Here is a 56,328-nt window from a genome sequence, read left to right as displayed (position 1 = left end):
GGGCGGGACTGGCGGCGGCGTCGCCTACAACCGGGAAGAGTTCAGGCGGATCGTCGCCGAAGGGCTGGACGCATCCCCCACCACCGAAGTGCTGATCGAGGAATCGCTGCTCGGCTGGAAAGAATATGAGATGGAGGTCGTGCGGGACCGCAACGACAACTGCATCATCATCTGCTCCATCGAGAATGTCGATCCGATGGGCGTCCATACGGGCGATTCCATCACTGTCGCGCCCGCGCTGACGCTGACCGACAAGGAATATCAGATCATGCGCAACGCATCCATTGCGGTGCTGCGTGAAATCGGTGTAGAAACAGGCGGTTCCAACGTGCAGTTCGCGGTCAATCCGAAGGACGGCCGCCTGATCGTGATCGAGATGAACCCGCGCGTATCGCGCTCCTCGGCGCTGGCGTCGAAGGCGACCGGCTTCCCCATCGCCAAGGTCGCGGCGAAGCTGGCGGTCGGCTACACGCTCGATGAGATCGAGAATGACATCACCGGCGCGACCCCCGCGTCGTTCGAGCCGACCATCGACTATGTCGTGACCAAGATCCCGCGCTTCGCCTTCGAAAAGTTCAAGGGGTCCGAGCCTCTGCTCGGCACCGCGATGAAGTCGGTGGGCGAGGTGATGGCCATCGGCCGCAACATCCACGAATCGATGCAGAAGGCGCTGCGTGGCCTGGAGACCGGCCTGTCCGGCTTCAACAATGTCGAGCATCTGGAAGGCGCGGCCAAGGACGACATCGTCGCCGCGCTCGCCCAGCCGACGCCCGACCGGCTGCTGATCGCGGCGCAGGCGCTCCGTGAAGGCCTGAGCGTCGCGGAGATCCACGCGATTGCGAAGTTCGACCCGTGGTTCCTCGACCGCCTCAAGGAAATCGTTGAGGCCGAAGCCGAAGTGCTGGAGCATGGCCTGCCGCAGGATGCCGATGGGATGCGGCGGCTCAAGTCCATGGGCTTTTCCGACAAGCGGCTGGCCTATCTCGCGCTCAAGTCCGCCAATCTGCGGGGCATGGAGCGGGGCATCGCGCGCGGATCGGGTCTGATCCACGAAACGGTGAAGGCGATGACCGGCGGCGTCACCGAAGACGAAGTGCGCGCGCTGCGCCACAGGCTCGGCGTCCGGCCCGTCTTCAAGCGCATCGACACCTGCGCCGCCGAGTTCGAGGCGAAGACGCCCTATATGTATTCGACCTACGAAGCGCCGCTGTTCGGCGAGGCGGAGAATGAGGCGCAGCCGTCCGACCGCAAAAAGGTCGTCATTCTGGGCGGCGGTCCCAACCGGATCGGGCAGGGGATCGAGTTCGACTATTGCTGCGTCCACGCCTGCTTCGCGCTGGCCGACGCGGGCTATGAGACGATCATGGTCAACTGCAATCCGGAAACGGTGTCGACCGACTATGACACGTCCGACCGCCTCTATTTCGAGCCGCTGACGGCGGAGGATGTGCTGGAAATCCTGAGCGTCGAGATGTCGGCGGGGACGCTGGCGGGCGTCATCGTGCAGTTCGGCGGGCAGACGCCGCTGAAGCTGGCGCAGGCGCTGGAGGATGCGGGCGTGCCGATCCTGGGCACTTCGCCCGACGCCATCGACCTTGCCGAAGACCGCGAGCGGTTCGCAGCGCTGATCGACCGGCTCAAGCTGCGTCAGCCCGCCAACGGCATCGCCCGTAGCCGGGAAGAGGCGATCGCCGTCGCCAACCGCATCGGCTATCCCGTCCTCATGCGCCCGTCCTATGTGCTGGGCGGCCGCGCGATGGAGATTGTCGACGGTCAGGCGCAACTGGAGGAATATATCGCGACCGCCGTTCAGGTGTCGGGCGACTCGCCGGTCCTGATCGACCAGTATCTGCGCGACGCCGTCGAAGTGGACGTCGATGCGCTGTGCGATGGCGACGATGTGGTGGTGGCGGGCGTGCTCCAGCATATCGAGGAAGCCGGGGTCCATTCGGGCGACAGCGCCTGCTCCCTGCCGCCCTACAGCCTGTCGGTGGAGGTCATCGCGGAAATCGAACGGCAGGCCGATGTGCTGGCTCGCGCTCTCTCCGTCCGCGGCCTCATGAACATCCAGTTCGCGGTCAAGGACGAGACGGTCTACCTGATCGAGGTCAATCCGCGCGCCAGCCGGACCGTGCCCTTCGTCGCCAAGGCCATCGGCACGCCCATCGCCAAGATCGCGAGCTGGGTGATGGCGGGCGAGAAGCTGAAAGACCTGCCAAAGATCGACCGCAACGCCATCGACCATATCGCGGTCAAGGAAGCCGTCTTCCCCTTCGCGCGCTTCCCCGGCGTCGACCCGGTGCTCTCACCGGAAATGAAGAGCACGGGCGAAGTCATGGGAATCGATAGCGATTTCGCGACCGCTTTCGCCAAGGCGCAGATCGGTGCGGGCACCGTCCTGCCCAAGGAAGGCACCGTGTTCGTGTCCGTCAAGGACAGCGACAAGCCCGTCATCCTGCCCGCCGTGCAGAAGCTGTCCGCGATGGGCTTCACCATCATCGCGACCGGCGGCACGGCCAAATATCTGGAGGAACACGGGATCGCGGTCGAGCGCGTGAACAAGGTCGCCGAAGGCCGTCCGCATATCGTGGACCGGATCACCGATGGCGACGTGCAGTTGATCTTCAACACGACCGAGGGCTGGCAGTCGCTCAAGGACAGCAAGGCGATCCGCACGTCCGCGCTGCGGGCCAAGATTGCGAGCTTCACCACGGCGGCGGCGAGCGTCGCGGCGGCGGACGCCATCGAGGCGCTGCGGGGACGCGCCCTTGAAGTGCGGGCGCTCCAGTCCTATTATCCCCTGTCGCACGCTTGATCCCCTGCACAGGAATGAGGTTGCGGGGCGGCTCTGCCCACAGAGCCGCCGAAGGGAAGTTTTGACGAAGGATTTTAGGGAATGGCGACCGTCGAGAAGATGCCGATGCTGCAGATGGGCTATGACAAGCTCAATGCGCAGCTCCGCGAGCTGAAGGCCGAACGGCCGCAGATCGTGGACGCCATCGAAGAAGCGCGCGCCCACGGCGATCTTTCGGAAAATGCAGAATATCACGCTGCCAAGGAACGGCAGGGCCAGGTCGAGGCGACCATCGTCGATCTGGAGGACAAGCTGTCCCGCGCTCAGGTGATCGACCCGACGACCCTGTCGGGCGACCGGATCGTGTTCGGCGCGACGGTCACGCTGCTGGACGAGGACGACAAGCCGATCCGTTATCAGATCGTGGGTCAGGCCGAGGCCGACGCCAAGGCGGGCATGATCAGCTATAACAGCCCGCTGGGGCGCGCGCTGATCGGGCGCGAGGTCGGCGATGAGGTCGAGGTGTCGGTTCCTTCGGGCGACAAATTCTACCTTGTCGACAAGATCGAGTTCATCTGACGCCGTGACCCTTCCCGCCGGCCGCGCCACCAACGCTCTGGCGGTGGTCTGCGTCCTGATATTCCTGCTGCTGTTCCTGACGGACCGGGTGAATGACGCCGCCGTCATGGGCGGCTTCATACCCGCTCGGGTGAACTCGCCCGATCTGCTGGCGGGCATGGCGGCGGTGCCATGGTGGCTGACGCCGCTGACCTGCACGCTGATCCATGCGGGCTGGCTCCATATCGGCTTTAACATGCTGATGCTCGTCTTCTGCGGGCGGCAGGTCGAACATGTGCTGGGGTGGAAGGGGACGCTGGTCCTCTATGGCGTGGGCGCTTATGCCGCATGTCTCGCGCAATGGGCGATCGGCCCGTCGTCGACCGACCCCATGGTCGGCGCGAGCGGCGCGATCTCGGCGATCATCGCCACCTATGCACTGCTCTACAGCCAGCAGCAGGTCCGCCGCATCGGGCCGCTTTCCGCCAATCTGGTGCGGATGCTCTGGCTGGCGGCGGCGTGGATCACGCTTCAGGTGATGATCGGCGTCGCGGGCGGCGCCGGGCTGGCGGACATAGGCCGCATCGCGGTCGCGGCGCATATCGGCGGCTTCCTGGCGGGGCTGGCGCTGACCCGGCCTCTGCTGCTCTGGCGCTTCCGCCGCAAGCCGCATTCGGTGCAATGAAGGCTCCGCCCGCCCTGCGTGTAGGGCGAGCGGATTGCGATGTGTCAGGCGGCGGGGAGTTCGGGTTCCAGCAGCCGGTGCAGATGGACGATTACATAGCGCATCTCCGCATCGTCGACCGTGCGCTGCGCCGCTGACCGCCACGCCTTTTCCGCCGACGCATAGTCAGGGAACACGCCGACGAGATCGACGGCGCTCAGATCCTGAAACTCCAGTGTCTGCGGATTGGTAACGCGACCACCCATGACAAGATGCATCTTGCTCATGCCTGCTTATTCTCCCTTGGCTGATGGCGGCGCCTTAGCATCGCCGCACCCATCAGCCAAGGAGTGCGCGGGAAAACCGCATGGTGGCGGTCGCAATCGGCCTCATTGCTTGGGCAGGCGGGCCTTGATCGTGTCGGCCAGCGCCTCCACCTTCGCCACGACCGCCGAAGCGACATCGTCGGCAAGGCGCGACGCCTTGGTGGACAGGTCCGACGCGGCGACGCTGTCTTTCGCAGCAGCTGCCCGGTCGCGCGCCACGGCGGCGGCGTCCTTTGCGGTCGCGACGAGATCGCCCGCCGTGTCACCGGCGCGGTCAAGCACCTTCGCAGCGCCATGCTTCACCGTTTCGGCCTGATCGGCAGCGACGGTTCGCGCGGCGACGGCGGCCTCGAGGATGCGGGCGCCTGCGGTCGAGGCGAGGCCGGGCAGCGCCTTCATCGCGCGGCGGCTCTTGGGAAACATCCATGCGACGACCGCGCCCACGGCGACGGCCCCGGCCACAGCCGCGATGGGATGTTCCTGCACGATCTCGTTCGCGCGGGTGGCGACCCGCTGGGTGCGGTCGCGCGCGTCGCCATAGGCTTCGCTCGCCCTGTCACGGCCAGTGGCGATCAGGTCGCTTGCGCCGTCGCGCGCCTTGCCTGCGCCGTCCCTGATGCGTTCGGCGGTGGTCGCCGCCGCGTCGTTCGCGGCTTCGCGGACGCGGGTCACTTGAGCGCGGATGTCAGCCATTGTCAGTCTCCAATTCATTCGAACGGGCATTCGTCAGGCGAACGTATAGCCGCCGGAAAAGTGCCGTCACCGGTCGGCGTGCGAAATAGAGCAGGATGGCGGCCCCCGCCGCGCCGACCGCGACAGGGTTTTTGCGCGCCTTGTCGCCGACGCGCGCCACGCTGTTTTTGACAGCGCCGCTGATCTTCGCCTTCACGTCCTGTTTCAGGCGGGCGGGGGCGATCCGCGCTCCGGCGTCGTGCGCGCTCTGGCGGAGTTGCGCCCTGGCGGCTTCGGCGCGGGCCACCGCGGCCCGATAGGATGTTTCCTGGGTCATGGCGTAATCGCCTTCATCATCCGGCTGATGCAGCCTTTTGCCAGCAGGAGCAGCAGCATGACCACGACCAGCGCGCCGCCCACCACGATGAGCGTCGCCCAGATTGGCGCGATGACCTGCGCCAGCGCGAATATCAGGCCGATCAATAACGCCACGATGGCCGCGAAAACGAGGATCAGCGCAATGACACCCAGAATGGCGGCATTGCGCACCCCTACCGCCACGATGCCGGCGCGCAGCTTCTGCTTTTCCGCCTCCGCCGACGCATAGGCGCGGCCATCCTCGATCAGTCGCGCAAACGTCGCGCGCACGCTGTCATCGGCCGCGTCGGGAGCATCGCCGCTCGCATGCGGCGTCACCGCCGGTTCGGCTGGCTCATCTGTCACTTATATGCCTCCGCCCCGCCGTGCGGGCCTGTGCGTCGGGTGGGTAGGGCAGCGCCCCTTATTCGTCGGAGCCTTTGGCCAGACGCATCAGGACATAGCCGACCACCGCCGCCGCGCCGATGGCGACAGCCGGGCTTTTGCGCACGAAATCGCGCGCCTCGGTCATCAACTGGTCGACGTCCTTGCTGTCCAGCGTGTCCGCCGCACCCGCGACCGACTGCGCCGCCTGACGGGCATAGTCGCCATATTGCGGGCCGAGCTTCGCATCGACCGTGTTGGCCGTGTCCGAGATAAGCTTTGCGAGGCTCTGCATCGCGGTGCCGGTCTTGTCCTTGGCGATCACGGCGGCGGACTTGGCGGTCTTGCCCGCCTGTTCCCTGATGGGTTCGATCTGCGCCTTCCAGTCGATAGAGCGGATCGCTTCGCTGGCCACGCGCGCCTTTTCGGTGGCCTGCGCCTTGATCGGCACGACCTGCTCGCTCAGCCTGGCGTTCGCCTTCGAAGCGGCCTTGCGCGCGGATGCCTTGATTTCGGCGGAGGCGGCGGTGACATCGGCTTTCGCCTTTGCGATCTTCGCCTTGACCGGCTTTTCGGCGGCAGGCTTGCGTCCGCGCTTGGCGGGTGTTGCGGGCGTTTCGGCCATTGTCGTCTCATCTCCCTTTTCAGAAGGCGCCATGGACGCCGCGTGCGTTCTCATGACCCCAATGCTTGCCGCCGGATGCAGTTCCGCAGGAAACCTTCGGCATTTTTTGCGTCCGCGCAAGCCCCCGCATTGCCAAGCAGGGGGGCGCTGGCTAAGCGGAGCGCGCGAAAAGGCCGTGTGGCCGCCGTTACGACGCCAAGTGCAGGGAGCGATCATGACCGCCATTCTCGATATTCACGCCCGCCAGATTCTCGACAGCCGGGGCAATCCCACGGTCGAGGTCGACGTCATGCTGGAGGATGGCAGTTTCGGCCGCGCCGCCGTGCCTTCGGGCGCATCCACCGGCGCATATGAAGCGGTGGAGAAGCGCGACGGGGACAAGAGCAAATATCTGGGCAAGGGCGTGCTGCAGGCCGTTGCCGCCGTGAATGACGAGATTGCCGAACAGATCATCGGCCTCGACGCTGAGGATCAGGCGGAAGTCGATGCGGCGATGATCGGACTCGACGGCACGGAGAACAAGTCGCGTCTGGGCGCCAACGCCATCCTGGGCGTCTCGCTCGCCGTGGCGAAGGCCGCCGCCGATGCGCGCGGCCTGCCGCTCTACCGCTATGTCGGCGGCGTGTCCGCGCATGTGCTGCCGGTGCCGATGATGAACATCATCAATGGCGGCGAACATGCCGACAACCCCATCGACTTTCAGGAATTCATGGTCATGCCGGTCGGCGCGGAAAGCATCGCCGACGCGGTGCGGATCGGGTCCGAAATCTTCCACACGCTGAAGAAAGGCCTGCACGACAAGGGGCTGGCCACCTCGGTCGGCGACGAAGGCGGTTTTGCGCCCAACATCGCCTCCACCCGCGACGCGCTCGACTTCATCCTCGCGAGCATCGAGAAGGCGGGATACAAGCCCGGCGACGATGTCGTGCTGGCGCTGGACTGCGCGGCGACCGAGTTCTTCAGGAACGGCAAATATGAGATTTCGGGCGAGGGTCTGTCGCTCTCCCCGGTCGAAATGGCCGATTATCTCGCTGCGCTGTGCGCCGACTATCCGATCAAGTCGATCGAGGACGGCATGAGCGAGGATGATTTCGAAGGCTGGAAGGCGCTGACCGACAAGATCGGGAACAAGGTGCAGCTCGTGGGCGACGACCTGTTCGTCACCAACCCCGCCCGCCTCGCCATGGGCATCGGCAAGGGGCTGGCCAACTCGCTGCTGGTGAAGGTCAACCAGATCGGCACGCTGACCGAAACGCTGGCCGCCGTCGATCTGGCGCACCGTTCGCGCTACACCGCCGTCATGTCGCACCGCTCGGGCGAGACCGAGGACGCGACCATCGCCGACCTCGCCGTCGCGACCAATTGCGGGCAGATCAAGACCGGCTCGCTCGCGCGGTCCGACCGGCTCGCCAAATATAACCAGCTCATCCGCATCGAGGAAGAACTGGGCGACATCGCCGTTTATGCGGGACGCTCGATTTTCCGCTGAGTCCGTAACGAAGCGGCTGGTCGCAGGAGAATGATTTTTCTCTTGCGGCCAGCCATTTTTCATGATTCTTCTGGCCCATGGCGCATATCGCGAAACTTCGGCTTCTTCTTTTCTCGGCCTTCGGTCCGGCGATCGCCATCCTCCTCCTTCTTTTCTTCGCAGGCTATGTCGTGCTGGGGTCGAACGGCGTCCTTGCATGGGGCGACTATAGCCGGCAGCTCCAGACAGCGAAGGTCGAGCTTCGCAAGACACAGGAATCACGCGCGGAGCTGAAGAACAGGGTCGAGGCGCTCGATCCCCGCCGGGTTGACCCGGACCTTGCCGACGAACTGATTCGCCGCCAACTGGGCGTCGTCCATCACGACGAAGTGGTCGTGCCGCTGAACTGACTCCGCCCGGAGCAGTTGGCCGCCCGTAAAAGACGTGGCGAGCAACATCAAATTACAGTCGGCTCTATAGGATTCGCGCCGTTTTGCGGGGGCATCGGTTGCAATATATGCAACCGGGCGGCTATATCGGACTTCCTTCCATCCTACCCCCACGCAAAAGGATAACAGCCTTGGCGAAACCAACGACGCCGCGTCCGACACGCGCAAAGGCAAAGGCGGCTGCACCCGCCGCCGGCGCGGACCATAACCGGCCTCGCCCCGAAACCCCGTCCGACTACAAGGCCAGCAAAGAGGAACTGCTCGAATTCTACCGGCAGATGGTCCTCATCCGCCGGTTCGAGGAAAAGGCGGGCCAGCTCTACGGCCTCGGCCTGATCGGCGGCTTCTGCCACCTCTATATCGGTCAGGAGGCGGTTGCGGTCGGCATCCAGTCGGCTTTGAAGCCCGGCAAGGACAGCGTTATCACCGGCTATCGCGACCATGGCCACATGCTCGCCTACGGCATTGATCCCAAGGTCATCATGGCCGAACTGACCGGCCGCGAAGCGGGCATCTCGCGCGGCAAGGGCGGGTCGATGCACATGTTCAGCGTCGAACATAAATTCTACGGCGGCCACGGCATCGTCGGCGCGCAGGTCTCGCTGGGCGCGGGCCTCGGCTTCGCGCATAAATATAACGACGACGGGGGCGTGTGCGTCGCCTATTTCGGCGACGGGGCGGCCAATCAGGGTCAGGTCTATGAGAGCTTCAACATGGCCGAGCTGTGGAAGCTGCCGATCATCTTCGTGATCGAGAACAACCAATATGCCATGGGCACGAGCGTCAACCGCGCCTCGTCCGAGGATCAGCTCTATCGCCGGGGCGAAAGCTTCCGCATTCCGGGGCTTCAGGTCGATGGCATGGATGTGCTCGCCGTGCGCGGCGCGACCGAGGAAGCGCTCAAATGGGTGCAGGACGGCAACGGCCCGATCCTCCTCGAAATGAAGACCTACCGCTATCGCGGCCACTCCATGTCCGACCCGGCGAAATATCGCTCGCGCGAGGAAGTGCAGGCGATGCGCGACAAGTCGGACCCGATTGAGGGCGTGAAGAAATATCTCGTCGGCGCGGGCGTCGGCGAGGACGAGATCAAGCAGATCGACCAGGACATCCGCAAAATCGTCGCCGAAGCGGCGGACTTCGCCGAAACTTCGCCCGAGCCGGATATGGCCGAACTCTATACCGACGTACTGGTGGAGCAATATTGATGGGTATCGCAATCAAGATGCCGGCGCTCTCGCCGACGATGGAAGAGGGCACGCTGGCCAAATGGCTGGTGAAGGAAGGCGACGAAGTGAAATCGGGCGACATCCTCGCCGAGATCGAGACTGACAAGGCGACGATGGAATTCGAGGCGGTCGATGAGGGCAAGATCGGCAAGATCATGATCCCCGAAGGATCGGAGGGCGTGAAGGTCGGCACCGTCATCGCCGAAATGGCGGGCGAGGGTGGCGAGGCCGCTGCCCCTGCTCCCAAGGCCGAGGAAAGCACGCCGCCCGCGAAATCCGAAGCCGCGCCCGAAGCGCCCAAGAAGGCGGAAAGCGGCACGTCCAAGCTCGCCGCCGAAACGAAGGCTTCGGTCAGAGACCCCGCCATCCCCGACGGCACGGACTATGCGAAGACCACCGTCCGCGAAGCGCTGCGCGATGCGATGGCGGAGGAAATGCGCAAAGATCCGCGTGTCTTCGTCATGGGCGAGGAAGTCGCCGAATATCAGGGCGCCTACAAGGTCACGCAGGGGCTGCTGGAGGAATTCGGCCCGAAGCGTGTGATCGACACCCCGATCACCGAATATGGCTTTGCGGGCATCGGCACCGGCGCCGCGATGGGCGGCCTGCGCCCCGTCATTGAGTTCATGACGTTCAACTTCGCCATGCAGGCGATCGACCACATCATCAACTCGGCGGCGAAGACCAACTATATGTCGGGCGGGCAGATGCGCTGCCCCATCGTATTCCGCGGTCCCAACGGCGCGGCGAGCCGGGTCGGCGCGCAGCACAGCCAGAATTACGGTCCCTGGTATGCGTCGGTCCCCGGCCTGATCGTCATCGCGCCCTATGACGCGGCGGATGCCAAGGGGCTGCTCAAGGCGGCGATCCGGTCCGAAGATCCGGTCGTCTTCCTGGAAAATGAGCTGGTCTACGGCCGCAGCTTCGACGTGCCGCAGGTGGACGATTATGTCCTGCCCATCGGCAAGGCGCGGATCGTGCGCGAGGGCGCGGATGTGACGCTGGTGAGCTATTCCATCGGCGTCGGCGTCGCTCTGGAGGCCGCCGAAACGCTGGCGGGCGAGGGCATCGACGCGGAGGTCATCGACCTGCGCACGCTGCGCCCGCTCGACACCGATACCGTGCTGGAGAGCCTGAAAAAGACCAACCGCATCGTGGTGGTCGAGGAAGGCTGGCCGACCTGCTCCATCGCGTCGGAAATCGCGGCGGTGGTGATGGAAAAGGGCTTCGACGACCTCGACGCCCCGGTGCTGCGCGTCACCAACGAGGACGTGCCGCTGCCCTATGCCGCGAACCTTGAGAAGGCCGCGCTGATCGACGCCGCTCGCGTGGTCGAGGCGGCGAAGAAGGTCAGTTACAAATAAGTCCGGAGCCGGGCGGCCCTATGGGGCTGCCCGGCGTCCGTCGTCGCGTTACTGGGTCAGGCGCGCCGTCGATACCGCTTTCTGGAACAGGGCGGCGAGCGAGGCGGAGATGTCGTCGCCCGTCGTCACCTTGTAGAACAGGTCGGGCGATGCGCAGCTTGCCAGCGCGGGGCTGATCTTTTCCGGCGCGGCGAGGTAGGGATTGCGCACGTTGGAGATGGACCAACTGTCGTTCGCCGCTTCATAGAGATATTCGGTGTAGAGCACGGCGATGCGGATGCCGCGGCTCTTGATCTGGGTGCATTGCGCGGTCGGGATCGGTCCCAGCTTGCGCCCGCCCGAACTTTCGTCGCGCATCCCGTCTGTGATCAGGAACAGGATCGCCTGCGGCGTGTCGCCCGGCTGGTTCGAGCCGCTGCCCGGCACCAGCGGCAGGTTGGCGAGCGCGCCAGTGAAGGCGGCGGTGAAGTTGGTGTGCTGGTCGTTGTCGTTGACGCCGCAGACCGCCTGATTGTTGCGGCAGACCGTCAGCAACTGAAGGCTCGACGCGCTGCTCTTGGCGGTGGACGGGGTGGTCGGAGCGGCCAGCACCGATTTATAGGAAATGTCGAAATTCGACATGGCGAAGCGGTACTTCGCCTTGTTTTCCGCGGCGGTCGCTGTCGCCACGTCGGTCAGGTCCGCCACCGCTTCCTGCACCAGATCCATGCGCAGTTTCAGGTTCAGGTCGGTCTTGGCGATATAATAATTATCGACATAGACCCCGTTCACCTTCTTGGTGCCGCCCGGATCGGAGGTCGTCGTGCTGGTCTGATGGCAGGCGAAGGCGCAGCCCGCGCCGCCGCCCTGCGATTTGGTCGCATTGATCATCGCCGCGATCCCGGCGGTGGTCGCGGGAATGGCCATGGAGGGCGAACTGTCGACCAGCAGATAGAAGTCGATATTGGGCGCGTCCGCCGAGCGGGACGAGGATGTGCCGCCGATGGCGATGGCCTGCAGACCCAATATGCCGCCGAAATAATTTTTCGATGTGGCGCTGTAGGTGACGGTGGTCTGGCGGTTGATCGTGGCGCCGGCATTGTCCGTGACGGTGACGGTCAACTGGGTGTTGGGATCGAACACCAGCCCGTTGAGTGACGCCGCCTGCCCCTTGAACAGGTTGATCGCCTGCTGCCGCGCGGTGCTGGCGCTGACGCGCATCATCGGCTTGGTCACGGACGAGAGGGCGGCGGCGTCCGCGATGGCGTTCATCTTGCTTTGCAGGCGCGCGGCCTGCGAATAGTCGATCACCATGCCGGTCCCCATCACCATCGGCCCCAGCGCGAAGGCGAAGATCATCAGCGCGTTGCCGCGCTGGCTCTGGCAGAAGGCGCGGAAGCGGCAGAGGGTGGGGAGGGGCATGGGCGTTGTCCTGAATCTACTGGAGATTGACGCTGTCTGACAGGCGCGGATACATGTAGATCTGCTCGTTCATGGTGATGGTCGGGACGATGGCGAGGCCGACGGTGGGGGTGTAGGGGTAGCTGCTTTCCGCCAGGATCACGTAGCTGTCGTTCTGCGCAACGCCCGTCGGCAGCGTGACCGACGCTCCGGTGGTGCGCGCCGTTCCGTTGCGCGCGCGGCTCCACTGCACGGTCGCCGCGCCTGCCGGACTGACGTAGATCTGCGAGACGACGAAGGTGCCGGGCGCCGCGTTATAGGGCGCCATGATCTGATTGGACGATTGCAGGATCGAGTCCGCTTCGGATGAGCTGATCGAGGTATATTGGGTCGTGAGATCGGCGATGGCGCGGGTCGCGATGCCGAGTTTCCGTTTCGCGCCCACCGCGTCCGTCACCTGAAAGGTGCCGAGGAACATCAGGATGAGCACAGGCGCGGTCAGCGCGAACTCGACGGCGGCCATGCCCGCGAGATGGCGGCGGAGCGCGTCGATGAGGATGGGCCGCCTCATGTCGAGGTCGTTTCGTTCTTGAAGATCAGCGTGGCGATCATCAGCCGCTTGCCGTTGGGCTGGTTCGCGACGGTGAAATTGAGCGGCCCTGCGGCGCTGGAGGCCAGATACATGATCCGCAGCCGAACGATCTCTCCATCGCTGCCCGGATTATAGGACCAGCTATTGCTCGGAACGCCGTTGGTGTAGGTGATGGTCGGGGTCGAGGTGTCGGCTGCGGCCACGGTCGGGAAAGCCGCGACATCGACCATCACGTCGCCGCAGTTCACAAAGCTGGGCAGCTTGCCGCACACCAGCGTCTTGAACGCGGCCTGTGTGGTGTTGCTGGCGCGGTTCTGCCCCGTCATGACGAGGCGGGCGCTCTTTTCCGTCGCGGTTTCCAGCGTCTGCTGCGTGAACAGGGTGATCGCGACCTGAACCACCGCCAGCACGATCGCGATGAGCGGGATGATGATGAAGCCGAATTCCACCAGCGTTGCGCCACGGCGGTCGGACCCCAGATGTTTCAGGGGCAGCCTCGCCAGTCCATGATGCGCGCGTTGCTTCATCGTCTATCTGATCTTATGCCCGACCCTGGCCCGTTCAGACCGGGCCTTGATGGCCCAATACACCCAGGGGGATTACCAATTTCTTTAGAACTGCCGCCGCTGCCCTCGCTGCTGTGCGCCCATGCCGGGGCGGACGCGGACCGGGCGCGGGCGATCTGGGCGTTTGACGGGCGGCTTGCCGCCGTGGCGCGCACGACGAGCGAGCCGATGATCGGGCAGATGCGGCTCGCCTGGTGGAGCGAGGTGATCGACGATGCGGCAGGCGCGAAGGGGCGGGGCGAGCCGGTGGCCGACGCCCTGCGCGCGACCGGCGCCATCGGCGCGCCGGGGCTGGAGGCGGTAATCGACGGGTGGGAAATCCTGACGGTCGAGCCGGATCTGGGGGAAGGGCAGTTGCGCGATTACGCCGCCGGGCGGGGCGGTGGCCTGTTCCGGGCGCTGGCGGGCGAGGGCGATCCGCCCGCATGGCTGATCGCGGCGGGGCAGGTGTGGGCGCTGTGGGATCTGGCAGGCCATGTCGGCGATCCCGCTCTGGCGCAGGCGGCGCTGACGCTGGCGCGGGGAATCGTGGCGGATGCGGGCGAGGGCCGCTGGTCCCGGCGGTGGAAGCCGCTGCGCATCGCCTTCGCGCTGGCGCGGCAGGATGTGATCGCGGGGCGTGGCGCGCCACCGGGGCTGCCGCGATCCTATGCGCTGCGCATATTGCGGATCGCGCTTGTCGGGCGGTAGCGGATCGGGATAGCGTCGGCGCGAAACAGGGAGTTAGAGCGTATGGGGCGTTTGCTGGCAGGCGCGATGGCGATGCTGCTGCTGGTCGCGGGCGGGCTGTTCTGGTGGCAGGGGCGCGCCAGCCAGCAGCCCTTGCCCCAGCTCGCCTCCGCGCCGCCGCCGCCGCCCGCGCTGGAGCCGCTGCCCGAAGGCGATCCCGATGCGGTCGGCGAAGCGCCGCCCATGCCTGCGGAGGCCAGCCCGCAGAGCCGGGAGCAGAGGCGCTTTGCCCGCTACGACCGCAACCGGGATGGCGTCATCACGCGGGTGGAGATGCTGGGCAGCCGGACCAAGGCTTTCAAGGCGCTGGACAGGGATGGCGACAACCTGCTGTCGTTCGAGGAGTGGGCGGTCGCGACTTCCGACCGTTTCGGCGCGGCGGATGCGAACAGGGACGGCAGGCTGACGCCCGAGGAGTTTGCCGCGACCGCGCCGAAACGGATCGTGAAGCCGCGCTGCAAATGCTGACGGACGGGGGTCAGGCCAGCGCCATGTGCCCCATCCATTCCCCGAACGAGGCGCGCGCACGGGCGGTATAGGCTTCCTTGCGGCTCTTCTTCTTCACGTCGGAGAGCGGAGGGAAGAGGCCGAAATTGACGTTCATCGGCTGATAGTCCGCCGTCGCGACATTGCCCGTCACATGGCCGAGCAGCGCGCCCAGCGCGGTATCGGCTGGCGGGGGCGTCAGCGCATGGCCCAGCAGTTCGGCAGCCGCGAAGCGCCCGGCGAGCAGGCCGATGGCGGCGCTTTCCACATAACCCTCGCACCCCGTCATCTGCCCGGCGAACCGGATATGGGGCGCGCTCCTGAGCCGCAGCGTCGCGTCCAGCAGCTTGGGGCTTTGAATGAAGGTATTGCGGTGCAGGCCGCCGAGCCGTGCGAACTCCGCCTTCTCCAGCCCCGCTATCGTGCGGAACAGTTCGACCTGTGCGCCATGTTTGAGCTTGGTCTGGAAGCCGACCATGTTCCACAGCGTGCCCGACGCATTGTCCTGCCGCAACTGGACCACGGCATAGGGCCAGCGCCCGGTGCGCGGATCGTCGAGGCCCATCGGCTTCATCGGCCCGTGGCGCAGCGTTTCCGGCCCCCGCGAGGCCATGACCTCGATCGGCATGCAGCCTTCGAAATAGGGGGTGTTGGCCTCCCATTCCTTGAACTCGGTCTTTTCGCCGTCGAGCAGACCCTGAACGAAGGCCTGATACTGGTCCTTCGTCATGGGGCAGTTGATATAGTCCTTGCCCTCGCCGCCGCCGGGGCCGATCTTGTCCCAGCGGTTGGCCATCCAGCATCTGTCCATGTCGATGCTGTCGAAATGGATGACGGGCGCGATGGCGTCGAAGAAGGCGAGATGCTCCATCCCCGCCGCCTGCCCGATGCTGGCCGCGAGCGCGGGAGCGGTGAGGGGGCCGGTGGCGACGATGGTCATGCCCTGCGTAGGGAGGGTGTCGATGCGCTCGCGCACGACCTCGATATTCGGATGCTCCGCCAGCGCGCGGGTGACGCCATCGGAAAAGACGTGGCGGTCGACCGCCAGCGCGGAGCCTGCGGGCACCTTGGCCGGTTCCGCCTGCGCCATGATGAGCGAGCCGAGCCGCCGCATCTCCTGATGCAGCAGGCCGACCGCGTTCTTGTCGGCGTCGTCGGAGCGGAAGCTGTTGGAACAGACGAGTTCGGCAAGGCCATCGGTCTGGTGCGCGGGGGTCATGTCCCCGCTGCCGCGCATTTCGGACAGGCGCACTTTGACGCCCGCCTGTGCAAGCTGCCACGCCGCTTCCGTGCCCGCGAGGCCGCCGCCGATGATGTGAACCTGATGATCGGACATGGGCTTAACTTCGCACTTTTCCCACAAATTTTGAAATTTACGGTCGCCGGTAGGATATTTTGCTGCCCGATGCGAGCAGTATAGTCAGGGTTGGAGGGAGTAGGAGAGATCAACCGCGCTCTGCCCTCTGCCGGATCAATGTCAGAAGATTGGTTTCGATGTCACCGAGGAAGACTTCGCCCCACATGCGTGAGTAGGAATTGACCGGTGTCTGCATCCGGTAGCTTGTGTCGAGGGTGACGCGGGTGCGCCCTTGTCCTACCGGCTCCATCCGGTATCCGCCGGTCGTAACCTTGAAGTAGCGGCTGTCGGGCATCAGGTGCCGGTCGGTAAACTGCCATGCATCCAATCCGCGGAAGTCGAAACGCCAGCCGATCGCGCGGCCTGGCTGCCAGTCGATGATATGTTCGCGAAAGCGGACATTGCGACCCCAGTTGGCCATGCGGATGGCGCCGATCCCGCTCCCCAGCAGGTAGGCGCCGATAGGGCGGGGGACACCGAGCACATTCTGTGTAAATGTCCAGGCTCCTTCATCCTGCCGTACATCGGGAATACCGCGCAGCAACGGCCATATTTCATCCGGGTTGGCGTTGATGACGATGGACCGGCTGACCGTCGCCTCCGGCTGCTGGAGAGGAATGAAGGGTTCGATCTGCATGGCGAGGAGCGGTATCATCAGGACCGTTATGCAGTAGGTGCCCCGGTCGCCAGCGCGGTCGCGTAGCCGATAGCTGGCATAGGCTCCGACCATGCCGCTCGCGATCCAAAGCGGCGCGAGCATCACCACGCAGATCACTCCTTCCCGCAACACGGGAATTGAAATCAGCATAACTCCGCCCAACAGCCAAAGCGGCATGGTCATGTAGAATGACCTACTCCGCTCTGCGAGTGGATCGCCGATATAGGTAGCGAAAGCGCAGATGGCGGCCGGAAGAACGAGGAGGAAGGAGAAGCTTATAAGGCCGCTTTCGGGCCGCACAGCCTCCAGAAGGAAATACACGCCAAGAAGGATGGCGACGGAAGTAGCGACCGCGCCGCTAATGCGCAGTAAGGCAAGCTTGCGTCGACGGTCGATATTTTTGTCATCATTGTCAGACATTTCTGAAACCTCCGAAAAATGAGGCGATCGTCGAGACCTTCGTTTCGATAAACGTCAGTTCTGCTTGTCTTTGGCCCGCGGCAGGAAGCGAGCGACCTTGCCGCCAAGTTTCATGAGCGCGATCAGGGTCGGCTTTGGTAGAATGCGGACCTGCTCATACCAATTGCCCAGCGTGGAAAGGAATTCGTGCATCCGCGTGATCCGCTCGCGCACATGACGCGGGGCGGTATCATCCTTCGCAAGCCGGGCTGCTAGTTCGCCCATCAGCACTATAGTCGGGTCGATCTCGCGCCGTTTACGCTCTGCGGCGATGCGGGTGAGCATGTCCCATAAATCCAATTCCGCGACGAAATGGTCGCGCCGGTCTCCGTCGACATGCACCCGCCTTACGATACCGTAGGACTGCAGTTCTTTAAGAGCGGTAGAAACATTGGACCGCGCGAGACCGAGTTGCTCAACGATCTCGTCGGCCGGCAGAGGACGGTCGGACAGATAGAGCAGGGCGTGCACCTGGCTCACGGACCGATTGACGCCCCATTGCGTCCCCATCTCGCCCCAGTGGAGCAGAAAAGTCTTGGCGTCCGGATGGTCGAGTAATGGCATGACGGTCCTTTCTGTAAAAACAGAAATAACGGAATATTCTGATTCGGCAAGAGCAGATTCCCACACATGCGCTTTGGTGCAGGGCGGGAACGGCGCGGCTCGCCGGACATTGCTCCGTCATGATGCAAGGAGACGCAGGATGGCGAAGCAGTTGAAGAAGGGCGACAAGGTCGAGTGGAACACGCCGCAGGACAAGACCAGGGGCACGGTCGAGAAGAAGCAGACCGGCACGACCCACATCAAGGGGCACAAGGTCGCCGCGACGAAGGACGACCCGCAATATATTGTCAAAAGCGACAAGTCGGGGAAGAAGGCGGCGCACAGGCCTTCGGAACTGAAGAAAGCCAGCTAGGGCTTTCCGCTCATTCGGCGGGGAGCGGGGACGCCTCCGCCGATGCCGCGCCATAATAGGCGCTTTCGTCCAATATCCCCTCCCGCCTGGCGACGATCACGCCGACCAGCACCTGCCCCGCGACGTTAACGGCGGTGCGGCCCATGTCGAGGATCGGGTCGATGGCGAGCAGCAGGCCCGCGCCCTCCAGCGGCAGGCCGAGCGTCGAGAGCGTCAGCGTCAGCATGACGGTGGCTCCGGTCAGGCCCGCCGTCGCCGCCGATCCCAGCACCGACACGAAGACGATCAAGGCATAGTCGATGGCGTGCAGCGATATGCCGTAGAAGCCCGCGACGAAAATCGCGGCGAGCGCCGGATAGATGGACGCGCATCCGTCCATCTTCGTGGTTGAGGCCAGAGGAATGGCGAACGCGGCATAGCCCCGGTCGACGCCGAGCCGCTCCGTCACCGCCTCCGTCACCGGCAGCGTGCCGACCGAGGAGCGGGACACGAAGCCGAGCTGGATCGCGGGCCATGCCTTCGCAAAGAAAGCGCCGGGGCGAAGGCCGTTGGCGATCAGCAGCAGGGGGTAGACGACCAGCAGCACCAGCGCGAGGCCGAGATAGATGGAAGCGGTGAAGGTGCCGAGCTGCGCCAGCGCGCTCCAGCCATAAGTGGCGATGGCGGTGCCGATCAGCGCCGCCGACCCGATGGGCGTCAGGCGGATGACCCAGCCGAGGATCGCGCGCACGACCGCGAGCAGCGAGCGGACGAAGGCGAGAAAAGGTTCGGCCCGCTCGCCTACCTTGAGCGTCGCGATGCCCACCGCGATGGAGATGACCAGCAGTTGCAGGATGTTAAAGGAGATCGTCGTGGTCGCCGCGCCGCTCTCCGCGATCTTGGTGTTGCCCGACAGGGCAAGGCTGTTGCCGGGGACGAGGCCTTTCAGGAAATCGAGCCAGCCGCCCACCGAATCGGGCTGCTTGGCGGCGAGAGCGGCGCTCGACATGCCGACGCCCGGCTGGACGATCACGCCGATGGCGATGCCGATGGCGACCGCGATCAGCGCCGTGATCGCGAACCAGAGCAAAGTCTGCCCCGCAAGCCGCGCCGCATTGTCGAGCGCGCGCAGATTGGCGATGGACGCGACGATGGCGGCGAAGACGAGCGGCGGGACGATGGCTTTCAGCAGCGAGACGAAGATCGACCCGACGGTCTTGAGCGCGGTCGCCAGCCAGTTGAGGTCGCCGTCCGGCCCCGCGCCGATCTGCCGCGCGACAAGGCCGAGGGCGAGGCCCGCGACCATGCCGGCCAGCACCTGAAACCCGAAACTGCGATAGGGGAGGGCCATGGATATTCTTCCTTCGAACGACCGCCTATATCGAACGCCGCACGCGCGATTGCGCGCAAGCAATTCTTGACGGGCGTATAACAGGGATAAGGTGGCCCTTTCTCCTCACGGCCCGGTTCAACGGACGGACCGGGCAAATCCGCCATGCAGCAGATGGGGCTTCAGTGCCATGACGGGCGGGGCGGGTGGCGGCCCCGCCCCGGCCGGTCAGCGGACGGCGATGCCGTTGGCGGCGGACAGGACCGCCTTGACCGAAGCGGTCGCCACGTCGCTGTCGGTGCCCACGCCAAAGACGGTGCGGCCGTCCGGCGTGCGGCATTCGACATAGGCGGCGGCGTTCACGTCGCTGCCCGCACCGATGGCGTGCTCGCTATAGTCGGCAATCTCCAGTTCGATGCCAAATTCGTCGCGCAGCGCCGCCAGCACCGAGGAGAGGAGGCCGTTGCCGCGCCCGGACACCGAACGCTCTGCGCCCTTGTGGCCGATCTTGCCGGTGAAGATGCGGTCGCCCGCCTGCCCGCCTTCATGATAGTCGATGAGGGCGTAGGGCTGGTCGCCGGTCAGGCAGTAATGCGTCTCGAACGCTTCGCCGATGTCGGCAGCGTTGAGTTCGCGGCTGCTGCTGTCGGCCAGCGCCTGCACGACCTTGGAAAAGTCCGCCTGCATCCGCTTGGGGAGCTTGTAGCCCTTGTCCTGTTGCAGCACCCATGCGACGCCACCCTTGCCCGACTGCGAATTGACGCGGATCACCGCTTCATAGTCGCGGCCCAGATCCTTGGGGTCGATGGGCAGATAGGGCACGTTCCAGATCTGGTCGTTGCGCGCGTCCTGCGCGGCGAAACCCTTCTTGATCGCGTCCTGATGGCTGCCGGAAAAGGCGGTGAACACCAGTTCGCCCGCATAGGGGTGACGCGGGTGGACGGGGAGCTGGTTGCAATATTCGACCGTCTGGATGACTTCGTCGATGTCGGAAAAGTCGAGGCCGGGGTCGATGCCCTGCGTATACATGTTGAGCGCGACGGTCACGAGATCGCAGTTGCCGGTGCGCTCGCCATTGCCGAAGAGGCAGCCTTCCACGCGATCCGCGCCCGCCATGATGCCCAGTTCCGCCGCCGCAACGCCCGTGCCCCGGTCGTTATGCGTATGGAGCGAGATCACCACGCTGTCGCGTTTCGAGATGTTGCGGCAGATCCATTCGATCTGGTCGGCATAGATGTTGGGCGTCGCGCACTCGACCGTGGCGGGCAGATTCAGGATCAGCGGGCGTTCGGGCGTGGGTTGGAGGATTTCCATCACCGCCTCGCAGCATTCGAGGCTGAAATCCAGTTCGGCGGTGGAGAAGGTTTCGGGCGAATATTCGAAATGCCAGTCGGTGTCGGGCTGTCTGGCCGCATGGTCGCGCAGCAGCTTCGCCGCGTCGACCGCGATCTGGCGGACCTGGTGACGTTCCATCTGGAACACGATGTTGCGCCATGCGGGGGAGACGGCGTTGTAGACGTGGACGATGGCTTTCTTCGCGCCGCGCAGGCTTTCGAAGGTGGTGGCGATCAGATCGGCGCGCGCCTGCGTCAGCACCTGCGGGATCACATCGTCGGGGATCGCGCCGTCGCGCACCAGTCCCGAGATGAAGTCGAACTCGGTCGCGCCCGCGCTGGGAAAGCCGACCTCGATCTCCTTGACGCCGACCTTGACCAGCAGGTCGAAGAAGCGGCGCTTCTTTTCCGCGTTCATCGGGTCGATCAGTGACTGGTTGCCATCGCGCATGTCGGTCGAGAGCCAGCGCGGCGGGGTGGTGATGACGTTGGAGGGCCATTGGCGGTCGGGCAGATCGACCTGCGGAAAGGGGCGGTATTTCAGCGAGGGTTGCTTCAGCATCATGGCATATATTCCTGCGCGGCGCGCGTCGGGGCGCCGGTGATCGACTTGACTGATGTGAGTGCCCTTAGGCGGATCAACGCTGCCCTTTAGTCGGAAGGCAGCCCAAAAGCCACGCCTAAGGGCGTGTAAGTCGTAGCAGGGTAAGGAGCGCCGTGCCGTGCATGTCCCAGCCCTTAACCGCTTTCCGGCGGTCAGGTAAAGCCCCTTCCTGTTTCGCGGGGATCAGGAGCGGCGGAAAACCGCGTCGACGCTGAGGTCCACGCGGTCGGCGACGAAGGGGCGGCCAAAGCCCATGCCGAAATGGCTGCGCTCCACCGCCATCGTGCCGGTGAAATGCAGCGTCGATATGCCGGGCGCTTCGTCGGGCGTGACGCCGGTGAGGCGGACGGTCAGGGTCGTAGGCTGGGTCACGCCATGCATGGTGAGCCTGCCCTCGATGCGGGTTTCGCCCTGCGCACTGGCGAGCGGCGCGCCTTCGGCGGCGAAGCGCACCGTCGGATATTGCGCCATGTCGAAGAAACTGCCGCCCTTCAGCATCGCGTCGGTGGACGGATCGCCGGTGGTGAGTTTGTCCACGGGAAAGCGGATGTCGATGTCGGCGCGGTCGGGACGGGCGGGGTCGATGGCGACTTCACCCTGCGGATCGCGCAGGTCGCCTTCATATTTGCCGACGAGCGCCTTCACATGGAAATGGACGCGGGTGGCGGCGCCGTCCACGGCGTAGCGGCCGGGCTGGTAAAGGCCCGGCGCGCTCGCGGCAGGTGCAAGCGCCATGACGCCGATCAGCGTCAGGAGGCGCGCCCGCGCCTGCATCTTACTGCTGTTCGAAACCGGCGATGATCTTGAGTTCGATCGCGTCGCTGACCAGCGGAACGGCGTAGCCCATGCCGAAATCGCTGCGCTTGATCGTGCCGGTGGCGACGAAGCCGATATTTTCCTTCTTGCTCATCGGGCTGGGGCCGACGCCGTAGAACTGGGTGTCGAGCGTCACCGGCTTCGTCACGCCGTGCAGGGTGAGGTTGCCGGTGATCTCCGCGCCGGTCGCGCCATCGGGCTTCACGCCGGTCGACACGAAGGTCGCGGTCGGGAACTTCGCCACGTCGAAGAAATCGGGCTTCATCAGATGCTCGTCCAGCTTGGCGACGCCGGTGCGCAGGTTCGCGATCTGGAAGGTGACGCTGACCTTGCTGTTCGCCGGGTTCGCCTTGTCCAGCGTCAGCGTGCCGGTGGGTTCGGCGATGGTGCCCGCATTGTTGGTGAAGCCCATATGATCCCAGGCGAACACGACCTGCGTGTGGCCGCCATCGACCTTGTAGGTGCCGCCGGTGACCTTGGCCGGGTCTTTCGTGCCGGGCGCGGCGGTCGGCATCTGCGCGACGAGGGCGGAACCGCCGGCCAGCGCGATGAGGGCGGCGGCGGGGATCAGGAATTTACGCATGGATCATCTCTCCAGAAACGCTCAAGGGGCGCTGCACCATAGCAGCGCCCCCCGATTGATCCAGAGGTGCATCGGCGAACGGATCGTTTCTGCAAATGGTCGATCCGTTCCAAAATCCTCCCCCCTAAAGGGGAGGATGGCGTCAGTTCTTGGCCTGATCGACCAGCTTGTTGGCGGTGATCCAGGGCATCATCGCGCGCAGCTTCGCGCCGGTTTCCTCGATCGGATGGCGCTGCGACGCGATGCGGCTGGCCTTGAGTTCGGGCTGGCCGGCGCGGTTGTCGAGCACGAAGTCCTTGACGAAGCGGCCCGACTGGATGTCGGCCAGAACGCGCTTCATTTCCTTCTTCGTTTCTTCGGTGATGATGCGCGGGCCGGTCTTGATGTCGCCATATTCGGCCGTGTTGCTGATCGAATAGCGCATGGTGGCGATGCCGCCTTCATACATCAGGTCGACGATCAGCTTGAGTTCGTGCAGGCATTCGAAATAGGCCATTTCGGGGGAATAGCCCGCCTCGACCAGCGTTTCGAAGCCCGCCTGCACCAGCGCGGTGGTGCCGCCGCACAGCACGGCCTGCTCGCCGAACAGGTCGGTTTCGCATTCCTCGCGGAAGTTGGTTTCGATGATGCCGCTGCGGCCGCCGCCCACGCCGCTGGCGTAGGAGAGGGCGATGTCATGCGCGTTGCCGGTCGCGTCCTGATGGACCGCGATCAGGCAGGGGACGCCGCCGCCGCGCAGATATTCGCTGCGCACGGTGTGACCCGGACCCTTGGGTGCGATCATGATGACGTCGACGTCCTTGCGCGGCTCGATCAGGCCGAAATGGACGTTGAGGCCATGGGCGAAGGCGAGCGCAGCGCCAGGGCGCAGATTGTCGTGCACGTCGGCGGCGTAGATCGCGGCCTGATGCTCGTCGGGCGCGAGGATCATGAATACGTCGGCCCATGCTGCGGCTTCGGCGTTGGGCAGAACCTTGAAGCCAGCGCCTTCGGCCTTCTTCGCGCTCGGCGAACCGGTGCGCAGGGCGATGCACACTTCGGCGACGCCGCTGTCGCGCAGGTTCTGCGCATGGGCGTGGCCCTGCGAGCCGTAGCCCAGAATGGCGATCTTCTTGCCCTTGATGAGGCCGATGTCCGCGTCGCGGTCGTAATAAACCTTCATGTCTCTTCCCTTTTTACATCCCAACCCTCTCCCTTGAGGGAGAGGAAATTCAGTTTGCCTCTTTCCCGCGCAGCAGGCCGACGACGCCGGTGCGGCCGACCTCGACAAGGCCGATCTGGCGCATCAGCGCGACGAAATTGTCGACTTTCTCGGTAGTGCCGGTGATTTCGAAGACGAAGCTTCCGATCGTCGTGTCGACCACCTTGGCGCGGAACACATCGGCGAGGCGGAGTGCCTCGATCCGGTCCTCGCCTGTGCCTGCGACCTTCACCAGCGCCAGTTCGCGCTCGACGAAGGGACCGGCGTCGGTCAGGTCCGTCACCTTGTGCACCGACACCAGCCGGTCGAGCTGCGCGATGATCTGGTCGATCACCTTGGGCGGGCCGCTGGTCACGATGGTGATGCGGCTGACGCCATGGTCGGGGGTGATGTCCGCCACGGTCAGGCTGTCGATATTATAGCCGCGCGCGGTGAACAGGCCCGCGATGCGCGCCAATATGCCCGCCTCGTTCGAAACGGTCAGCGACAGGACATGCCGCTGGCTCAACTCTTCCTGAATATGCATCAGAGGGTTCCGTGATCCTGATGGTCGTCGCCTGCGTCATGGCCCGGTTCGGGCCTGTCATGCCGCTGCGAAATCATGGCGACGAAGGCGAAGTGCCAGTCGCCGTCGAGCCGATGGGCGAGGCGCACCGGAAAGCCCGCCACCGCGTCGAACATCCGTTCCAGCCGCTCGCCCACATAGCGCGGGCCGACCAGCAGGGTGCCGATGCGGCGCTTGGCGAAATCGAAGCCATGGTCGAGATGGACTTCCCAGCTTTCATTGTCGGGATCGACATGATCGGTGGTCCAGCCGGTAAGCTCGGTCGTCCCGGCCTCCCGCTCGAAATCCCATGGCTCGGTCACATGGATGCGCAGTTTGAGATGTCCTGTCACCGGATCGTCCCTACACCAGCGCCTTCGCTTCGTCCGACATGATGCCCGCAATCTGCTTGGGGTCGAGCAGCATTTCGGTATGCGCCGCGCCCGAAGGGATCATCGGGAAGCAGTTGGAGAGCTTCGCCACGCGGCAATCGACGATCACCGGCCCGTCCGTCTCGAGCATCTGGCGGATGCCCGCCTCCAGTTCCTGCGGTCCTTCGATGCGGATGCCGGTCCAGCCATAGGCTTCGCCCAGCTTCACGAAATCGGGCAGGCTGTCGGAATAGCTGTTCGAATAGCGGCTTTCATAGGTCAGTTCCTGCCACTGGCGGACCATGCCCATATATTCATTGTTGAGGATGAAGATCTTCACCGGCAGGCGATACTGGCTGGCCGTTCCCAGTTCCTGAATGTTCATCTGGACCGAAGCGTCGCCCGCGATGCAGATGGTGAGGCTGTCGGGATTGCCCACCTGCGCGCCGATGGCGGCGGGGAGGCCATAGCCCATCGTGCCGAGACCGCCGGACGTCAGCCATTTGTTCGGCGCTTCGAACCCGAAATGCTGGGCCGCCCACATCTGGTGCTGGCCGACTTCGGTGGTGATGATGACATCCCTGCCCGTCGCGCGGCACGCCTTGTAGAGATCGGCGATGGCGCGCTGCGGCATGATCTCCGCGCCGGTTTCGGGATAGTCGAGGCAGTGCTTCGCCCGCCATCCGGCGATCCGCGCCCACCATTCGGTCAGATCCTGCGCCTGATGCCCGCGCTGCTTCCACAGCGCGACCATGTCGTCCAGCGCGCTGGCGACATCGGCGACGATGCCGACATCGGCGTCGACGATCTTGTTGATCGAGCTGCGGTCGATGTCGATATGGACCTTGCGCGCGTAGGGGGCGAAGGCGTCCAGCCGCCCGGTTACGCGGTCGTCGAAGCGCGCGCCGACGCACAGGATCAGGTCCGCCTGATTCATCGCCCAGTTGGCTTCATAGGTGCCGTGCATCCCCAGCATGCCCAGCCACCGGTCGGACGAAGCGGGAAAAGCGCCGAGGCCCATCAGCGTCGATGTGACCGGCGCCCCCGTCAGCGCGACGAGTTCGCGCAGCAGCGCGCTCGCCTGCGGCCCGGAGTTGATGACGCCGCCGCCGGTGTAGAAGATGGGGCGCTCGGCCGCGGCCAGCATCTCCACCGCCGCGTCGATGCCCGCCGCGTCCGCCTTTGTCTGCGGGCGGTAGCTGGCGTGGACCTTGAGTTCCGGCTTCGCATAGGGCGCGGTTGCGACCTGCACGTCCTTGGGAATGTCGATGACGACCGGGCCGGGGCGGCCGGTTGTGGCGATATGGAACGCCTCGTGCACGACGCCGGCCAGCTTGCCGGGGTCTTTCACCAGATAATTATGCTTGGTGCAGTGGCGCGTGATGCCGACCGTGTCCGCTTCCTGAAAGGCGTCGGTGCCGATCAGTTGCGTGCCGACCTGCCCGCTGATGACGATCATCGGGATGGAATCGAGCAGCGCGTCAGTGATGCCGGTGACGGCATTGGTCGCGCCCGGGCCGGATGTGACGAGTACCACGCCGGGCTTGCCGGTCGAGCGCGCATAGCCTTCGGCCATGTGCGTCGCGCCCTGTTCGTGACGGACGAGAATGTGGCGGATCGTGGGGTGATTGTAGAGCGCGTCGTAAATGGGCAGCACGGCGCCGCCCGGATAACCGAACACAATTTCGACGCCCAGATCGACCAGGCATTCGACCAATATGTCCGCGCCGCTCTTTTCGGCCACGTGTCAACTCCTTCAAAAAACGCAAGCGCAAGCCTTTGCGCCCAAGTGCGGGGCTTGGCAAGGTGGCTGCCTCTAGTGGACATAAAATGACCGGTCAACCCCCTATTATTGTAATTTAGTTGCTAAGTCCGCCGTTGTCAGTTTGTCCATCGCCCCCATTTCCCGTGGCCAGCCGGGCGGGCTTTGGTTGGCGAACCACGTATATTGGCGCTTGGCATATTGGCGGGTGGCAAGGCTGCCTTTCGCGATGCAGGTGTCCATGTCGCTGTCTCCTTTAAGGAGCGCGGCGATTTCCGGCACGCCGATGGCGCGCATCACCGGAAGAGCGGGATCGAGGTCGCGCGCCAGCAGCGCCTCTACCTCCGCCACCGCGCCCTGTTCCAGCATCGCGGCGAAGCGCGCGTCGCAGCGCGCCGCCAGCCAGTCGCGCGGCGGGAGAAGGATCAGCGGCGACAGGGCGATCCGGTCACCGATTCCGCCTTCCTTGCGCCGCTGCCACTGCTTCAGCGGCACGCCGGTCGAGCGCACCACTTCCAGCGCGCGGGCGACGCGCGTCGTGTCGGCGGGGGCGAGGCGGGCGGCGGCTTCCGGATCTTCATGCGCCAGCGCCGCGTGCGCCTCCGCCACCGGCAGCGCGCGGACGGCGGCGCGGATGTCGGGGTCGATGTCCGGCACCGGCGCGATGCCGTCCAGCAGGGTGCGGATATAAAGGCCGGTGCCGCCGACCAGCACCGGCAGCCGTCCCGCCGTATGGGCCGCAGCAATCTCCGCCTTCGCCTCCGCCGCCCAGCGCGCGGCGGTGCATGCCTCCGCCCCGTCGATATGGCCGAAGAGGCGGTGGGGCACGCCGCCCATTTCCTCTTCGGACGGGCGGGCGGACAGCAGGCGCAGGTCGGCATAGACCTGACTGGCGTCGGCGTTGATGACGACCCCCCCGGCGGCCCTCGCCACCTCTACGGCAAGCGCGCTCTTGCCGCTGGCGGTCGGCCCGGCAATAAGCGCCACGCGCGGGCGGGATTCGCCTGTCTGGGATTTGGAGTAAGGCATGTTCGTCGCGACCTTAGTGGCAAGTGGCTCCATGGGGCAGGGGGATATTGCCGAGGCCGCCGACCGGCTGAACGAAGCGGGGTGCCAGAGCGAAGGCAGCGAGTGGCTGGACGCGGGCAAGGCGGCGGACCTGTTCTTCGCGGCAGAGCCGGTCGCCGCCCGCTCCGCTCTGACGGGGCTGGGGCAGGGGATCGACGTGATCGTCCAGCCCGTCGCGATCCGGGAGAAAGAACTGCTGATCGCGGACATGGATTCGACCATGATTACGGTCGAGTGCATCGACGAGCTGGCCGACTATGCCGGGATCAAACCGCAGATAGCCGAGATCACCGAGCGGGCGATGCGCGGCGAACTGGGGTTCGAGGGCGCGCTGCGGGAACGGGTGGCGCTTCTGAAAGGGCTGGACGCCGACGCCATCGACCGCTGCCGGATCGAGCGGGTGAGGATCATGCCGGGCGCGAAGGCGCTCGTCCGCACGATGAAGGCGCGGGGCGCGCGGACGCTGCTGGTGTCGGGCGGCTTTACCCGTTTCACCGGGCCGGTGGCGGGAGAGATCGGCTTCGACGCGCATGTCGCCAATGTGCTGGACATCGCCGACGGTGCGCTCGCGGGGACGGTCGCGACGCCCATCGTCGATGCGGCGCGCAAGCGGACGGAGCTGGAAGCCGCGATCGCGTCGGGCATCGACCGCGCTCGCACGCTGGCGGTGGGCGACGGCGCGAACGACATTCCGATGATCGAGGGCGCGGGCCTCGGCGTTGCCTACCACGCCAAGCCAAAGACGCGCGCGGCGGCGGCGGCGGAGATCGTGCATGGCGATCTGTCCGCGCTGCTCTATGCGCAGGGCATCGGTTCGGCGCAGTGGGTGACGGAATAGGCCGTCAGCGCTTCTTCCTTGCGGCGAGCTTCTTCTTCGCGGGCGCGGCCTTGCACGGCCAGGCTTTGCGGATGGCGGCGAAGACCTGCGACGAGGCGGAGTTGGCGGCGCGGTCCCTGGGGTTCTTGCCCAGATAATCCACCGTCGTGCGGCGCAGGTCGTTGAGCGTCACGTCGCCGGGGATGCAGCTTTTGAGGCCGTTCGCCTCGCGCGTGGTGTTGAACGCATCGACCGCCCCGGCGATATAGCCGACGCATTCGTAGGACCGCTCGAAGTAATCCTTCGCGTCCCTGTCCGCCGTGCAGCTTTCGTAGAGCGCGTCGCCGCCGTAGAAACCGGCATAAGCGGTTGCGGGCAGCATCGTGCAGAGCGCCGCCATGGCTGTCACCCAGATTTTTCTCATCGTCACTCCAGTCCCGCGACCAGCCCGTCGATCGCGCCCTGCAGGATGTAGCTCGCCGCGAGCTTGTCCACCAGTTCGTCGCGTCGGGCCCGGCTGGCGTCCGCCTCCAGCAAGGTTCGCGTCACCGCCTGCGTCGACCAGCGCTCGTCCCACAGGAGGATGGGATGACCAAGGTCTGCGATATTGTGGGCGAAGGCCCGGCTCGCCTGCGCGCGCGGCGAACTCGATCCGTCGAGGTTGAGCGGCAGGCCGATGACGACGCCCTTCACCTGCTGCTGCTCGATGAAGGCGGCAAGGCCGATCTTGTCTTTGCCGAATTTGGTGCGGGCGACGGTGTAGGCGGGGCTGGCGATGGTCCATTCGGCGTCACACAGGGCAAGGCCGATGGTCTTGGTGCCCACATCCATCCCGATCAGCCGCCCGCCCTGCGGCAGCGCGGCGCGGAAGGCGGCGCGGTCGGTCGTCACGAGCGTCATGCGCGCCCTCTGTCACTTATGCGTGAAGGCCGCCAGCCTCTTTCGCACGTCATCGCGCACATTGGCCCAGAAGAGGCTGTAGTCGTAGACATGGTAATTGTTGCCGGGCAGCGTGAACGGCCCCATGTCCACCGGCTCTCCGATGTTGAGCACGCCGCTGGTGTCGCAGCGCGCGGGGACGATGCCGGCGATCAATCGGGGCGGCTTGCCTTCCTCGCGTGCGTCGAGCGTGCCCTTGTTGGCTTTGGCGGGGGCCGCGCCGTTGAACGCGCCGGTGATGGGATTGGTGCAGAGCATGTGCGTGCCCTTGCGCGGCCTGCCTGCATAGCCCGTGCCCCGCTCGAACGTCTCGATCAGGGCGGAGGGATCGGCGGGGTCGGCATAGCTCTGCCAGCTTACGATGCAGTGCGCCTGATCCTGCCGCGCGCAGGCGGGCAGGCCGAGGGCAGGGAGATCGGCCTCCACCGATACCGGCCAGCCGACCGCATAGACCGCCGCCAGCCGATCCTCCACCGGCCTCCCCGCAACCTCCTCGCGCAGCAGCCGCAGCAGATGGCGCGACCCCTGACTGTGTCCCGCAAGGATCAGCGGGCCGGCGGGATTGGCTTTCAGGAAAGCGGCAAACGCCTGGCGAACGTCGCGATAGGCACCCGCCAGAGCCTGATCGCCTGCGGGCTGATCGGTCAGGAAGGCGCCATAATTGGCCTGACGGTATCGGGGCGCCCAGATCGCGCCCGCGCCGTTGAAGGCGCTGGCCTGATTCATCACGAAGCGGCGCGCGGTCGCATCGACCTCCCTGTCCTCCAGCCGCGCGTTCCAGTGCGCGTCGCCGAAGGTGGTGATGTAGCTTGTGGGGTGAATGAAGAAGATCGCGGCTTTCTGCCCCGATGCGCCCGGCCCGACGCCCGCCGGAGTCCAGAGCGCGGGATTGTTCGGGATGTCGGGACGCGCGATCCACATCTTAGCGTCGTCGTAAGCGTTGGCGGGCAGGGGCTGGATCGGCGTGAAATTCTCCCGCGGGACCATGGCGATGCGGATCAGTTCCGTGCCCCAGATCCGGTAGATCAGCAGCGCGCCGATCACCAGTACCACCAGCGTCGCGATCAGATACAGGAATTTGCGCGCCACCTTCAGTTTCACTCCCCACGGCGGCGGCCCGTGCCGTCGCTGTCCAGCCTTTCCTGTCTGACGCAGGAACGGGGTGGGCGCAAGGGGCGCGAAAGCGGCTTGAAGCGCGCCGGAACGGGTGGTAGCGGCGGCCCATGTCGATAGACCTTCAGACCGTGAAAAAGATCGCCAGCCTCTCGCGCATTTCGGTGAGCGAGGCGGAAGCGCAGGCGATGGTGCCCGAACTCAACAACATCCTTGGCTGGGTGGAGCAACTGGGCGAGGTGGACGTGACCGGCGTGGAGCCGATGACCGCCGTCATCCCCAATCACCAGCGGCTGCGTGACGATGTCGTCACCGATGGCGATGTGCGCGACAAGGTGCTGGCGAACGCCCCGCAGGCCGAACATGGCTTTTTCGCTGTGCCCAAGGTGATCGAATAATGACCGAGCTTACCGATCTGACGGTCGCCGAGATCCGCGACGGCTTCCGCGCGGGCGACTTTTCCGCGCGCGAAGTGGCGAGCGCGTTCAACGCCAATGTCGCGGCGGCCAAGGCGCTGAACGCCTTCATCGTCGAGACGCCGGAAAAGGCGCTGGAAGCGGCCGACGCCGCCGACAAGGCGAAGGCGGCGGGCGAGGCGCCGGGCGCTCTGGCCGGCGTGCCCATCGGCATGAAGGATCTGTTCTGTACGCAGGGCGTCCAGACCACCGCCGCCAGCCACATGCTCGAAGGCTTCATGCCGACCTATGAATCGACCGTTTCGGGCAAGCTGTGGGCGGCGGGCGCGGGGATGCTGGGCAAGCTCAACCTCGACCAGTTCGCCATGGGATCGTCCAACGAGACGAGCTATTTCGGCAATGTCATCTCGCCCTGGCGGCGGGGCGGCGGCGACAATGCGGCGCTGGCGCCCGGCGGGTCGTCGGGCGGCTCTTCCTCCGCGATTTCCGCGCGGCTCTGCCCGGCGGCGACCGGGACCGACACGGGCGGCTCGATCCGTCAGCCCGCGGCCTTCACGGGCATCAGCGGCATCAAGCCGACCTATGGCCGCTGCTCGCGCTGGGGCATCGTGGCGTTCGCCTCCTCGCTCGATCAGGCGGGACCGATGGCGCGCACGGTGCGCGACAATGCCATCCTGCTGGAGGTGATGTCCGGTTTCGATCCCAAGGATTCGACGTCGCTCGACCTGCCGGTGCCGCAGTGGGAGGCGAACCTTTCCAGCGACCTTCGCGGCAAAACGGTCGGCATCCCGAAGGAATATCGCCCCGATGGCCTCAACGCTGAAATCTCGGCGCTGTGGGATCGCGGGATCGAGTGGCTGAAGGACGCGGGCGCCAATGTGATCGAAGTGTCGCTGCCGCACACGAAATATGCGCTGCCGACCTACTATATCATCGCCCCTGCGGAAGCCTCGTCCAACCTCGCGCGCTATGACGGCGTGCGCTACGGCCAGCGCGACCTGCCCGATGGCGCGGGCCTGCAGGACATGTATGCCGCGACCCGCGCCGCCGGTTTCGGGCCGGAGGTCAAGCGCCGCATCATGATCGGCACCTATGTGCTGTCGGCGGGCTTCTACGACGCCTATTATACGCAGGCGCAGAAGGTGCGTGCATTGATCGCCCGCGACTTCGAGCAGGCTTTCGAACAGTGCGACCTGCTGCTGACGCCGACCGCGCCGAGCGCATCCTTCGCGCTGGGCGAGAAGCAGGCCGATCCGCTGGCCATGTATCTCAATGATGTGTTCACAGTGCCCGCTTCGCTGGCGGGGCTGCCCGCGATGGCGGTGCCGGGCGGGCTGGACGCGGCGGGCCTTCCCATCGGATTACAGATCATCGGCAAGGCGCTTGACGAACAGACGGTGCTGAACGCCAGCCTCGCCATCGAAGAACGCGCGGGCTTCGCGGCGCGGCCGGACAAGTGGTGGTAAGCATGACTGAAGAGATGAATAACCCCGCTGAAAGTGACGCGGACGCAAACGAACTCCGTTTGTTTGTTTCGGAAACTTTAAACGCCGTCATGGCAGGTGTCGGTGATGTAAGAACATCGGCCGCCATCGTTTCGCCTAAAGGCAATGGGCGTTACATGTTTAAAGCACCGACGGAGATTGAGTTCGATATTGCGGTTACGGCGAGGCGATCAGCGCAAGCTGGAGGGAAGCTAAAGCTGCAGGTCTTTTCTGTCGGCGTTAGCGGAGGTGGCGAGGGCCACTCCGAAACATCGACAGTCAGCCGCATTAGGTTTTCTGTACCCCGAGCCTACGTAGAAAACGGGCGTGACGAATAATGAGCACATACAAAATCCAGGGCGCAACCGGCGAGTGGGAGGTCGTGATCGGCCTGGAAGTCCATGCGCAGGTCACGTCCAACGCCAAGCTCTTCTCCGGCGCGGCGACCGCTTTCGGAGCGGAGCCGAATACGCAGGTGTCCCTTGTCGATGCGGCGATGCCCGGCATGCTGCCCGTGCCCAACCGCGAGTGCATCCGGCAGGCGGTGCGCACCGGCATGGCGATCGACGCGCAGATCAACAAATGGTCGCGCTTCGACCGCAAGAACTACTTCTACGCCGATCTTCCGCAGGGATACCAGATCAGCCAGCTCTATCACCCGCTGGTGGGCGAGGGGCAGATCGACATCGTGCTCGACGAGAAGAACCCCGACAGCAGCACCAAGACCATCGGCATCGAGCGTATCCATGTGGAGCAGGACGCGGGCAAGCTGATGCACGACCAGCATCCCACGCGCTCCTATGTCGATCTCAACCGGTCGGGCGTGGCGCTGATGGAGATCGTGTCGAAGCCTGACATGCGTTCTCCAGCCGAAGCAGGCGCTTATCTCGCCAAGCTGCGGACGATCCTCCGCTATGTCGGCTCGTGCGACGGCAATATGGATCAGGGTTCGATGCGCGCGGACGTCAATGTCTCGGTGCGCAAGCCGGGCGAGGCGTTCGGCACGCGCACGGAAACGAAGAACGTCAATTCCGTCCGCTTCGTCATGGCCGTGGTCGAACATGAGGCGAACCGGCAGGTGGATGTGCTGGAGGCGGGCGGCACGGTGGTGCAGGAAACGCGCCTCTACGATCCGGACCGGAACGAGACGCGCTCGATGCGGTCGAAGGAAGATGCGCACGACTATCGCTACTTCCCCGATCCCGACCTTCTGCCGCTGGAACTGGACGACGCGTTTCTGGCGGAATGCCGGGCTTCGCTGCCCGAACTGCCCGACGCCAAGCGCCGCCGTTACGAGCAGGATCTGGGCCTGTCGGCCTACAACGCCGCGACGCTGACCGCCGACGCCGATACCGCGCGCTGGTTCGAGGCGCTGCTGGCGGAAGGCGCGCGTATTCAGGGCAAGAGCGAAAGCGATGTCGCCAAGGCTTCAGCCAACTGGCTGCTGTCGGAACTTTATGGCGCGCTCAATCGCCTCGGCAGGAGCCTGGAGGACAGCCCGGTCAGCGCGGCGGAGGGCGCGGAATTGCTGGCCCTCGTCGCCGACGGCACGATCAGCGGCACCATCGCCAAGCAGGTGTTCGAGATCATGCTCGAAACCGGCGAGAAGCCGGGCAGGATCGTCGAGGAGAAGGGGCTGAAGCAGACCTCAGATACCGGCGCGATCGAAGCGGCGGTGGCGAAGGTGCTGGCCGACAATGCGGACAAGGTCGCGCAATATAAGGGCGGCAAGGAAGCGCTGTTCGGCTTCTTCGTCGGCCAGACGATGAAGGCCATGCAGGGCAAGGCCAATCCGCAGGTCGTCAACGAACTGGTGAAGAAGGCGCTTTCCGCCTGACGGCCTGACCGCCGTTCCCGGACAGAAAGAAGGGGCGCCGCCGGGGGTACCGGCGACGCCCCTCTTTTTATGGCCGCGGCGCCTTTGGGGAAGGCATAAGTGCCGCGGCGGAACAGGCGGACCGGGAGGGTCCATGGGGTGTGGCCCGCCTGCTCATCTGTCAGACGTCACAGCACGAAATTAACCGTCGCACGAAGTGAAAGGGCGACGTGATTTTGTTGCTCCTCCGCGCCAAACTCCCCGCCGACGCGGAAGGTATCGGTGCCGCCATAGAGGCGCGCGCGGCCGGTCCAGCCGTTGGTGCGGTCTTCCGGCGTCAGGGTGAAGCGGTCGCCGCCCTTGAAATAGGCGGTGGTGGCCCCGAGCGATCCGCCGACAATCTGCCGCCGACCGCCTTCCAGTTCGATGCGGAACCATCCGTCATCGCGGTTGAGGCTGCCGAAATCGTAACCGGCGGTCAGCGTGCCGTTGACGGTCGTTTCGTCGCTGGTGCGGCCGAGCACGGTCAGATCGAACGCGTCGCCCCCGCCGCTTTCGGCATAGCCGTCTTCCTTCACGCGGTAATAGTCGACGCCCGCCGCCGGACGCAGGCTGAACCGGCCCATCTGAAGCTGGTAGGAGAGGCCCGCCGTCGCCGAATAGAGCTTGCCGTCCCAGCTTCCCTCGGCGGTGCGGGTCACATCGCCATTGTTGAAGTGCCGCGTGCCGTCGAAGGCGATGGTCGCGGCGGAGAGGCGCGCGAAGGCCTGCAACGGACCCCATTGCCCGCGCCAGTGCGCCGCCAGCTCATATTGATCGGAATCGACCGCATTCTGCGACGCGCCGGCGGAATCGCTGGCGTGGATATAGGCGATGGAGCCGCCGAACGCGCCCCAGTCGGTCAGATATTCAACGCCGCCGCCCGCGCCCCAGCCGCTGATGTCGTAGGATGCGGTATCGCCGATGCTCTTCGCGCCGCCGAAGCCCACCTGCTGCAACCAGAAGCCGAGGCGGCCGTCCGCTGTGCGGTAGATGCCGTTGGGGTCGGACAGGATGCGTGCCGTTGCGCGCGAGCCGGATGTGACTGCCTCGAACGTGCCGCCCGCATGATCGGGCAGCATCTGGCGCAGATTGGCGGTCAGCGTGATGCCGTCCGCGATGCCGAGATAGGCGTTGGCGACGGCGGCGTCATTGTCCAGCGCGTTGAAGATCGCCGAATAGGCGCTGGCCGTCGATCCTTTCAGCCCCAGTTCCGCCACGGTCTTTGCCGCGATGGACAGGGTGACGGTGCCCGCCACCGAGTCGCTGCTGGTGCTGCCCTTGAAGATATAGGGCAGGGTGGTGGTGGCCGAAACGGTCGGGCTGCCGGTCAGCGATCCGGCGCGGACGATTACATAGTCGCCCGCCGATCCCTTGACCTGCGTCAGATTGACCTTGACCTGCGATCCGCTGGCGAAGGTCGCCGCGCCCGCCACGGTGTAGACGGTGCTGGCGCTCTTCGACGGATCGACAGTGACGCCGATGCTGGACGTCGATCCGGCGGTGAGCGAGGCCAGCGCCACGGTGCCGGTGTTGGTCGCCATCAGCGATCCGCCGTTCAGCGTCACCGCGACATTGCCCGCATTGCCGATCGCGCCCTTAAGCGCCGATGTGCCGCCCAGCGTCAGCGTGCCCGCGCCGCCGCCGAAATCGACGTCGCCGGTCAGCTTTGCCGTGTCGGCGAGGCTGAGGGTGGACGTGCCTGCCCCGAAGGCGACGCCCCCGGTCATCGCCGACGAGCCGGACAGGGCCAGCGCGTCGTTGCCTGCGCCAAAGTCGATCTTGCCGGTGACACCGCCCGCCGCGATGCTGACGCTGTCGCTGCCCGACCCCAGATAGATGTCGCCGGTGATCGACGGCGCGGTGGCGGTGGAGGAGGCCAGCGCCTGCGTCAGCGTGACGCCCGTGCCGTTGGCGCGCAGGTCTATGGCGGTGTTGGTCAGGCCGCCCGCAGCGCTGATCTTGCCGCTGTTGGAGAGGGACGAGACGGTGCCCGCATTGTCGACGATGGCGATCGCCGTGCCCTTGGTCGTGTCGAGCGCCGTCGCGCCGACCGTGCCGCTGACGCTGATGCTGTTGACGGTCGCGCCGCTGTCGATGACGATGGCGCGGGCCGATGTGCCGGTGGTCGCCGATCCGGTCGCGCCGACCGTGCCGCTGACGTCGATGGCGCCGACATTCGCGCCCGATCCGACGCGAAGGCCAATGGCGTTGCTGTCGTAGGAAACGGCGCCTACCGCGCCCTTGATCTGCACGCCCTTGGCGACCGTCACCGCGCCGCCGAGGCCGCCGATGGCGAGGCCGTTGGCGTCGACGCCGTCGTAGATCCCGTATCCCGCGACGCTGCCGTTCACGATCATGCCATAGCCGGTGCCGCCCGCCGCGACCGCGCCGATGCTGGTCGCCTGCGTCGCCGAACCGACCTGCACCGCCGCCGCCTTGCCATAGGTGATGACGGAGGCCGAGCCTTCGGTCGCGTCGGTCAGGCCGTCATTGTCGACGTCCGGCTTGGTGGAATCCAGTGTCGGGGGAATGTCGAAGATCACGCCGCCGCTGACATTGCCCGCGATGACGACCGCCGACCCGCCCTGCAGCAGATCGTCGGCGTCGAGCTTCGTCACGTCGGTCGGGCGTGTCGTGCTGCGATAGCCGGTGCTGACGATCGCGCCCTGAATCTTGAGCGCGCCGTCGATATTGCCCAGCAGCGCCGCGCCGACGCTGTTCGCGCCCGCGACGCTGGTCGTGCCGCGCAGGGTGACATTGCCGGTCACGTCATGGGCCAGGACGCCATAGCTGTTGTCGCCCACCACATTGGTCGTGCCGCTGGTGGACAGGTTGCCGATGAGCGCGCTGTCGATGCGGATGCCCGCCGACTGGTTGCCCTCGATGGAGATGGTGCCGCTATGGTCGATGGCGCCGGTATGCGCCGCGCCGGATTGCACCCAGATGGCGTTGCGGCCGGTGCCCTTGGCGAAGGGACCGTCGACATCGCCGTCATTGTCTGTATCGGTCGCGGTGTAGTTTTCCGTCAGCGTGATCGTGCCGCTGTTGGTGATCGCGCCGTTCGTGCCCGGCGCTGCGAGGATACCGGTCGCATTGTCGGCATCGTTGATGGTGATCGTGCCCGCATTCGTCACGGCGTGGTTGCTGTCCATCGTGACGGCGGTGCCGCTCGTCAGGGTCACGGAGCCGGCGGAGCTGATGGTGATGCTGTCGGGGCTGCCGCTGGCGGCGGTCGATGTCTTGACGGGCGTGCTTGTCGATGAACCGATGGTGGTGACCGCCTGGGCTTGGCCAAGGCTGATCGCCGCCAGCGCCGGGGCGATGGCCGTGGTGGCCAGAAAATGTCGCATGATGTCTCCTCTGCGTTCCGCGCTGGATTGGGATGGCGCGCGTTACGGGAGGGACGGAGCCGAATGCGGCATCCCGTCATCATTTGTCGGAGGAAATCGCTCTCTAAAAGGCGAAATCGACCCCGGCTCGCAGCGTCCGGGGGCGGAGCGGCGTCACATAATCGGTGCGCAGGTCGAACGGCGTGCCGAGCGAAAAGCGGTTGCCGTCGCTGTCGAGCAGGTTGGTCACGGACAGGGAATAGCGGATAGGCCCGCGGACCAGCCCGGCCGAAAGGCTGGTGTCGACATAATCGCCCTGCTCACGGCCCAATATGGGTCCGACACCGAGCCGCGACTTGCCGACATAGCGGGCCGAGGCGGACAGGCTGAACTGGCCCATCTGCCCCAGCGGCGCGCGATAGTCCGCCGCCAGCCGCCCGCCAAGCCCCGCGACATTGGGCAGGCTGAGCGATCCGCCAGCGTAGGACAGCGCGCGCACGAATTCATTGGGCCGGGTCAGGCGGCTGTCATTATAGATGACGCTGGCGTCCAGCGTCACTTCGGGCACGGGCCGCACGGCGACGCGGCCTTCCACGGTGTAGATCCGCCCGTCGCCGATATTGGCGGTGGCGGGCAGGCCGATCCGGTCAGTCACGTCCGCCTGAATGTCACGCCAGTCGGTATAGGCGATGTTCGCCGACGCTGCGAAAATGTCGCGTCCCGGCACGCCCTTGCGCACGCCCGCCTCGATTGTGGACACGCGATCGTTGCGGTATCGCCGGACGCGCTGGTCGTCGACCGCAAGGCCGCCGGGCCTGAACCCCTGCTGGTAGCGGGCATAGAGGGTGACGCCGGGAATGGCGTCGGTCAGCAGCGATGCGGACGGCAGGAGGGTCGTTTCGGTCCGGTCCGCCTGCGCTTCGGCGCGCGCGATGTCCACGGTCGAAAGCAGCGAGACCGGGCTGATCGCGCGGCCCGACAGGTTGCTGTTGGTCAGCCGCCCGCCGACCGTGGCGATGAGGCCGCGCACAGGCTCGAAGGAGGCTTCGCCGAACAGCGTCGCTTCCCTGATCCGGTTGCGCACGCCGGTCGCCGTCGCAGGCAGTCCGCGCCCGTAGATCGGCACGCCGGGAATGATCGCGAACTGCTCCATCGGCGCGGGGCGTTCGGCGGGCGGCGGGCCGTAATCCGTCAGCGTGCGGCTCAGCGTCGACCGGCTTTCGAGATAGGAGGCGCCCAATATCCAGCCGAGGCCATTGTCGAGATCGCGGATCAGGCGGTTCTCGGTCGAGAAGATGGTGACGCGGTTGTCCTGCCGGAACAGCGCGGGCGATCCGCCCTGCTGGGTGGCGTCGTAGCTTTCGTCGAGATCGTGGCGCACATAGCCGGTCGAGGACACGAAGCGCAGCCCGTCCCAATCCCGCTCGATACGGACATTGCCGAGGATATAGTCGGACGCATAGGGCTGCGCCACCGAGGAAGCGCGCTCCAGCCGCCCGACCGACTTGCTCGCATATTGCGCGTCGTCGCCGTCGATATGCTGGTAGACGGCGTTGAGATCGACGGTCCAGTCCGCGTCCGGCGCGAAGCGCAGCGCGGCCCGCCCGCCATAGGTGCGAACCCGGTTCACGTCCTTTTTGCCGCGCAGCACATCGTCGATATAGCCGCCGTCCTGCACGCCATAGCCGACGACCCGCAGCGCCAGCTTTTCCGGCACGATGGGCATGTTGAGCACGGCGGAAAGGTCGCCGCCCGGATCGCCATGATGAGTGATGCTGCCCCCCGCCGACACCTGTCCGCCGAAACGGCCCAGATTGGGCGCGGCGGGCATGATGCGGATGATGCCGCCCAGCGATCCCGCGCCGTAGAGCGTGCCCTGCGGCCCTTCGAGCACCTCGACCCGGCTGACATCGTAGAGTTTGAGGTCGGGATCGGGCGCGGCATAGTTGAGGCGCATGTCGCCCAGATATTGCCCCGTCGTCGCCTGTGTCGGTCCGGCGACGCCTGAATCGGCGATGGCGCGGATGAAGAGCTTGTTGCGGCCCGCGCCTGCATGGGTGGAACTGAGGCTGGCGACGCGGGAAAGCAGGGTTGCGGTGCCCGCCGCGCTCTCCGCCGTGCTGAACAGGCTGCTGTCGAGCGCCTCGACCATACCGGCGTAGCGGGGGAGGGGAATGTCGCGCTTGGACGCGGTGACGACGATCTCGGCAGGCGGAAGGTCGGGCGGGGGCGCCGCCGCTGCCTGCGCGGGCGGCGGTGATGCGGCAGGCCTACGCCGTGCGCGGACGATGCGCCAGCCGTCCTTTCCCGCACGCTGGATCGTTGCGCCGCTGCCTTTGGTCAGCGCCCGGAGCGCAGCTTCCACCGACAGACGGCCCGACACGGCGGGCGTCGGGATCGAGGCGAGCGACTGATCGGACAGGCCGATATTCGCGCCGGTCTGGCGGCCGAGCGCGATCGCCGCCTCGCCCAGCCTGCCGGGAGGAAGCGTGATCGACTGTCTTTCCGCCCCTGACGCGGGCGATGCAACCGCAAGCGCGGCCGCGAGAAGGGGGGCGGTGACGGAAAGGCGGTCAGCTCTGCGGCCCATTCCCCTCTTTCATATCCTTCAGCAGCCATACCCCGCCCTGCTGCACGGCGGAAAGGCCCATCAGCGGCGCGGCTTGCCCGAAGAAGCGCTGCGGATCGCGGTCGAGCCGGATCGTGCCGGTGAAGCGCGCGGCGCTGGCCGCTGGCGCGACATGGACCGCGATGCCCAGCGAGCGGGCCGCATCCTCCGCCACCTGCGTCACCGGCGCGTTGGCGTAGATCAACTGCCCGCGTCGCCAGCTCGCGACTGAGGCGGGGGCGACATCCATCACATGCAGACCCTGCGCGTCGTCGGTCAGCCCGCGCCCGGCGGGCAGCGCGATGGCCTCCGCCTTGGGATTATAGATGACCTTGCCTTCGGACACGCCGATCCGGGTGATCTGCGCTGAATGCACGATGTTGAAGACGGTGCCGGCATCCTCGAACACGTCGTCGCCCACGGTGACGCGGAACGGGTTGGCCGCGTCGTGCCGCACGGTGAAGGCCGCCTCGCCCGCGTCGAGCGCCGCGAAACGGGTGTCCTTCCGGTCGAAACGCATGGTCGTGCCGCCGTTCATTTCGACGCGCGTGCCATCATCGAGCGCGATGGTGCGGGTTTCGCCGGGACGGGTGGTGACGCTGTAGATGTCGCTGCGGTTCGAGACAGCGAAGGAGACAGCCGCGACGAGCACCGCCGCGACCGCTCCGCCCGCGAACCAGCGCATCGGGCGGCGGTCGGACGGTGATCCGGCATCGTTGGCAGCGGCGGGCATCGCCACGGGCGCAGCGGGAATGAAGCTGTCCATCTCGCTGTCCGCAGCCATCAGCGCGTCATAGGCCGCCCCATGCGCAGGGTCGGCCTCCAGCCACAGCGTGAAGCCCTCCCAGTCCGTAAAATCGGGATCGCGGGTGCGGATCACCCAACCCAGCGCATCCTCGTTCATCATGGCTCCAGCCCTGTTTCCACTTTGCCCCTACCGGCATCAGACGCCGCCGCCCGCATCATTCCGTATCCCATGTCTGACGCAGCGCGATCATCGCCCGATACGCCTTTTGCAGATCCTTCTCGACGGTGGTGAGGCTGACGCCCAGTTCCTCGGCGATGGCCTTCTGCCCCACGCCCTCGATGCGGAAGCGGCGGAACACCATTTCGACGCGGGGACCAAGGCCGCGCAGGACGCCGCGCGCCTGATCGAGCCTTTCGTTGAGGATGAGGCGTTCGTCGATGCCAATGTCTTCGGACGGATCGGCCATCACGCCGCCCGCGCCCTCCGCCCAGTCCTGCTCGCGCCGCTCGCGCCGGGTCGAGGAACGGTAGCGGTCCAGCATCAGGTTGTTGGCCATGCGATAGAGATAGGGCAGAGGGTCGGCGACCGGCCCCAGATCCTTCGCCTCCAGCTTCATCCACATGTCCTGGAGCAGATCCTCCGCATCCTCCCCCGCGCCGCGCGCCCGCAGGAAGCGGAGCAGGGCCGGGCGGTTGCCCATGAAGATCGCGGAGAGGCCGGTGGCCATGCCTGTCATATGGTCCAGTTGGAAAGATTGGCGGCCCTGCCATAGAACCGCGCGGACGGTCTTGGCAATCGGCAAGCGGTTGCCGTGGCCGCGCCGCTGCTCTAGCCCGTCCGGCATGACCGCCGCATCGAGCATCCCCGCATGATCCCCGTCACCGACCGCGACGCTGCCCGCGCGACCGGCATGAACGCCGACCGGCTCGACGCGCTGGTGGACGATCTCGACCGGCGCTACATCGCGAGGGGCAGGTTGCCGCACATGCAGTTGCTGCTGTCGCGCGACGAGCAGCCCTTGCTGTCGGTGGTGCGCGGGCACGCGCGGGAGGGCGGAGAGCCGCTGCACGAGGATGCGCTTTACCGCATCGCGTCGATGACCAAGCCCGTCACTTCGGTCGCGTTCATGATGCTGGTGGAGGAGGGGCTGGTCGCGCTCGACACGCCGGTGACGGCGGTGATCCCGGAATTCTCCGACCTGCGCGTGGGGAGCGCTGACGGTCCCCGCCCCGAACGGCCGATGCGCATGATCGACCTGCTGCGGCATACATCCGGCCTGACCTACGGATTGCAGCGACAGACGCCGATTGATGCGCGCTACCGGGCGCTGGGCCTCGACGAATTCCAGCAGAAGCGCACCTCTGACGAGTTTGTCGCGGCGCTCGCCGGACTGCCGCTCGAGTTTTCACCGGGCGCGCGCTGGAATTATTCGGTGTCGACCGATGTGCTGGGCGTCGTGGTCGAGCGGCTGGAGGGCGCGAACCTTGAGAGCGTGTTCCAGCGGCGGATTTTCAAGCCGCTGGGTATGGCGGACACGACCTTCATGCTGCCCGACGCCAGGGCCGACCGCATGACCGACGCGTGGCGGCTGGACGAGGGCGGCGGCATCAGCGTCGCAGACCATGGCGCGCGCAGCGGCTGGCGGCGGACGGGGTGCTTCCATTCGGGCGGCGGCGGCCTTGTGTCGAGCGTGGCGGACTATCATCGCTTTGCGCGCATGCTGCTGCGCGGCGGGGAACTGGACGGAGTGCGCCTGCTGCGCCCCGACACGGTGGCGGCGATGCGCAGCAACCAGCTTCCGGGCGGAGGCGACCTCGCCAGCCTGTCGAGCGCCATGTTCAGCGAAGCGGACTATCAGGGCGTAGGCTTCGGCCTCGGCTTCGCCATGGGGCTGGCGGGCGGCGAATATTATTGGGGCGGGGTATTTTCGACCTATTTCTGGATCGACCCGGTTCACCGCACTATCGGCATCTTCATGACGCAGCATCTCCCCTCCAGCACCTATCCCATCCGCGCGCAGTTGCGGCAGGGGGTGGCGCAGGCGATCCTTAAACCTTCCCGCAACTGATCGGGGTTAGGTGATGGCGGCGGATCGCAAGTCCCGCCCGCACGTTGTCCTTGCTGCACTGCAAAAATGGCGATGGCGTGGGGAAGGAGGCTATGCCATCATCGCAGCGTTCACACAGGGGGATATTGTCAGCCATGGACCTTCAGGGGCAAACCGTGCTTCCCACGCCTACGCCGCGCCCGCTCGATCCCGACCTGCTCGCGCAGCAGATCGTCGAGCGCCTCACCTACCGCATGGGCAAGAATGCCGCCGCCGCCAAGCCGCACGACTGGCTGCACGCGGTCATCATGGAAATCCGCAACCGCGTCATCGACGCGTGGATCGCATCGACGAAGAAAACGCATGAGGAGAAGGGGCGGCGGGTCTATTATCTGAGCCTCGAATTTCTCATCGGTCGCCTGATGCGCGATGCGGCGTCGAACATGGAGATGCTGGACGCGGTTCAGGTGGCGCTGCGCAAGCTGGGCGTCGACCTCGACATCATCGCCGCACTGGAACCCGATGCGGCGCTGGGCAACGGTGGCCTCGGGCGGCTGGCGGCCTGCTTCATGGAAAGCATGGCTACCGTGGACGTGCCCGCCTATGGCTATGGCATACGTTATGTGAACGGCATGTTCCGGCAGGAGATCAGCGACGGGTGGCAGGTGGAGCTGCCCGAAACATGGCTGACGCACGGCAATCCGTGGGAGTTCGAACGGCGCGAGGCGAGCTACGAAGTCGGCTTCGGCGGCATGGTCGATCCGGCGGAAGGGCCGGATTGCGGCCCGCACCAGATGCGCTGGCGGCCGGGCGAGCGGGTGATCGCGACCGCCTATGACACGCCGATTGCGGGCTGGCGCGGCGAGCGGGTCAATACGCTGCGCCTCTGGGAAGCGCAGCCCATCGACCCGATCCTGCTCGACAAGTTCAATGCGGGCGACCATCTCGGCGCGCTCGCCGAAAGCAACCGGGCCGAAGCGCTGACGCGCGTGCTCTATCCGGCGGACTCCTCGCCTGCGGGGCAGGAACTGCGGCTGCGGCAGGAATATTTCTTCTCCTCCGCCTCGCTTCAGGACATCGTGCGGCGGCACGTCCAATATCATGGCGACATCCGCACCCTGCCCGACAAGGCGGCGATCCAGCTCAACGACACGCATCCGGCGGTGTCGGTGGCGGAGCTGATGCGGTTGCTGGTGGACGATCACGGCATCGACTTCGACGAGGCGTGGGACATTACGCGCCGCACTTTCAGCTACACCAACCATACGCTGCTGCCCGAGGCGCTGGAAAGCTGGCCGGTGCCGCTGTTCGAGCGGCTGCTGCCGCGCCACATGCAGATCGTCTATGCGATCAACAGCCGTCTGCTGGGCGAGGCGCGCCGGTCGGGGCAGTTCGCCGATTCCTCCATCGGCGCCATTTCGCTGATCGACGAGGGCGGCGACCGGCGGGTGCGGATGGGCAATCTGGCCTTCGCCGGGTCGCACAGCGTCAACGGCGTGTCGGCGCTGCACACCGACCTCATGAAGCAGACGGTGTTCGCCGATCTTCACCGCCTCTACCCGGCGCGGATCAACAACAAGACCAACGGCGTCACCTTCCGCCGCTGGCTGATGCAGTGCAATCCGGGGCTGACGGGATTGATCCGCGAAGCGATCGGCGACGGCTTCCTCGACGATGCCGAAAAGCTGCGCGACCTCGACCGCTTCGCCGACGACAGCGCGTTCCGGGAGAAGTTCCTCGCGGTCAAGCGCGCCAACAAGGCGGCGCTCTCCGCGCTGCTGCGCGACCGGCTCAATGCCCGGCTCGATCCTGCCGCGCTGTTCGACATCCAGATCAAGCGCATCCACGAATATAAGCGGCAGTTGCTCAACATCGTGGAGGCGGTGTCGCTCTACGACCAGATCCGCTCGCACCCGGAAAAGGAGTGGGTGCCGCGGGTCAAGCTGTTCGGCGGGAAAGCCGCGCCCAGCTATCACAACGCCAAGCTCATCATCAAACTGGCGAACGACGTGGCGCGCACGGTCAATCACGATCCGTCGGTGCAGGGGATGCTGAAGGTCCAGTTCGTGCCCAACTATAATGTGTCGATGGCCGAAGTGATGATCCCCGCCGCCGACCTTTCCGAACAGATTTCGACCGCGGGCATGGAAGCGTCCGGCACCGGCAACATGAAGTTCGCGGTCAACGGCGCGCTCACTATCGGCACGCTCGACGGCGCGAATGTCGAGATGCGCGATCATGTGGGCGAGGAGAATATCGTGATCTTCGGCCTCACCGCGCAGGAGGTCGCCGACCGCCGCGCGCAGGGTTACAGCCCGCGCGACGTGATCGGCGAGAGCCGGGAACTGGCGCAGGCGCTGGAAGCCATTGCGGGCGGCGTCTTCTCGCCTGACGATCCGGATCGCTACAAGGGGCTGGTGCAGGGGCTTTACGACCATGACTGGTTCATGGTCGCCGCCGACTTCGACAGCTATTCCGCGGCGCAGAGACAGGTCGATGCGCTCTGGCTCGACCAGCAGCTCTGGGCGAAGAAGGCGATCCACAATGTCGCGCGGATGGGCTGGTTCTCGTCCGACCGCACGATCCGCGAATATGCGACCGACATCTGGAAGATCCTGTGATGACGAAAGAAACCTGAATGACCGATGGCGCGCAGATCGACCGGCTGGTCCGCGGGGAGGAGCACGATCCCTTCGCGATCCTGGGCGTCCATCCGGACGGCAGGGGATTTGTCGCGCGGGTGCTTCTGCCCGATGCGGTGAGCGTGTCGGCGCAGACGCTGGAGGGCAAGCCGGTCGGCGATCTGGCGCGGCTGCATGAGGCGGGGCTGTTCGGCGGGAAGGTGAAGATCAGGAAGCGCCAGCCGCTGCGCTACATCGCGACCTATGCCGATGGGGCGGAGTTCTCGCTGGTCGATCCCTACAGCTTCGGCCCGGTGCTGGGACCGATGGACGATTATTATTTCGCGGAAGGATCGCACGGCCGTCTGTTCGACAAGCTCGGTGCGCATGTGATGCGACATGAGGGCGTCGACGGAACGCACTTCGCGGTCTGGGCGCCCAATGCGCGGCGTGTGTCGGTGGTGGGGTCGTTCAACCGGTGGGACGGCCGCCGGGGCGCGATGCGCCACCGGACGGACGCGGGCGTGTGGGAGATTTTCCTGCCCGATGTGCATCCGGGCGCGCCCTATAAATATGAGATCGTGGGCGCGGACGGCGTTATGTTGCCGCTCAAGGCCGATCCCTTCGCCTTCGAGGCGGAACTGCGCCCCTCGACCGCGTCGGTCGTCGCGCCGCCGCTCGATCATGACTGGGGCGATGAGCGTCACCGCGCGCACTGGCGGCAGGCCGACGCCCGCCGCGAACCGGTCTCCATTTACGAAGTCCATGCCGGATCGTGGCAGCGGAGCGAGGATGGCGGCTTTTTAAGCTGGGACGAACTGGCGAACCGGCTGATCCCCTATGTCGTGGGCATGGGTTTCACCCATATCGAGTTCCTGCCGATCAGCGAGCATCCCTATGATCCGAGCTGGGGATACCAGACGCTCGGCCTCTATGCGCCGTCAGCGCGGTTCGGCGATCCGGCGGGCTTCGCGCGCTTCGTCGACGGTGCGCACCGGGCCGGAGTCGGCGTCATCCTCGACTGGGTGCCCGCGCATTTCCCGACCGACGAACATGGCCTTGCCCGGTTCGACGGCACGGCGCTTTACGAACATGCCGATCCGCGCAAGGGATTCCACCCCGACTGGAACACCGCCATCTACAATTTCGGACGGCGCGAGGTGATGCAGTTCCTCGTCAACAACGCGCTTTACTGGGCCGAGCGTTTCCATGTCGACGGACTGCGGGTCGATGCGGTCGCCTCGATGCTCTACCTCGATTATTCGCGCAAGCCCGGCGAGTGGATACCCAACGATCATGGCGGGCGCGAGAATGTGGAGGCGGTCGCCTTCCTCCAGCAGATGAACAGGGCGCTCTACGGCACCCATCCGGGTGTCATGACCATCGCGGAGGAATCGACGAGCTGGCCCGGCGTGTCGCAGCCGGTCCATAGCGGCGGCCTCGGCTTCGGGTTCAAATGGAATATGGGCTTCATGCACGATACGCTGCGCTATCTGGCGCGCGATCCGGTGCATCGGGCGCATCATCATGACGACATCACCTTCGGCCTCGTCTACGCCTTCAGCGAAAATTTCGTCCTGCCGCTGAGCCATGACGAAGTGGTGCACGGCAAGGGATCGCTGCTGCACAAGATGGCCGGGGATGACTGGCAGAAATTCGCCACGCTGCGCGCCTATTACGGCATGATGTGGGGCTATCCCGGCAAGAAGCTGCTGTTCATGGGGCAGGAGTTCGCGCAGCGCGCCGAATGGAGCGAGGAGCGGTCACTCGACTGGCACCTGCTCGACCATGCGCGGCATGTGGGGATGCAGCGGCTGGTGGGCGATCTGAACCGGGTCTATCGTTCTCACCCCGCGCTCCACGCGCGTGACTGCGAGGGTGAGGGGTTCGAATGGGCGCTGGTCGATGCCGCCGCGGATTCCGTCTTCGCATGGACACGCCGTGCGCCCGGCGCGCCGCCGGTCGTGGTCATCAGCCATTTCACGCCGGTCCTGCGCCACGGCTATCGCCTGTGCCTGCCCTGCGGGGGACAGTGGCGCGAGATACTGAACAGCGACGCGCTGGATTATGGTGGCGGCGGGGCTGGCAATATGGGCATCGTCCATGCCGATGACGAAGGATGGGCGAACATCACCATCCCGCCTTTCGCCACGCTGATGCTGGAACTGGATGACTGACCGCTGAGCTACAGGCGCGCAAGAAGGAGAGGCCGCAATGAACCCCAAATATCAGCCGATCGCCCGCGACGCGATGGCCTATGTCCTCGCCGGGGGGCGCGGCAGCCGTCTCGCCGAACTGACCGACAAGCGCGCCAAGCCCGCCGTCCATTTCGGCGGCAAGGCGCGGATCATCGACTTCGCGCTTTCCAACGCGCTCAATAGCGGCATCCGCCGCATCGGCGTCGCGACGCAATATAAGGCGCATTCGCTGATCCGGCACCTGCAGCGCGGCTGGAACTTCTTCCGCCCCGAACGCAACGAGAGCTTCGACATCCTGCCCGCCAGCCAGCGCATCTCCGAAAGCCAGTGGTATGAAGGGACGGCCGATGCCGTGTTCCAGAATATCGACATCATCGAAAGCTATGCGCCCGAATATATGGTCATTCTGGCGGGCGATCATGTTTACAAGATGGACTATGAACTCATGCTCCAGCAGCATGTGGACAGCGGCGCGGACGTGACGGTCGGCTGCCTCGAAGTGCCGCGCATGGAGGCGGTCGGCTTCGGCGTCATGCATGTGGACGAAGCGGACAACATCACTGCCTTCGTCGAAAAGCCTAAAGACCCGCCCGGCATTCCCGGCCAGCCCGACATGGCGCTGGCGTCGATGGGCATCTATGTCTTTCGCACCAAATTCCTGATCGGGCAGTTGCGGCGCGACGCCGATACGCCGGGCAGCAACCGCGATTTCGGCGGCGACATCATCCCCTATATCGTAAAGCATGGAAAGGCGGTCGCGCACCGCTTTTCCAGCAGTTGCGTGCGGGCGGAGAGCGAGCTGGAACCCTATTGGCGCGATGTCGGCACGATCGACGCCTATTGGCAGGCGAGCATCGACCTCACCGATGTGGTGCCCGCGCTCGACCTCTACGACCGGAGCTGGCCGCTCTGGACCTATTCGGAAGTCACGCCGCCCGCCAAATTCGTGCATAATGAGGATGGGCGGCGCGGGTCGGCGACGTCCTCCCTGGTCGCGGGCGGATGCATCGTGTCGGGATCGTCACTGCACCGCAGCCTGCTGTTCTCCGGCGTGCGGACGCACAGCTTCTCGTCCGTCACCGAAAGCGTCATCATGCCCAATTGCGAAATCGGGCGCGGCGCACGGCTGCACAAATGCGTGGTGGACAGCGGCATCATCATCCCGGCAGGTCTCATCGTCGGCGAAAATCCCGCCGACGACGCGCTGCGGTTCCGGGTGAGCGACAATGGTGTCTGCCTCATTACCCAGCCGATGATCGACGCGCTCGCTCGGTAGAAGGACAAAGCCGCCCGTGTCCATCAAGCTGCTGTCCGTCGCGTCGGAAATCTACCCGCTGGTGAAGACTGGCGGGCTGGCGGACGTGGTGGGTGCGTTGCCCGCCGCGCTGGCGCCGCACGGAGTGGAGGCGCGCTCGCTGGTGCCCGGCTATCCCGCCGTCATGGCGCGGATCGGCAAGGGCAGGCGGGTGCATCGCTACCCCGACCTGTTCGGCACACCTGCCGCGATCCTGTCGGCGCAGGCCGATGGGCTGGACCTGCTGGTGCTGGACGCCCCCGGCATCTTCGCGCGGGACGGTGGCCTCTATGGCGATGCGGCGGGACAGGACTGGAGCGACAATGCGCTGCGCTTTGCAGCCCTGTCGCGGGCGGGAGCGGACATCGCCGAAGGGGCGCTGAAGGGCTGGCAGCCGGACATCGTCCATGCGCATGACTGGCAGGCGGCGATGACCGCCGCCTATATGCGCTTCGGCCCGGCGGCCCGCGTGCCGAGGGTCGTGACGATCCACAATCTCGCCTTTCAGGGGCGGTTTCCCGCCAGCCTCTTTCCGCGCCTCGGTCTGCCGCCCGAAGCGTGGGGCATGGACGGGGTCGAATATTATGGCGGCATCGGTTTCCTGAAAGCGGGACTCGTGTCCGCCGACGCGATCACGACGGTCAGCCCGACCTACGCGCGGGAGATACGCTCGCCTGCCGAGGGCATGGGGCTGGAAGGGCTGCTCAACGGTCGGGCGGACCGGCTGCATGGCATATTGAACGGCATCGACGGCGACATCTGGAACCCGGCGACCGACGATCTCCTCGCCCGTCGCTACAGCGCCCGCGCGCTCGGCGGCCGGGCGGCGAACCGGCGCGCGCTCGAAACGCGGTTCGGGTTGGACCATGACGATGCGCCGATCTTCATCATCGTCAGCCGCCTCACCTGGCAGAAGGGCATGGACCTGATGGCGGGCGCGGTCGACCGGCTGGTGGCGGGCGGCGGCAAGCTCGCGCTGCTGGGGTCGGGCGATCATGCGCTGGAAAGCGCGTTCCTCGCCGCGCGGGGCAGGCATCCGGGCCGGGTCGGCGTGGAGATAGGCTATGACGAGCCGCTGTCCCACCTGCTTCAGGCGGGGGGCGATGCCATATTGATCCCCTCCCGGTTCGAGCCGTGCGGCCTGACGCAACTTTATGCATTGCGCTATGGCTGCGTGCCGGTGGTGGCGCGCGTCGGCGGTCTGGCCGACACGGTGATCGACGCGAACGAAGCGGCGGTCGGCGCGGGCGTGGCGACGGGCCTGCTGTTCGCAGCCGGAGATGCGGGCGCTCTGGACGCCGCCATCGCGCGGACGGTGCAGCTTCATGCCGACAGGTCGCTGTGGCAGGCGATGCAGCGCGCGGGCATGCGTTGCGACTTTTCATGGAGCAACAGCGCGGCCCGCTATGCGGCGCTCTACCGCGCGCTGATCGCGGAACCGGCCTGATGCCCGCGAGGCGGGACACGCGCTTTTCCGTCTGGTCGCCCGAGGCGGAGCAGCTCTGGCTCTGCCTGTTCGATGTGGAGGACCGCGAGACCCGCCTGCCGATGCTGAGAGACGCGGACGGATGGTGGCATATCGGCGCCGCGGGGGTGGGTGTCGGGCAGCTTTACGGCGTGAGGGCGGACGGACCCTATGATCCGGATCGCGGCCTGTGGTTCGATCCCGACAAGCTGCTGCTCGATCCCTATGCCACGGCCATCGACCGACCGTTCCGCTATGACCCGGCGCTGGCGGCCCCGCGCGGGGAGGGTGGCGACACGGCGCCCCTGATGCCCAAGGGGGTTGTCACCGCGGCGCTGCCGGACCTGCCCCACCAGCCGCCGCGATTTGCGGCGGGCGGCCTGATCTACGAACTGTCCGTCCGGGCCTTCACCATGCTGCATCCCGATGTGCCGGAGGCGCTGCGCGGGACCGTCGCCGCGCTCGGCCACCCCGCAATCGTCGCGCATCTGAAGGCGCTGCATGTCTCCGCCGTCGAACTGATGCCGGTCAACGCATGGATCGACGAGCGGCACCTGCCGCTGCTCGGCCTTTCTAACGCATGGGGCTATAACCCCGTCAGCTATTTCGCGCTTGATCCCCGGATCGCGCCGGGCGGTATCGGCGAATTGCGCGAAGCCGTGGCGGCGCTGCACGCGGCGGGGATCGGCGTCATTCTCGACATGGTATATAATCATGACGGGGAGAGCGACCGGCAGGGGCCAACCCTTTCGTTGCGCGGTCTCGATGCGCGGGGCTATTTCCGCTACGCGCCGGACGGCAGCCTCATCAACGACACCGGCACCGGCAACAGCATCGCCTGCAACGCGCCGCCCGCGCGCGGCCTGATCCTCGATTCCCTGCGCTGGTTCGTCCGGAACGCCGGTGTCGACGGCTTCCGCTTCGATCTCGCCCCGGCGCTGGGGCGCATGGAGCAGGGGTTCGATCCGGCCGCGCCGCTGTTGCAGGAAATGCGCGCGGACCCGCTGCTGGCCGATCGCATCCTGATCGCGGAGCCATGGGACGTGGGACCGGGCGGATACCAGCTCGGCAATTTCGGCGAAGGCTGGCTGGAGTGGAACGACCGCTATCGCGACGATGTGCGCCGTTTCTGGCGCGGCGACAGCGGGATGCTGGGGCACCTTGCGACGCGGCTTGGCGGATCGTCGGACCTGTTCGGGCATGTCGCGACGCGATCCGTCAACTTCATCGCCGCGCATGACGGCTTCCCCCTCGCCGACCTGGCTGCGTTCGAGCATCGGCACAACGAAGCCAATGGCGAGGATAATCGCGATGGCCATGGCGACAATCTGAGCTGGAATAACGGTGTCGAGGGGCCGAGCGACGATCCCGAGGTCGTCGCCGCGCGCCGCAGCGACGCCAAGGCGCTGCTCTCGACGCTGTTCGTCTCGCGCGGAGCGATCATGCTGACGGCGGGGGATGAATTCGGCCGCACCCAGCAGGGCAACAACAATGCCTATGCGCAGGATAACGAGATTGGCTGGCTGGACTGGGAAGGGCGCGACCGGGAGCTTGAGCAGCATGCGCGCGATCTGGCGGCCCTGCGCGCTGCCTGCCCGGAGCTTCGGGACGTGGCGATGCTGACCGACGCAGATGTAGAGTGGCTCGATGAGGAGGGCCGCCCGCTGACGGTGGAGCAATGGGAAGACCCCGAACGCCGCACTCTGGCGCTGCGCTATCGCGCGAGCGGACTTGTGATTGGCATCAATGGAGCGAGCGGCCCATGCCGCTTTCGCTTAGCGCAAGGTAATTTTGTCGTGCCGCCAAGGAGCGTTCATGTCCTGACGGACTGAACTGGTGACCCCTACGGGCACCCGGCAATCGTGGCAAGGTACTGATTTTACGGCAGTATCTGCGTTAAGCGCCTTGTTGATACCATCGGAAGTGCCATCTGTCCATAGAGATATTATGAGCCGGAGTGGCACTGCCTGGTTTCGTCACGGCTGTCGGTTCTGCACCCTGATCGTGCATCGCACTGGCTGTTTGGCCACTGTGGCCTGCTGCTCGCAAGCATCGATGGCCTCACGGTTGTCCCGGCGTATATCGGCGGCATCGGATATGGCTTGCCATGCCTCCGGGCTATCGGCCCGCATCATCCGGGTTCCAGCTTCCCATAGCGTAGGCTCGCGCACGGTGCGCGCGGCGATGCGTTCGGGCAGATGCCAGCTTGCCGGGAGGATGCGCGCGATGAAGCCGGGAAGGACAGCCCATAGCAGGCATCCGGCGAGCAAGCCGCCGCCTGCCGCCCATTTGAGGCGGCGGCGTTGCTCGTTGAAGCTGGCAACGTCTCCGGCCAACGCCCGCAAGGCGCGGGATGACTCGATATGTTGCTGCTTTGCATCGGAAAGGGCGACGTGGTCATCGCGCCGCGCTTTTGCGGCGGCGGCCTGTATCCGTGCCGCCATATCCTCTGGGGTCATCTGCATGGCGGGATGCTCATCGATGGCGACCAGCCGCTTCGCCATCTCGCCAAGGGTGTTGCTGTAATCGGGAATGTCGATTTCCGCCTTCTCGGTCGCCAGATTCTGGACCGCGCGGCGGACCAGCGCCATTTCGCCTTCAAGCCGTGCGAACGCCTGTGTCGCCGGATCGGGTTCCTGTTCGGAATCCAAGGGCAGTGATCTGTCTTCCATATCTTTTTCCTATCTGCTCATGCCAAGGTTGCGCCCGTGATCGAACGGCACGGAATCCGCGAGATCGCGGACAAGGCTGCGGCCCATTTCCATGTCGATGCCGAGTTCACGGGTGCGCCCGCGCAGGACCGATTCCATCTGCGCATCGCGTTCGAGGCCTTTCGCCATGCCGTGCATTTCCTGCGCGACACGCTTCGCACCTCGGAAGTCGCCGTCGCGCTGCAAGTCCTCGCGGTGACGCTGGAGCTGCTGCCAGCCTTCGACGAACCTGTCGGCGCGCTGGAAGGGATCGGCACGGATTTCAGCTTCAAGCTGCATCGCGCGCATGGCGGCCTGGCCGCGCCCTTCGGCGGCTTCGTGGACAAGCTCGGGCTGGCGCTGGAACGCCGCGCCGAGATCGGCGGCGGCATGGGGCCGGATCGCCTCCACTCCCGCGCGCGCCTTGTCCAGCGCTTCGCGCTGGTGCGGAAGCACCGGGAGACCCTGGCCCTGCATCCGCGTTATGTCGGCGGCAGCGCGGGCGTAGCGCTCCACCGCGCGGCGCGGATCGGGCGCGCGGGCTTGGCGGACAAGCGCCTGTTCCTTCTCTCCTTCTGGCCCGTGGGGTTGCGGACGGAAGTTGGCGAACATGCCCGGTTCGCGCTCGGGGGCTTGCGCTTTGGGCCGGAACCCATCGAACATTCCGCGCGCGCGTTCGGGAATCTTCTGGATGATTTCCGCTATACGCTCGCGGAAGGTGATGCCGCGCCGTTCGGCGAACTGCTGCGCTGGGTCGCGGCGCTCGTAATCGCTCGCCATGTCCTTGGCCCGCTCGCGGGACAGGGTGCGGACAAGGCGGGATTCGTCCTTGAAGTCGTCGCGGCCATAGTGGAGCGCCATACCTTCACGGTGACGCGACATGCCGACATATGCGCCGTGGCGGTCCATGCCCGGCGTTGCCAGCACATGGGCGCGGTCAACGGTCATACCCTGCGCCTTGTGGATCGTGGCGGCATAGCCGTGATCGACATGGGCATAGTGCTTGGTGTCGAACGCGACGCTGCGCCCGTCATCGGTGCGGACGGCGATATGCTCTGGGCTGACCTTTTCGACCGTGCCCAGCGTGCCGTTCTTGACCTCAAGGCTGCGCTCGTTGCGCAGGAACATGATGCGGTCGCCACTGGCGAACATGCGGTTGCCGGGCTCTGCCTTCACCAGCACGTCATCGCCCAGCGCATTGCTCGTGTGCATCCGGTCGCGCGCCGCTTCATTGAGTTCGCGCACTTCGTCATTGGTGTGGGTAAGGATGATGCGGGTCTGATCCGGCGCGGCGATGCGTTCGCGATCCCACCGCTCGACAAGCTCGCTGCGCGCTGCCTCGCGCGTGTCGGCGGCATGGACCATGCCATGATCGGCATAGGCCCGGATCGCTTCTCCCGTGCGCCCTGTAGCAAGTTGCCGGGTGGCATCCTGCTGCCAGCCCTCATGCTGGCGGCGAACCTGGGTGATCTCGACGCCGCCATGCCGCTCATGGATCGCGCGGAACGCCGCGCCCGCCTCGATGGCCTGCAACTGCTGCGGGTCGCCGACCAGCACGACCTTTGCGCCCGCGTCGACGGCATGGGAGAGAACGCGCTCCATCTGGCGCGTGCCGACCATGCCCGCCTCGTCGATCACCAGCACGTCACGCGAAGTCAAAAGGTCGCGCCCCTGCGCCCAGCCATGTTCCATGCTGGCGATAGTGCGCGAGGCGATGCGGGAACCATTCTCCAACCCCTCCGCCGCGATGCCGGACAGCGCCGCGCCGCGCACTTCGAATCCGGCGCGCTCCCATGCCTCGCGCGCAACGCCCAGCATCGCGCTCTTGCCCGTTCCGGCGTATCCCACAACCACGCTGAGGCCGCGCCCGTCCGCTACATGCTCGAACGCCGCGCGTTGCTCGCCGGTCAGCGCCAGCCCGCACCCTTTCACCTGCGCCAATGCGGCGGCTCGGTCCTTCCCGTCCACGTGATGCCGTTCCCGCTCGGCCATCAACTCGCTGGCGCGCTGTAACCGCTGCTCGGTCTCGATCATCTCGCGGCTGGTGAACCGATCTTCGCCGCGTCCGTCCTTGCCAAGCTCGACAAGATCGGGGGACGCACGGACGGCGCTCAATGCCCGGTCGAACTGCTCTTTCCCGTCCGTGTGGCTATGCACGAACATTGCCATGTCACGGTGCGTGAATGTCGCCTGCTGGTGGGTGATTGCGTCCAGGGCGACACACGGTTCCGCGATGATCCGTTCGCCGTTCCGCTGCGCGATGGCGCGGTGATCCTCGATGCGCTCGGACTCAAGTCCACGCTCGCCCATGCGTGATGCAGCGGGACCAATCTTGTCCTGCGGTTCAAGCCCGATGCCCTGTGCTTGCAAACTGCGGTGATCGACGCGCGCGTCAATGTCGAGTTCGGCAAGCCGTCCATTGACATGATCGGCCCAGCGTTCGCGCCATTGCTCGACAAGCTCGGTCCTGTTCCAGTCGCGGACCTTCGCGCCGAAACCCTCCTCGTCCACTTCGCGCATCGTCAACATGACATGGGCGTGCGGCTTCGCCATGCCGTCCGCGCCAATATCCCAGTGAACATTGAGGTCGGCGATCATGCCGCGATTGACGAACTCCTGACCTGCAAAATCGCGCGCCAGTTCGATGCCCTGTGCCTGTGTCATCTCGCGCGGAATGGCGAACTCGACTTCGCGGGCAAGCTGGGCGTCCTTGCGAACCTCCGCCGCCTCGACCGCGTTCCACAGCTTCTCGCGGTCGGCGAATTCCTCGGGCGCATTGTCCGGCAGGAGAATTTCGGAATGAACGACGCCCGACTTGTTGGTGAAGTCGTGATCGCGGTCGAGCCGGTCATCGTGCAGCCGTTCGCCTGCGCGATAGGCAGCGGCGGCAACGGCGCTGCGTCCGCTCGCCCGCCCGATGACCTTTGCGCTGAAATGGAAGATTGCCATGATGGCAATCCATCTACACTACAACGGGCACGTCGGAACGACGTATAAGCGCGCCCTCCCATGATAAAATCCTGCTCGGGACTATCTGGTTCCAGAACGTCCCGACGACTCTACAGCATTACGCGCG

At 65.7% G+C, this 56,328-nt stretch carries 50 protein-coding genes (1 of these 50 running past the window's edge); 21 read left to right on the top strand and 29 right to left on the bottom strand.

Annotated elements, in window-relative coordinates:
• From carB to SAMIE_RS08365, 3 genes are all read left to right on the top strand, one after another.
• A protein-coding gene (gene carB, locus SAMIE_RS08375) for a carbamoyl-phosphate synthase large subunit (RefSeq protein WP_066697460.1) crosses the window boundary here: on the top strand, positions 1-2,815 show its 3' portion. It extends 521 nt beyond the left edge of the window; only the last 2,815 of its 3,336 coding nucleotides appear in the window; its start codon lies off the left edge, out of view; the stop codon is at positions 2,813-2,815.
• A gap of 81 nt (positions 2,816-2,896) precedes the next feature.
• On the top strand, positions 2,897-3,373 hold the full coding sequence (gene greA / locus SAMIE_RS08370; RefSeq protein WP_066697459.1) for a transcription elongation factor GreA: 477 nt from the start codon (positions 2,897-2,899) through the stop codon (positions 3,371-3,373).
• A gap of 4 nt (positions 3,374-3,377) precedes the next feature.
• Positions 3,378-4,037: a rhomboid family intramembrane serine protease gene (locus SAMIE_RS08365; protein WP_066697456.1), complete on the top strand. Its 660-nt coding sequence runs from the start codon at positions 3,378-3,380 to the stop codon at positions 4,035-4,037.
• Between the two features lie 44 nt (positions 4,038-4,081).
• On the opposite strand, the gene SAMIE_RS08360 is transcribed toward SAMIE_RS08365, so the two are convergent.
• The 5 genes from SAMIE_RS08360 to SAMIE_RS08340 form a co-directional block, all read right to left on the bottom strand.
• Positions 4,082-4,303 (bottom strand): DUF4170 domain-containing protein, encoded by a 222-nt coding sequence (locus tag SAMIE_RS08360; RefSeq protein ID WP_066697455.1) that lies wholly within the window; start codon positions 4,301-4,303, stop codon positions 4,082-4,084.
• Between the two features lie 102 nt (positions 4,304-4,405).
• Positions 4,406-5,035 (bottom strand): DUF883 family protein, encoded by a 630-nt coding sequence (locus tag SAMIE_RS08355; protein WP_066697454.1) that lies wholly within the window; start codon positions 5,033-5,035, stop codon positions 4,406-4,408.
• Entirely contained in the window at positions 5,028-5,351 is a 324-nt protein-coding gene (locus SAMIE_RS08350) for a hypothetical protein (protein ID WP_066697444.1), read from the bottom strand. The genes SAMIE_RS08355 and SAMIE_RS08350 overlap by 8 nt, the downstream gene beginning before the upstream one ends.
• Positions 5,348-5,737 carry a phage holin family protein gene (locus SAMIE_RS08345; RefSeq protein ID WP_066697441.1) on the bottom strand — a complete coding sequence of 130 codons (390 nt, stop codon included), beginning with the start codon at positions 5,735-5,737 and terminating at the stop codon, positions 5,348-5,350. The genes SAMIE_RS08350 and SAMIE_RS08345 overlap by 4 nt, the downstream gene beginning before the upstream one ends.
• Before the next feature lie 58 nt (positions 5,738-5,795).
• On the bottom strand, positions 5,796-6,380 hold the full coding sequence (locus tag SAMIE_RS08340; protein WP_066697436.1) for a hypothetical protein: 585 nt from the start codon (positions 6,378-6,380) through the stop codon (positions 5,796-5,798).
• 214 nt (positions 6,381-6,594) lie between these two features.
• On the opposite strand from SAMIE_RS08340, the gene eno reads away from it, so the two are divergent.
• From eno to SAMIE_RS08320, 4 genes are all read left to right on the top strand, one after another.
• Complete coding sequence (eno, locus tag SAMIE_RS08335) at positions 6,595-7,869, top strand: phosphopyruvate hydratase (protein ID WP_066697430.1); 1,275 nt, start codon at positions 6,595-6,597, stop codon at positions 7,867-7,869.
• A gap of 77 nt (positions 7,870-7,946) precedes the next feature.
• Entirely contained in the window at positions 7,947-8,258 is a 312-nt protein-coding gene (locus SAMIE_RS08330) for an FtsB family cell division protein (RefSeq protein ID WP_066697427.1), read from the top strand.
• 170 nt (positions 8,259-8,428) lie between these two features.
• Positions 8,429-9,505 carry a pyruvate dehydrogenase (acetyl-transferring) E1 component subunit alpha gene (pdhA, locus tag SAMIE_RS08325; RefSeq protein ID WP_066697423.1) on the top strand — a complete coding sequence of 359 codons (1,077 nt, stop codon included), beginning with the start codon at positions 8,429-8,431 and terminating at the stop codon, positions 9,503-9,505.
• Positions 9,505-10,890 (top strand): pyruvate dehydrogenase complex E1 component subunit beta, encoded by a 1,386-nt coding sequence (locus SAMIE_RS08320; protein WP_066697421.1) that lies wholly within the window; start codon positions 9,505-9,507, stop codon positions 10,888-10,890. Before pdhA ends, SAMIE_RS08320 begins: the two co-directional genes overlap by 1 nt.
• A 48-nt stretch (positions 10,891-10,938) precedes the next feature.
• On the opposite strand, the gene SAMIE_RS08315 is transcribed toward SAMIE_RS08320, so the two are convergent.
• From SAMIE_RS08315 to SAMIE_RS08305, 3 genes are read right to left on the bottom strand one after another with little or no spacing between them, the layout of a single operon-like run.
• Positions 10,939-12,291, bottom strand: coding sequence for a TadE/TadG family type IV pilus assembly protein (locus SAMIE_RS08315; RefSeq protein WP_066697416.1), 1,353 nt, complete (start codon positions 12,289-12,291; stop codon positions 10,939-10,941).
• 16 nt (positions 12,292-12,307) lie between these two features.
• Positions 12,308-12,841 carry a TadE/TadG family type IV pilus assembly protein gene (locus SAMIE_RS08310; protein ID WP_066697413.1) on the bottom strand — a complete coding sequence of 178 codons (534 nt, stop codon included), beginning with the start codon at positions 12,839-12,841 and terminating at the stop codon, positions 12,308-12,310.
• Complete coding sequence (locus SAMIE_RS08305) at positions 12,838-13,389, bottom strand: TadE/TadG family type IV pilus assembly protein (protein WP_066697409.1); 552 nt, start codon at positions 13,387-13,389, stop codon at positions 12,838-12,840. The genes SAMIE_RS08310 and SAMIE_RS08305 overlap by 4 nt, the downstream gene beginning before the upstream one ends.
• A gap of 15 nt (positions 13,390-13,404) precedes the next feature.
• Between SAMIE_RS08305 and SAMIE_RS08300 the strand changes: the two genes are divergently transcribed.
• Both SAMIE_RS08300 and SAMIE_RS08295 read left to right on the top strand, forming a co-directional pair.
• On the top strand, positions 13,405-14,118 hold the full coding sequence (locus tag SAMIE_RS08300) for a hypothetical protein (RefSeq protein WP_232037400.1): 714 nt from the start codon (positions 13,405-13,407) through the stop codon (positions 14,116-14,118).
• 42 nt (positions 14,119-14,160) lie between these two features.
• Positions 14,161-14,625: an EF-hand domain-containing protein gene (locus SAMIE_RS08295; RefSeq protein WP_066697406.1), complete on the top strand. Its 465-nt coding sequence runs from the start codon at positions 14,161-14,163 to the stop codon at positions 14,623-14,625.
• Between the two features lie 10 nt (positions 14,626-14,635).
• On the opposite strand, the gene trmFO is transcribed toward SAMIE_RS08295, so the two are convergent.
• The 3 genes from trmFO to SAMIE_RS08280 all read right to left on the bottom strand — a co-directional run bounded on the left by trmFO (position 14,636) and on the right by SAMIE_RS08280 (position 17,681).
• Entirely contained in the window at positions 14,636-15,979 is a 1,344-nt protein-coding gene (gene trmFO / locus SAMIE_RS08290) for a methylenetetrahydrofolate--tRNA-(uracil(54)-C(5))-methyltransferase (FADH(2)-oxidizing) TrmFO (protein WP_066697403.1), read from the bottom strand.
• Positions 15,980-16,088: 109 nt separating this feature from the next.
• Positions 16,089-17,078, bottom strand: coding sequence for an SRPBCC family protein (locus SAMIE_RS08285; protein WP_066697400.1), 990 nt, complete (start codon positions 17,076-17,078; stop codon positions 16,089-16,091).
• A gap of 54 nt (positions 17,079-17,132) precedes the next feature.
• Positions 17,133-17,681, bottom strand: coding sequence for a GbsR/MarR family transcriptional regulator (locus SAMIE_RS08280; RefSeq protein WP_066697397.1), 549 nt, complete (start codon positions 17,679-17,681; stop codon positions 17,133-17,135).
• 139 nt (positions 17,682-17,820) lie between these two features.
• Here SAMIE_RS08280 and SAMIE_RS08275 point away from each other — a divergent pair, with 139 nt between their 5' ends.
• Entirely contained in the window at positions 17,821-18,033 is a 213-nt protein-coding gene (locus SAMIE_RS08275; RefSeq protein WP_066697389.1) for a hypervirulence associated TUDOR domain-containing protein, read from the top strand.
• Positions 18,034-18,043: 10 nt separating this feature from the next.
• Here the strand turns inward: SAMIE_RS08275 and SAMIE_RS08270 are convergent, their stop codons facing one another.
• From SAMIE_RS08270 to miaA, 9 genes are all read right to left on the bottom strand, one after another.
• Positions 18,044-19,363 carry a dicarboxylate/amino acid:cation symporter gene (locus tag SAMIE_RS08270; RefSeq protein WP_066697386.1) on the bottom strand — a complete coding sequence of 440 codons (1,320 nt, stop codon included), beginning with the start codon at positions 19,361-19,363 and terminating at the stop codon, positions 18,044-18,046.
• Between the two features lie 207 nt (positions 19,364-19,570).
• Positions 19,571-21,241: a 2-isopropylmalate synthase gene (leuA, locus tag SAMIE_RS08265; RefSeq protein ID WP_066697383.1), complete on the bottom strand. Its 1,671-nt coding sequence runs from the start codon at positions 21,239-21,241 to the stop codon at positions 19,571-19,573.
• A gap of 222 nt (positions 21,242-21,463) precedes the next feature.
• The gene (locus SAMIE_RS08260; RefSeq protein WP_066697382.1) at positions 21,464-22,054 is read right to left on the bottom strand and encodes a YceI family protein; all 591 of its coding nucleotides are present in this window, start codon (positions 22,052-22,054) and stop codon (positions 21,464-21,466) included.
• A 1-nt stretch (position 22,055) separates the two neighbouring features.
• On the bottom strand, positions 22,056-22,679 hold the full coding sequence (locus SAMIE_RS08255; protein WP_066697381.1) for a YceI family protein: 624 nt from the start codon (positions 22,677-22,679) through the stop codon (positions 22,056-22,058).
• 142 nt (positions 22,680-22,821) lie between these two features.
• The gene (gene ilvC / locus SAMIE_RS08250) at positions 22,822-23,841 is read right to left on the bottom strand and encodes a ketol-acid reductoisomerase (RefSeq protein WP_066697380.1); all 1,020 of its coding nucleotides are present in this window, start codon (positions 23,839-23,841) and stop codon (positions 22,822-22,824) included.
• A gap of 49 nt (positions 23,842-23,890) precedes the next feature.
• Positions 23,891-24,406, bottom strand: coding sequence for an acetolactate synthase small subunit (ilvN, locus tag SAMIE_RS08245; protein ID WP_066697378.1), 516 nt, complete (start codon positions 24,404-24,406; stop codon positions 23,891-23,893).
• Positions 24,406-24,777, bottom strand: a complete 372-nt coding sequence (locus SAMIE_RS08240) for a hypothetical protein (RefSeq protein ID WP_066697376.1) — start codon at positions 24,775-24,777, stop codon at positions 24,406-24,408. The genes ilvN and SAMIE_RS08240 overlap by 1 nt, the downstream gene beginning before the upstream one ends.
• Positions 24,778-24,787: 10 nt before the next feature.
• Positions 24,788-26,539: an acetolactate synthase 3 large subunit gene (locus tag SAMIE_RS08235; protein WP_066697374.1), complete on the bottom strand. Its 1,752-nt coding sequence runs from the start codon at positions 26,537-26,539 to the stop codon at positions 24,788-24,790.
• 105 nt (positions 26,540-26,644) lie between these two features.
• Complete coding sequence (gene miaA / locus SAMIE_RS08230) at positions 26,645-27,586, bottom strand: tRNA (adenosine(37)-N6)-dimethylallyltransferase MiaA (protein ID WP_066697364.1); 942 nt, start codon at positions 27,584-27,586, stop codon at positions 26,645-26,647.
• Between miaA and serB the strand changes: the two genes are divergently transcribed.
• Positions 27,585-28,463, top strand: coding sequence for a phosphoserine phosphatase SerB (serB, locus tag SAMIE_RS08225; RefSeq protein WP_066697361.1), 879 nt, complete (start codon positions 27,585-27,587; stop codon positions 28,461-28,463). The two genes, miaA and serB, sit on opposite strands and share 2 nt — an antisense overlap.
• 4 nt (positions 28,464-28,467) lie before the next feature.
• Here serB and SAMIE_RS08220 read toward each other — a convergent pair whose 3' ends face one another.
• From SAMIE_RS08220 to SAMIE_RS08210, 3 genes are read right to left on the bottom strand one after another with little or no spacing between them, the layout of a single operon-like run.
• Entirely contained in the window at positions 28,468-28,866 is a 399-nt protein-coding gene (locus SAMIE_RS08220) for a Rap1a/Tai family immunity protein (protein WP_066697357.1), read from the bottom strand.
• A gap of 2 nt (positions 28,867-28,868) precedes the next feature.
• Positions 28,869-29,342: a Holliday junction resolvase RuvX gene (gene ruvX, locus SAMIE_RS08215; protein WP_066697354.1), complete on the bottom strand. Its 474-nt coding sequence runs from the start codon at positions 29,340-29,342 to the stop codon at positions 28,869-28,871.
• Between the two features lie 12 nt (positions 29,343-29,354).
• Entirely contained in the window at positions 29,355-30,470 is a 1,116-nt protein-coding gene (locus SAMIE_RS08210) for a DUF3089 domain-containing protein (protein WP_066697690.1), read from the bottom strand.
• A 134-nt stretch (positions 30,471-30,604) separates the two neighbouring features.
• Between SAMIE_RS08210 and gatC the strand changes: the two genes are divergently transcribed.
• The 4 genes from gatC to gatB are packed head-to-tail and all read left to right on the top strand — an operon-like array spanning position 30,605 to position 34,231.
• Entirely contained in the window at positions 30,605-30,892 is a 288-nt protein-coding gene (gene gatC / locus SAMIE_RS08205) for an Asp-tRNA(Asn)/Glu-tRNA(Gln) amidotransferase subunit GatC (protein WP_066697351.1), read from the top strand.
• Positions 30,892-32,376, top strand: a complete 1,485-nt coding sequence (gatA, locus tag SAMIE_RS08200; RefSeq protein WP_066697348.1) for an Asp-tRNA(Asn)/Glu-tRNA(Gln) amidotransferase subunit GatA — start codon at positions 30,892-30,894, stop codon at positions 32,374-32,376. Before gatC ends, gatA begins: the two co-directional genes overlap by 1 nt.
• A gap of 2 nt (positions 32,377-32,378) precedes the next feature.
• Positions 32,379-32,732: a trypco2 family protein gene (locus SAMIE_RS08195; RefSeq protein WP_126516774.1), complete on the top strand. Its 354-nt coding sequence runs from the start codon at positions 32,379-32,381 to the stop codon at positions 32,730-32,732.
• A complete protein-coding gene (gatB, locus tag SAMIE_RS08190) occupies positions 32,732-34,231 on the top strand; it encodes an Asp-tRNA(Asn)/Glu-tRNA(Gln) amidotransferase subunit GatB (RefSeq protein WP_066697345.1) in 1,500 nt (499 codons plus the stop codon). The genes SAMIE_RS08195 and gatB overlap by 1 nt, the downstream gene beginning before the upstream one ends.
• 167 nt (positions 34,232-34,398) lie before the next feature.
• Here the strand turns inward: gatB and SAMIE_RS08185 are convergent, their stop codons facing one another.
• From SAMIE_RS08185 to SAMIE_RS08170, 4 genes are all read right to left on the bottom strand, one after another.
• Complete coding sequence (locus tag SAMIE_RS08185; protein ID WP_066697342.1) at positions 34,399-37,602, bottom strand: autotransporter outer membrane beta-barrel domain-containing protein; 3,204 nt, start codon at positions 37,600-37,602, stop codon at positions 34,399-34,401.
• Positions 37,603-37,705: 103 nt separating this feature from the next.
• Positions 37,706-40,171: a TonB-dependent receptor gene (locus tag SAMIE_RS08180; RefSeq protein ID WP_066697333.1), complete on the bottom strand. Its 2,466-nt coding sequence runs from the start codon at positions 40,169-40,171 to the stop codon at positions 37,706-37,708.
• On the bottom strand, positions 40,155-41,096 hold the full coding sequence (locus SAMIE_RS08175; RefSeq protein WP_066697330.1) for a FecR family protein: 942 nt from the start codon (positions 41,094-41,096) through the stop codon (positions 40,155-40,157). Before SAMIE_RS08175 ends, SAMIE_RS08180 begins: the two co-directional genes overlap by 17 nt.
• 55 nt (positions 41,097-41,151) lie before the next feature.
• Complete coding sequence (locus SAMIE_RS08170; protein WP_066697688.1) at positions 41,152-41,664, bottom strand: sigma-70 family RNA polymerase sigma factor; 513 nt, start codon at positions 41,662-41,664, stop codon at positions 41,152-41,154.
• 141 nt (positions 41,665-41,805) lie between these two features.
• Between SAMIE_RS08170 and SAMIE_RS08165 the strand changes: the two genes are divergently transcribed.
• The 6 genes from SAMIE_RS08165 (at position 41,806) to glgX (ending at position 52,394) form a co-directional block, all read left to right on the top strand.
• Entirely contained in the window at positions 41,806-43,005 is a 1,200-nt protein-coding gene (locus tag SAMIE_RS08165; protein ID WP_066697323.1) for a serine hydrolase domain-containing protein, read from the top strand.
• A 134-nt stretch (positions 43,006-43,139) separates the two neighbouring features.
• Positions 43,140-45,605, top strand: coding sequence for a glycogen/starch/alpha-glucan phosphorylase (locus SAMIE_RS08160; RefSeq protein WP_066697321.1), 2,466 nt, complete (start codon positions 43,140-43,142; stop codon positions 45,603-45,605).
• Positions 45,606-45,622: 17 nt separating this feature from the next.
• A complete protein-coding gene (glgB, locus tag SAMIE_RS08155; protein WP_066697319.1) occupies positions 45,623-47,782 on the top strand; it encodes a 1,4-alpha-glucan branching protein GlgB in 2,160 nt (719 codons plus the stop codon).
• A gap of 37 nt (positions 47,783-47,819) precedes the next feature.
• Positions 47,820-49,079 (top strand): glucose-1-phosphate adenylyltransferase, encoded by a 1,260-nt coding sequence (gene glgC, locus SAMIE_RS08150; RefSeq protein WP_066697317.1) that lies wholly within the window; start codon positions 47,820-47,822, stop codon positions 49,077-49,079.
• A 16-nt stretch (positions 49,080-49,095) separates the two neighbouring features.
• Positions 49,096-50,544 (top strand): glycogen synthase GlgA, encoded by a 1,449-nt coding sequence (gene glgA, locus SAMIE_RS08145; protein WP_066697315.1) that lies wholly within the window; start codon positions 49,096-49,098, stop codon positions 50,542-50,544.
• Positions 50,544-52,394: a glycogen debranching protein GlgX gene (gene glgX, locus SAMIE_RS08140; protein WP_066697313.1), complete on the top strand. Its 1,851-nt coding sequence runs from the start codon at positions 50,544-50,546 to the stop codon at positions 52,392-52,394. The genes glgA and glgX overlap by 1 nt, the downstream gene beginning before the upstream one ends.
• Before the next feature lie 144 nt (positions 52,395-52,538).
• Here the strand turns inward: glgX and SAMIE_RS08135 are convergent, their stop codons facing one another.
• Both SAMIE_RS08135 and traA read right to left on the bottom strand, forming a co-directional pair.
• A complete protein-coding gene (locus tag SAMIE_RS08135; RefSeq protein WP_066697311.1) occupies positions 52,539-53,234 on the bottom strand; it encodes a DUF6118 family protein in 696 nt (231 codons plus the stop codon).
• Positions 53,235-53,243: 9 nt separating this feature from the next.
• Positions 53,244-56,201 (bottom strand): Ti-type conjugative transfer relaxase TraA, encoded by a 2,958-nt coding sequence (gene traA, locus SAMIE_RS08130; RefSeq protein ID WP_066697309.1) that lies wholly within the window; start codon positions 56,199-56,201, stop codon positions 53,244-53,246.
• Between the last annotated feature and the right edge of the window lie 127 nt (positions 56,202-56,328).

The sequence above is a fragment of the Sphingobium amiense genome, assembly GCF_003967075.1.
Lineage (GTDB): Bacteria > Pseudomonadota > Alphaproteobacteria > Sphingomonadales > Sphingomonadaceae > Sphingobium > Sphingobium amiense.
The sequence above is the reverse complement of the archived record's forward strand: the minus strand, read 5'-3'. Positions and strand labels throughout refer to the sequence as shown.

Bases quoted from the DNA above. Each gene is read 5' to 3' on its own strand.
- SAMIE_RS08270 (WP_066697386.1), bottom strand. From the start codon at position 19,363: ATGGCCCTCCCCTATCGCAGTTTCGGGTTTCAGGTGCTGGCCGGCATG.
- glgB (WP_066697319.1), top strand. From the start codon at position 45,623: ATGACCGATGGCGCGCAGATCGACCGGCTGGTCCGCGGGGAGGAGCAC.
- SAMIE_RS08180 (WP_066697333.1), bottom strand. From the start codon at position 40,171: ATGGGCCGCAGAGCTGACCGCCTTTCCGTCACCGCCCCCCTTCTCGCG.
- gatC (WP_066697351.1), top strand. From the start codon at position 30,605: ATGTCGATAGACCTTCAGACCGTGAAAAAGATCGCCAGCCTCTCGCGC.
- SAMIE_RS08170 (WP_066697688.1), bottom strand. From the start codon at position 41,664: ATGGCCACCGGCCTCTCCGCGATCTTCATGGGCAACCGCCCGGCCCTG.
- SAMIE_RS08135 (WP_066697311.1), bottom strand. From the start codon at position 53,234: ATGGAAGACAGATCACTGCCCTTGGATTCCGAACAGGAACCCGATCCG.
- SAMIE_RS08300 (WP_232037400.1), top strand. From the start codon at position 13,405: ATGCCCGACCCTGGCCCGTTCAGACCGGGCCTTGATGGCCCAATACAC.
- SAMIE_RS08275 (WP_066697389.1), top strand. From the start codon at position 17,821: ATGGCGAAGCAGTTGAAGAAGGGCGACAAGGTCGAGTGGAACACGCCG.
- SAMIE_RS08285 (WP_066697400.1), bottom strand. From the start codon at position 17,078: ATGTCTGACAATGATGACAAAAATATCGACCGTCGACGCAAGCTTGCC.
- trmFO (WP_066697403.1), bottom strand. From the start codon at position 15,979: ATGTCCGATCATCAGGTTCACATCATCGGCGGCGGCCTCGCGGGCACG.
- miaA (WP_066697364.1), bottom strand. From the start codon at position 27,586: ATGCCTTACTCCAAATCCCAGACAGGCGAATCCCGCCCGCGCGTGGCG.
- SAMIE_RS08315 (WP_066697416.1), bottom strand. From the start codon at position 12,291: ATGCCCCTCCCCACCCTCTGCCGCTTCCGCGCCTTCTGCCAGAGCCAG.
- SAMIE_RS08305 (WP_066697409.1), bottom strand. From the start codon at position 13,389: ATGAAGCAACGCGCGCATCATGGACTGGCGAGGCTGCCCCTGAAACAT.
- greA (WP_066697459.1), top strand. From the start codon at position 2,897: ATGGCGACCGTCGAGAAGATGCCGATGCTGCAGATGGGCTATGACAAG.
- gatB (WP_066697345.1), top strand. From the start codon at position 32,732: ATGAGCACATACAAAATCCAGGGCGCAACCGGCGAGTGGGAGGTCGTG.
- glgX (WP_066697313.1), top strand. From the start codon at position 50,544: ATGCCCGCGAGGCGGGACACGCGCTTTTCCGTCTGGTCGCCCGAGGCG.
- serB (WP_066697361.1), top strand. From the start codon at position 27,585: ATGTTCGTCGCGACCTTAGTGGCAAGTGGCTCCATGGGGCAGGGGGAT.
- eno (WP_066697430.1), top strand. From the start codon at position 6,595: ATGACCGCCATTCTCGATATTCACGCCCGCCAGATTCTCGACAGCCGG.
- SAMIE_RS08195 (WP_126516774.1), top strand. From the start codon at position 32,379: ATGACTGAAGAGATGAATAACCCCGCTGAAAGTGACGCGGACGCAAAC.
- gatA (WP_066697348.1), top strand. From the start codon at position 30,892: ATGACCGAGCTTACCGATCTGACGGTCGCCGAGATCCGCGACGGCTTC.
- SAMIE_RS08295 (WP_066697406.1), top strand. From the start codon at position 14,161: ATGGGGCGTTTGCTGGCAGGCGCGATGGCGATGCTGCTGCTGGTCGCG.
- SAMIE_RS08280 (WP_066697397.1), bottom strand. From the start codon at position 17,681: ATGCCATTACTCGACCATCCGGACGCCAAGACTTTTCTGCTCCACTGG.
- ilvC (WP_066697380.1), bottom strand. From the start codon at position 23,841: ATGAAGGTTTATTACGACCGCGACGCGGACATCGGCCTCATCAAGGGC.
- SAMIE_RS08220 (WP_066697357.1), bottom strand. From the start codon at position 28,866: ATGAGAAAAATCTGGGTGACAGCCATGGCGGCGCTCTGCACGATGCTG.
- SAMIE_RS08175 (WP_066697330.1), bottom strand. From the start codon at position 41,096: ATGATGAACGAGGATGCGCTGGGTTGGGTGATCCGCACCCGCGATCCC.
- SAMIE_RS08255 (WP_066697381.1), bottom strand. From the start codon at position 22,679: ATGCGTAAATTCCTGATCCCCGCCGCCGCCCTCATCGCGCTGGCCGGC.
- SAMIE_RS08310 (WP_066697413.1), bottom strand. From the start codon at position 12,841: ATGAGGCGGCCCATCCTCATCGACGCGCTCCGCCGCCATCTCGCGGGC.
- ilvN (WP_066697378.1), bottom strand. From the start codon at position 24,406: ATGCATATTCAGGAAGAGTTGAGCCAGCGGCATGTCCTGTCGCTGACC.
- traA (WP_066697309.1), bottom strand. From the start codon at position 56,201: ATGGCAATCTTCCATTTCAGCGCAAAGGTCATCGGGCGGGCGAGCGGA.
- glgC (WP_066697317.1), top strand. From the start codon at position 47,820: ATGAACCCCAAATATCAGCCGATCGCCCGCGACGCGATGGCCTATGTC.
- ruvX (WP_066697354.1), bottom strand. From the start codon at position 29,342: ATGACGCTCGTGACGACCGACCGCGCCGCCTTCCGCGCCGCGCTGCCG.
- SAMIE_RS08160 (WP_066697321.1), top strand. From the start codon at position 43,140: ATGGACCTTCAGGGGCAAACCGTGCTTCCCACGCCTACGCCGCGCCCG.
- leuA (WP_066697383.1), bottom strand. From the start codon at position 21,241: ATGATGCTGAAGCAACCCTCGCTGAAATACCGCCCCTTTCCGCAGGTC.
- SAMIE_RS08350 (WP_066697444.1), bottom strand. From the start codon at position 5,351: ATGACCCAGGAAACATCCTATCGGGCCGCGGTGGCCCGCGCCGAAGCC.
- SAMIE_RS08260 (WP_066697382.1), bottom strand. From the start codon at position 22,054: ATGCAGGCGCGGGCGCGCCTCCTGACGCTGATCGGCGTCATGGCGCTT.
- SAMIE_RS08320 (WP_066697421.1), top strand. From the start codon at position 9,505: ATGGGTATCGCAATCAAGATGCCGGCGCTCTCGCCGACGATGGAAGAG.
- SAMIE_RS08185 (WP_066697342.1), bottom strand. From the start codon at position 37,602: ATGCGACATTTTCTGGCCACCACGGCCATCGCCCCGGCGCTGGCGGCG.
- SAMIE_RS08355 (WP_066697454.1), bottom strand. From the start codon at position 5,035: ATGGCTGACATCCGCGCTCAAGTGACCCGCGTCCGCGAAGCCGCGAAC.
- SAMIE_RS08165 (WP_066697323.1), top strand. From the start codon at position 41,806: ATGATCCCCGTCACCGACCGCGACGCTGCCCGCGCGACCGGCATGAAC.
- SAMIE_RS08330 (WP_066697427.1), top strand. From the start codon at position 7,947: ATGGCGCATATCGCGAAACTTCGGCTTCTTCTTTTCTCGGCCTTCGGT.
- SAMIE_RS08360 (WP_066697455.1), bottom strand. From the start codon at position 4,303: ATGAGCAAGATGCATCTTGTCATGGGTGGTCGCGTTACCAATCCGCAG.
- SAMIE_RS08340 (WP_066697436.1), bottom strand. From the start codon at position 6,380: ATGGCCGAAACGCCCGCAACACCCGCCAAGCGCGGACGCAAGCCTGCC.